We start from the raw sequence: 56159 nt of genomic DNA, 5'->3' as shown, positions 1-56159 counted from the left end.
TCGTCGGGCAGCAGCCGGTAGTACTCGGGCGGGGCCCAGGGGGTGTGCGAGAAGTGGCCGATCCGCAGGTCGGGGCGGGCTCGGCGGAGCAGGGCCGGGGTGAGGGACAGGTGGTAGTCCTGCACGAGGACGGCGGCGCCCGGGGCGGCTTCGGCGGCCAGGGCTTCGGCGAAGGCGGCGTTGTAGGCCTGGTACGCGGCCCACTCGGTGCGGAACTCGGCGTCGAAGGCGGGTGCGGTGGGGGTCGCGTAGAGCAGGTGGTGGACGAACCAGAGGGTGGAGTTGGCGACGCCGTTGTAGGCGCGGGCGAAGGTCTCCGGGTCGATGTCCAGCATTCGGACGGCCTGTCCGCCGACGTCGTGGCCGGCCAGGTCCAGGCGCCCCTCGGGGGCCCCCCTGGCGGCTCTGCGGTCGGCGTCGCCGAGGGCCGCGCAGACCCAGACGGCGTTCGGGTCGTCGATCGCGGAGAGGCCGGAGACCAGGCCGCCGCCGCCGCGTCGGAGGGTCAGCGTGCCGTCGTCGGCGGTGCTGAACGACACCGGTCCCCGGTTGGATGCCACCAGGACGGGGGCGGTGCCGGTCGCACTCGAACGTTCGGTCGTGAGATCGCCCATGGTTGGGATGTTGCCGGAGGCCAGGGGTGGCAAACCCCTCAGTGCCGGGTCGCGTATTCGGGGACGGTGTGCATCGGGGGGCGTTCCAGGGCGGTGATCGGGGAGGTGCGCGGGGTGAAGATGGGGGCCCCGCCGGCCGGAGCCGGGGGGAGGGCTTCCGGGTTGCGGGCGAACTGGGTGAGGTACGGGTGCACCAGGTCGGCGGAGGCCTTGAGCCGGTGGGTGCGGTCGAGGCGTTCGAGGGCGGTGCGGTAGATGGTGGCGGCCATCCGGCCGAGGGCCTGGCCGTCCTGGTGGCGGTGGTGCCGGACGCCGACGTCCACCTGCGCCAGGGCGTCCAGGCCGACCAGCTCCAACGCGTCGACCAGCAGGCCGAGTTCGACCCCGTAGCCGGTGGGGAAGGGCAGCCGTTCGAGCAGCGAGCGGCGGGCCGCGTACTCGCCGCCGAGGGGCTGGACAAAGCCGGCGAGCTCCGGCCAGTGGAGGTTGAGCAGGGGGCGGGCGACGAGTTCGGTGACCCGGCCGCCGCCGGCCGGGACGACGGCGCCGGACTCGGTTTCGAGCGGGCGGTCGTACATGGCCTTCACCAGCTGGATGGACTCGTCGGTCAGCAGCGGGCCGACGATGCCGGAGACGAAGGCCGGGTCGAACTCGCGCAGGTCCGCGTCCACGAAGCAGACGATGTCGCCGTGGGTGACCAGCAGCGAGCGCCACAGCACCTCGCCCTTGCCGGGGGCGGCGGGCAGCCGGGGCAGGATGGCGTCGCGGTGCTCGACCCGGGCGCCCGCCTCGGCGGCGACGGCGGCGGTGGCGTCGCGGGAGCCGGAGTCGACCACGACGAGTTCGTCGACGAGCGGGAGGCGCTCCATCAGCTCCCGGCGGACGGTGCGGACGATGCCGCCGACGGTGGCCTCCTCGTCCAGGGCGGGCAGGACGACGCTGACGGTGCGGCCGGTCCGTTCCTTGGCCGCCAGGAGGTCCTCGACCGGCCGGTCGGCCGCGCTCCAGGAGCGGCGGCGCAGCCAGGACGCCGCCTGCGGCAGGAGCTCGGGGGTCGGTTCGGCGGGCACGGAAGTCTCCTCGGCGGGGTCGGGTGGGACGGCTCATCTCGCGTGGCGGACGGTCCCGTTCGGGTTTGACGCCTTCGGATACAGTCTTCGTACAGCGGCCGGACCTTTGCACGCCGGGGTCACCGCTGAGCGCCACCACAATTTCACAAGCTCATCCAGAGGGACTGAGGGAACGGCCCGTTGACGTCCCGGCAACCTTCTCGCCTGACTGTCCTCGACAGGACCCGGCGGGACAGGTGCCAATTCCGGCCTGTGGCGCGACCGCGCCGCGGGGAAGATGAGGAGAGAGGCCTCCGCCACCATGGCTATCACCGTGACGACCCCTTCCGGTGCCGCACCTGCCGCCGTCGATCTCGGCCCCGCCACCGCGCTGTCCTGTCGGGAGTGCGGAACCCGCTTCCCGCTCGGCCCCAGCTTCGCCTGCGTGGAGTGTTTCGGCCCGCTGGAGATCGCCTACGAGTTCGGCAGCGAGAGCGCCGAGGAACTGCGCAAGCGGATCGAGGCCGGCCCGGCGTCCGTCTGGCGCTACGCGCCGCTGCTGCCCGTCCCGGCCGACGTGGCGTCCAAGCCCAACCTGAACCCGGGGTGGACCCCGCTGGTGAAGGCGGACAACCTGGGCCGGGAGCTCGGCTTCACCGCCCAGCTGCACATCAAGGACGACTCCGGGAACCCGACGCACTCCTTCAAGGACCGTGTGGTGGCCTGCGCCATCGAGGCGGCCCGGGCGTTCGGGTACACGACGCTGTCCTGCTCGTCGACCGGCAACCTGGCCGGCGCGGTGGGTGCGGCGGCCGCCCGGGCCGGGCTGCGCTCCTGCGTGTTCATCCCGCACGACCTGGAGCAGGGCAAGGTCGTCATGGCCGGGGTGTACGGCGGCGAGCTGGTCGGCATCGAGGGCACCTACGACGACGTGAACCGCTTCTGCTCGGAGCTGATCGGCGACCCGGCCGGCGAGGGCTGGGGCTTCGTCAACGTCAACCTGCGGCCGTACTACGGCGAGGGCTCCAAGACGCTGGCGTACGAGATCTGCGAGCAGCTCGGCTGGCGGCTGCCGGAACAGATCGTGATCCCGATCGCCTCGGGCTCGCAGCTGACGAAGATCGACAAGGGGCTGCAGGAGCTGATCAAGCTCGGCCTGGTCGAGGACCGGCCGTACCGGATCTTCGGGGCCCAGGCGGAGGGCTGCTCGCCGGTGTCGGCCGCCTACAAGGCCGGCCGGGACGTGATCAGGCCGGTCAAGCCGAACACCATCGCCAAGTCGCTGGCGATCGGCAACCCGGCCGACGGCCCGTACGTGCTGGACATCGCCCGCCGCACCGGCGGCGCCGTGGAGGACGTCACGGACGCTGAGGTCGTGGCGGCGATCCGGCTGCTGGCGCGGACCGAGGGCATCTTCGCCGAGACCGCGGGCGGCGTGACCGTCGGCGTGCTGAAGAAGCTGGTCGAGACCGGGCAGCTGGATCCGGCCAAGGAGACCGTCGCGATCAACACCGGCGACGGCCTGAAGACCCTGGACGCCGTCTCCGACGCCGGGATGTCCGCCGTCATCCGCCCGACGCTGGACTCGTTCCGCGCCGCCGGCCTCGCGTCCGCCTGAACCTCCCCACCCCGCAAGGCCGCACCCCCGCTAGGCCGCACACCGCTAGGCCGCACCCCGCTAGGAGAGCCATGAGCGCCAACGTCCGCATCCCCACCATCCTGCGCACCTACACCGGCGGAGCCGCCGAGGTGACCGCCGAGGGCGCCACCCTGGCCGAGGTCATCGCCGACCTGGAGAAGAACCACCCGGGCATCTCGGCCCGCGTGCTGGACGACACCGGCAAGCTGCGCCGCTTCGTGAACGTCTACGTGAACGACGACGACGTGCGCTTCGCCGAGGGCCTGGCCACCGAGATCAAGGACGGCGCCGGCGTCTCGATCATTCCGGCGGTGGCCGGCGGCTGCTGAGCCGTTCCCGCCCGCTCGCCCAAGCTCCCCCGCTCGCCGGTCGGCCGCCCGTCCGTACGGAATTCCGCTTTCCGTCGGTACGGGCGGCCGCTTGCATTCCGGCGGGAATATTTTCCGGTCGAGTCGGAGTAGAGTGTGGCTCGGCTGGGAACAGGACTTCCCTTTCGGCCTTTCGCGGTGTTCCGCGATGTTCTGCGGTGTTCCGCTGTGTTCCGCCCCCGCAGGACGTCCGGCCGGTGAGACCCGACCGTGAAACATGTCAGGCAGATGTCAGAATTCCTGCAGGCATTTGGGTAATTCGTCCGCTATGCCCGGCGTGGAATGCCGAGAACTTCCCGATTCGGTACGCCCTGTCCCTTGGCGTGGCAACGGAAAGACCGGCGGCTGACCCTGTTGCAGAGGGCGTCGATCCGGATACATTCAGCGGCGGTCGACGCAACCACCCGCTCACCGGAGGCCGTTGGGCGTTCCGTGCGGACGGTTGCGGCGTGCACGGCTGCGCCCAGGGGGGGTTCCCCGGGCCGGCCTTCAAACCAACCCGGGCCCGCGACCTGCGGGCACGTGAAGGGCCAGCACAGCACTAGGGGAGTTCGGAATGGCTCAGGGCACCGTCAAGTGGTTCAACGCGGAGAAGGGCTACGGCTTCATCGCGGTCGACGGTGGTGCGGACGTCTTCGTCCACTACAGCGCGATCCAGATGGACGGCTACCGCACCCTCGAGGAGGGCCAGCGGGTCGAGTTCGAGATCTCCCAGGGACAGAAGGGCCCGCAGGCGGACATGGTCCGCGCCGCGGCGGGCTGACCCCTTCCGACCCCAGGAGCTCGGCGCGGCCCCACGGCTGGTGACCACTCGCTTCTCGACGGGCCCGTGCGACACGCGTCGTACGGGCCCGTCGGCGTTCCCTGGCCGCTTCCGACCATTCCCGACTGTTTCCGGGCGCTTCCGGGTGCGCCCGGGCGGCCGTGTGGCGGCTCGCGGGTCGCCCGTGGGGCTTGCACTCGACCACCGTGAGTGCTAATCATTGGCGTTAGCACTCACAGCGTGAGAGTGACAGCGGACCGGGTCGGTGAGGCCCCCGGGAGCGGTAGGGGAAAAGACCCCCGCACACCAGGGCCGTCCGTCGCGGGCACCCCTTGGTCCGAGCAGTCGACCGTGTCCCGGAGGACCACTTCTGATGGCCAAGATCATCGCCTTTGATGAGGAAGCTCGCCGCGGCCTTGAGCGTGGCATGAACCAGCTCGCCGACGCGGTGAAGGTCACGCTCGGCCCCAAGGGCCGCAACGTCGTGCTGGAGAAGAAGTGGGGCGCCCCCACGATCACCAACGACGGTGTCTCCATCGCCAAGGAGATCGAGCTCGAGGACCCGTACGAGAAGATCGGTGCGGAGCTCGTCAAGGAGGTCGCCAAGAAGACGGACGACGTCGCGGGCGACGGCACCACCACCGCCACCGTGCTGGCCCAGGCCCTGGTGCGCGAGGGTCTGCGCAACGTCGCCGCCGGTGCCAACCCGATGGCCCTGAAGCGCGGCATCGAGAAGGCCGTCGCCGCCGTCTCGGACCAGCTGCTGGCCCAGGCCAAGGACGTGGAGACCAAGGAGCAGATCGCCTCCACCGCCTCCATCTCCGCCGCCGACACCCAGATCGGCGAGCTGATCGCCGAGGCCATGGACAAGGTCGGCAAGGAAGGCGTCATCACCGTCGAGGAGAGCAACACCTTCGGTCTGGAGCTCGAGCTCACCGAGGGCATGCGCTTCGACAAGGGCTACATCTCCGCCTACTTCGCCACCGACCTGGAGCGGATGGAGGCGACGTTCGAGGACCCGTACATCCTCATCGCCAACTCCAAGATCGGCTCGGTCAAGGACCTGCTCCCGCTGCTGGAGAAGGTCATGCAGAGCGGCAAGCCGCTCGTCATCATCGCCGAGGACGTCGAGGGCGAGGCCCTGTCGACCCTGGTCGTGAACAAGATCCGCGGCACCTTCAAGTCCGTCGCCGTCAAGGCCCCGGGCTTCGGCGACCGCCGCAAGGCCATGCTCGGCGACATCGCCATCCTCACCGGTGGCACCGTGATCTCCGAGGAGGTCGGCCTCAAGCTCGAGAACGCCGGCATCGACCTGCTGGGCACCGCCCGCAAGGTGGTCATCACCAAGGACGAGACCACCATCGTCGACGGTGGCGGCGACAGCGAGCAGGTCGCGGGCCGCGTGAACCAGATCCGCGCCGAGATCGAGAACAGCGACTCGGACTACGACCGCGAGAAGCTCCAGGAGCGCCTCGCCAAGCTGGCCGGCGGCGTGGCCGTCATCAAGGCCGGCGCGGCCACCGAGGTGGAGCTCAAGGAGCGCAAGCACCGCATCGAGGACGCCGTCCGCAACGCCAAGGCAGCTGTCGAGGAGGGCATCGTCGCCGGTGGCGGCGTCGCCCTGCTGCAGGCCAGCGTCGCGTTCGACAAGCTGGAGCTCGAGGGCGACGAGGCCACCGGTGCCAACATCGTCCGCGTGGCCCTGGAGGCCCCGATCAAGCAGATCGCGACCAACGCCGGCCTCGAGGGCGGCGTCGTGGTGGAGAAGGTGCGCAACCTCCCCGCCGGTCACGGCCTGAACGCGGCCACCAACACCTACGTCGACCTGATCGCCGAGGGCATCATCGACCCGGCCAAGGTCACCCGCTCCGCGCTGCAGAACGCCGCCTCCATCGCGGCGCTGTTCCTCACCACCGAGGCCGTCATCGCCGACAAGCCGGAGAAGGCCGCCGCGGCCGCCGGCGGCGGCATGCCGGGCGGTGACATGGACTTCTGATCCTGATCGCTTCGATCGGATCGGTCGGTTCCTCGTCCGTGTGGGCGGTTCCCTTCGGGGAGCCGCCCACACGGCGTTTCCGGGCCGTCGGTGTTTCGCGAGAAGATGGGCGGATGGCTTCCGACGACATCGAGACCGCCCTGCACAACGCGCGGGCCCTGATCCTGGCCGACCTCACCGCGCGGGACGTGGCGGACGCCGCCGTCGTCTCGCTGGTCGAGCAGGCGGTGACGCACCGCCGCTGGTGGCTGGAGCAGTGGCCGGACGGCACCGACTACGTGCTCGGGCTCGTCGCGCAGGACGTCCAGGACGCGCTGCTGGAGGCGTACGGCCGCTGGCCGCTGTGCACCGGCTGCGCGGCCGACGGGGATCCGCACGCGCTGAGCGTGGAGCCGGAGCTGGGGCCGGAGCCGCACTGGGTGTGCGGCAAGCAGGGCACGGCGGTGGCGCCGGTGGGGAAGCTGGCCTAGCTTCCGAGCCCGTCGCGTCCGTCGAGTCGTTCGAGTTCCGCCGTGAGATTGGCGCGGGCGGCTCCGGTGAAGCGCTCGCGGGCGGCCGGGGTGCGGTAGAGGGCCGGGAGCGCGAGCAGCTGGCGCAGGACGGCGGCCCGGCCCGCCGTGAAGTCCGGCTCGGGGACGAAGCCGTACTCCTCCCGGACGGCGGCCGCGTACGCCGCGTACGCCTCGGGGGCGCCGCCGAGGACGGCGAGGTCGGCGTCGCAGAGCACTTCGCCGTCGCGGTCGCCCGGTGCCGGGTCGTGGGTGACGGTGAGCAGCACCAGCCGTTCGACCTCGGCGACGCGGGCGGCGGGCAGCCCGGCGTCGGTGAGCGCGCGGACGGCCAGGGCGGCGCTGCGCTCCTCGTTCTCGGTGCGGTCGGGGCGGTAGACGGCGTCGTGGAACCAGGCCGCGAGGCGGACGGTGTCCGGGTCGGCGGCGTGCCCGGCGAGGTCGTCGACGTGGCGCAGGACCGCGCGCAGGTGCTCGGGGGTGTGGTAGCGGCGCTGCGGCTCGGACCAGCGGCGCAGCAGCTCACGGCCGTACGGTGCGGGGTCGGTGGTGGCGCCGCAGCGGGGCAGCAGGGCGGTCCAGGCGGCGAGCAGGTCGTCCTCGGTGGTCGGCATGACCGTCATTGTGTCGGGTCGTTCCGGTGGACGTGATGTGCCGTTCGACGATATATGTAGACGCATGACAGAACGCTCCATGCAGGAGCCGACGCTGCTTCTGCTCACCGCACTGGCCGACGCCCCCAGGCACGGCTACGCACTCATCCAGGAGATCGCCACGATCTCCGACGGCCGGGTCAAGATGCGCACCGGCACGCTGTACGGCGCGCTCGACCGGCTGCTCGGCCAGGGCCTGATCGAGGTCGCCGCCGAGGAAGTGGTGGACGGGCGGGCCCGGCGCACCTACGCACTGACCGACGCCGGACGGGGCGCGCTGGCCGCCGAGGCCGAGCGCCTGCGAGCGGTCGCCACCGAGGCCGAGCGCCGGCTCACGAAGATCCGGTCGATGCTGCCGGGGAAGGCCGGGTCGCAGGGGCGGCCCGCCGCGGGAGGAGGACTCTCATGACCATGCCGGTGATCGGTCCCGCGCCCTCGGCGGTGCTGCGGGCCGCGTTGCAGCTCTACCCGGCGCAGTACCGCCGTGAGCGCGGTGAGGAACTGGCCGAGGTGTTCGCCGACACGACGGCCGCCGGCGGTCGCGCGGCGGTCGGCCGGGAGGTGCTCGGCCTGGCGGTGTACGGGCTGCGGGTGCGGCTCGGGCTGACCGGCGGGTCGGCGGCCGGACGGCTGCTCGCGCTGGTGGCGCCGATGATCGCCGGTGCGGTGGTCGGGGCCACCATGGTGCCCTGGGTGGCCACCCTGGAACGGACCACCAGATGGCTGGCCTGGGACGACTCGTTCGGGAACCACGTCCGTGCCTTCGGCCCGCCGGTGGCCGCGCTGCTGCTCGGGGTGGCGGCCCTGCTGGGGCGGTGGACGGCCGTTCGGGTCACCGCGCTGCTCCTGGGCGCCGTCGGCCTGTACGACCTGGGCGACGCCGCCTGGCAGACGTCCGGGCTCGACGTCTGGTGGGTCGGCTACGTCGGGATGGCCTCGCTGCCGTTCGTGGTGGCCGGGCTCCTGCTGATCGCGGCGCCGACCGACCTGCTGCCGCGGCCCGGCCTGCGGACGGGTGGACTGGTGCTGGCCTCGATGGCCGCCGGCGGACTGCTGGAGGCGGTCCAGAACTGGGACGACACGACCTTCCCGCTGGACCGTCAGTGGTTCGTGGTGATGCTGATCGCCCCGATGCTGCTCGCCTTCGCCGGCTTGCGCGGGCGGATGGGGCCGGCGGCGGTGGGGCTGGCGGTGCTGGTGCTGACCGGGCCCGGCAGCCTGTTCAACATCTGGCGGGAGTCCGGCGGGATCTCGCACCTGCTGCCGGTGGCGGCGCCGGTGGTGGCTCTGCTGGTGCTGGTGGCGGTGGCGGAGCGCCGGTACGGCCGGCGGGAGAACTTCGGGATGGTGTCGGGGCGGGTGTGACGGGCGCCCCCGGGTCGGCGTGACCGGAACGGGGGCGCGGTCTCGCCGGGCTCGACCGGGTGTGGCAACCTACTGATATGTCTAGACCAATTTTCGAAGTCATCGCGTTGACGCCGCAGGACGCCCGGGCTGCCGAGTCGGGCGGCGCCGACCGGCTCGAACTGGTCACCGACATGGCCGCCGACGGGCTCACCCCGTCCGTCGAGGACTTCGGCCGGATCCGGGCCGCCGTCGGCGTCCCGCTGCGCGTCATGCTCCGGATCCGGGACGGCTTCGCCCCCGGCGACCTGGACGACCTCGCCGCCCGGGCCGCCGCGCTGCGGGCCGAAGGCGCCGAGGAGTTCGTCTTCGGCTTCCTCGACGCCGACGGCGCCGTCGACCTGGCCGCCACCGCGGCCGTCACCGAGGCGGTGGCCGGCTGCCGCTGGACCTTCCACCGGGCGATCGACCACAGCGCCGACCGGGCCGCCCTGCGGGCCGCCGTCGGCGCCCTGCCCGGCCTGGACACCTTCCTCACCTCGGGCGCGGCCGCCGGGGTGGACGCCGGGCGCGAGGTGCTCTCCGCCGAGCTGGCCCGCAGCGGCGAGCCCGGGTACCGGCAGCGGATCCTGATCGGCGGCGGCCTGCGGGCCGAGCACCTGAAGGGGCTGCGCGCGGAGGGCTTCGACGCCTTCCACGTCGGCGGCGCGGTGCGGGCCGACGGCTGGCGGACGCCGGTGGACGCGGCCAAGGTCGCCGAGTGGCGGGCGCTGATCGACGCCTGAGTGCCGTCCGAACGGGCGCTTCCGGGCCGGGTGTTCGGGCCGGCGTCGGCCGGGAGGGCCGGTCCTGCCCAGCAGGGCCGACCCTCCCGCGCCCGGCTACCGCAGTTGCTCGGGCAGCGGCTCGCCGTGCAGCACGGTCAGCCCCGAGACGGCGCGGGTCAGCGCGACGTACAGCCGGCGCAGGCCGGTCCGCTCGTCCGGTTCGCCGGCGATCACCGCGGCCGGCTCGTCCAGCACCACGTAGTCGTACTCCAGGCCCTTGGCCAGCGAGGCCGGGACGAGGGTGAGCCGGGCCTCGGCACTGGTCTCGGCACCGGGGCTCAGGTGCGGCAGGCCGGCCTCGGTCAGGGCCTCGGCGAGCAGCGGGATCCGGGCGTCGGCGGCGATCAGGCCGGTCGAGCCCTCGCGTTCCAGCGCCTCCCGGCAGGCGGCGATCACCGCCCGGGTCACGTCCCCGTCGTCGATGCGGCGGACCGTCAGCGAGCCCGGCATGGCGCGGACGGAGCCGGCCGGGGCCAGGCCGGGGGCGATCGCGGGGAGCAGCCGGGAGGCGTACCCGATGACCTCCTCCGGCACCCGGAAGCCCTTGGTCAGCTCCTCGATGTGCGCGTCCGGCTTGCCCAGGTGGTGCAGCGCCTCCGGCCAACTGGCCGTCGCCCACGGGGTGGTGCCCTGGGCGAGGTCGCCGAGGACGGTCGCCGAGCCGGTGGTGCAGCGGCGGCCGACCGCGCGGTACTGCATCGGGGAGAGGTCCTGCGCCTCGTCCAGCACCACGTGCCCGAGCGAGGGCGTGCGCTGCACCAGGTCCGTCGCCTCGTCCACCAGGACGGCGTCGGCCGGCGTCCAGCGGGCGGTCTTCACCGAGCGGCCGGGCTTGGGCCACAGCACCACCGCCTGCTCCTCGGGCGTCAGCACGCCCTCGGCGCACGCGGCCAGGAACTCCGGCTCGGAGAGCAGCCGCAGGACCAGCTTCGCCGGGTCAACGGCGGGCCAGCACTCCTTGACCACCGCCTTGACCGCGCGGTCGCGGGCCACCGCGTCCTGCACCCGGTCGTCCGGGGCCTCGCCGCCCTGCTCCATCTTCAGCAGCACGGTGTGCGCGATGCGCTGCGGCAGGGCGTCCCTGGCGGCGCCGTAGCGGACCTCGCGTCCCTTCAACTCCTCGATGATCTCGGCGAGTTCGTACGCCGGGACGCGCCAGCGGCGGGAGCCGCGGACCACCACGCAGGGCTCGTCGGGCAGCCTGATGCCCGCCCGCACCGCGCGGCGCAGCACCTCGGCCATCCGGGCGTCGCCCTTCAGCCGGGCCGCCTCCGGGCTGTCCTCGCCCCGGACCTCGACGTGCCCGACCAGCTGCTGCACGGTGGCCTGGGCGACCTCCAGCTCGCCGAGGGCCGGGAGCACCTGCTCGATGTAGGAGAGGAAGGCGTTGTTCGGCCCGATGACCAGGGTGCCGGTCCGGGCCAGGCGCTCGCGGTGCGCGTACAGCAGGTACGCGACGCGGTGCAGGCCGACGGCCGTCTTGCCGGTGCCCGGCGCCCCCTGGACGCAGATGGTGCCCGTCACGTCGGCGCGGACGATCTCGTCCTGCTCGGGCTGGATGGTGGCCACGATGTCGCGCATCGGGCCGACACGGGGCTTCTCGATCTCGGCGGCGAGCAGGGCGGAGGCGGTCTCGGTCTCCGCGGGGTCGGTGAGGTGCTCGTCCTCGTAGGCGGTGAGCTCGCCGCCGGTGTAGCCGAAGCGGCGGCGGCGCTCGACGTCCATCGGCTCGGTGCGGCTGGCCCGGTAGAACGGCTGGGAGACCGGCGCGCGCCAGTCGATGACCATCGGGTCGCCGTCGGCGTCGTGGACGTGCCGGCGGCCGATGTAGAAGCTCTCTCCGCCGCCGCCTTCGCTCAGTTCCTCGCTGACCGCGTGCAGGTAGTCCAGGCGGCCGAAGAAGAGCGGGGTGTGGGAGAGGTCGGCCAGGGCGGCGATCCTGGACTCGATCTGGTTCCGGAGGATGGTGGCGGACACCCAGGTGCCGGTCACGTCGCGCAGGTCGAGCGACTCGACGTCCTCGCGCATCGCTCGCAGCGCGGCCCTGGACGAGGCCAGGTGGTCGCGTTCGCGCTGGAGGGGGTCGGTGGTGGGGGTGGCGGGCACAGCGAACCTTCCCGGCTGCCCCGGTGGCGGGCGCAGCGGATCGATGGAGCTCACAGTGGGGTCAGCCGGCCGGTTGCCGTGCGGTCGGCGCCTCCCCCGGCTGCCTGCGGGACTTCAGCAGGTACCACGGTTCGGGAGGGGGCAGACGGACGATCTTAGACCCGTCCGCCTCGGGGTTCCAGCCGTGCAGGTCTCGGGGTCGGCCCCACCGGGGTCTCGGGGTCGGCCCCACCGGGGCCCCGGCGGCGTCCGTACACCCGGAGGACGAGCTCCGGCCCGGCGGGTACGGCCTTTGGAGTGATGCCGTCGGCCGGTCGGGTGCCTACCGTGGAAGACATGAGCACCCAGAACCGCGAGCCCCGAACCGGCCCGGCCGGCGCCACCGCCGCCCCCGGGCGCCACCGCAATCCGCTGAGCACCGCCGTCCGCAACCTCGGCATCGCCCTGGACACCGCCGCGCGCGTGATCTTCCTCGGGCGCGACGGTGTCCGCTACTGAGCCGTCGGGCCGTGCCCGCCACTGAGCCGTCTGCTGACCGGACGCCGTCGGGTTACCGGACGCCGTCGGGTTACAGGACGTCGTCCGCGTCGATGATGCGGTACGCGTAGCCCTGCTCGGCCAGGAAGCGCTGCCGGTGGGCGGCGAAGTCCTGGTCCACGGTGTCCCGGGCGACCACCGAGTAGAAGTGGGCCGCATGGCCGTCCGCCTTGGGGCGCAGCACGCGGCCGAGGCGCTGGGCCTCCTCCTGGCGGGAGCCGAAGGTCCCGGAGACCTGGATGGCGACCGTGGCCTCGGGCAGGTCGATCGAGAAGTTCGCGACCTTGGAGACCACCAGGACGCCGATCTCCTTGTTGCGGAACGCCTCGAAGAGCTTCTCGCGCTGGGGGTTGCTGGTCTCACCCTTGATCACCGGGGCGTCCAGGGCCTCCCCGAGCTCGTCCAGCTGGTCGATGTACTGGCCGATGATCAGCGTCTGGTCGTTCTCGTGCTTCTTGACCAGCGCCTCCACCACCCGCCGCTTGGTCGCCGTGGTGGCGCAGAAGCGGTAGCGCTCCTCCGGCTCGGCGGTCGCGTAGGCGAGCCGCTCGGTGTCGGTCAGGGTGACCCGCACCTCGCAGCAGTCGGCGGGCGCGATGTAGCCCTGCGCCTCGATCTCCTTCCACGGCGCGTCGAAGCGCTTGGGACCGATCAGGCTGAACACGTCGCCCTCGCGGCCGTCCTCGCGGACCAGCGTGGCGGTCAGGCCGAGCCGGCGGCGGGCCTGCAGGTCGGCGGTGAACTTGAACACCGGGGCCGGCAGCAGGTGCACCTCGTCGTAGACCACCAGGCCCCAGTTGCGGGCGTCGAACAACTCCAGGTGCGCGTAGACGCCCTTCCGCTTGGTGGTCATCACCTGGTAGGTGGCGATGGTGACCGGGCGGATCTCCTTCCGCGTCCCGCTGTACTCGCCGATCTCGTCCTCGGTGAGCGAGGTGCGCTTGACCAGCTCGTGCTTCCACTGGCGGGCCGAGACGGTGTTGGTGACCAGGATCAGCGTCGTCGACTTGGCGTGCGCCATCGCCGCCGCGCCGACCAGCGTCTTGCCGGCGCCGCAGGGCAGCACGACGACGCCCGAGCCGCCGTGCCAGAAGCCCTCGACGGCCTGCGCCTGGTACGGGCGCAGCTGCCAGCCGTCCTCCGCCAGGTCGATCGGGTGGGCCTCGCCGTCCACGTACCCGGCGAAGTCCTCGGCGGGCCAGCCGAGCTTGAGCAGCGCCTGCTTGATCTGCCCGCGCTCGGAGGGGTGCACCACCACGGTGTCGGGGTCGACCCGGGTGCCGACCAGCGGGGCGATCTTCTTGGAGCGCAGCACCTCCTCCAGCACCGGGCGGTCGGTGGTGGCGAGCACCAGCCCGTGCGTCGGGTGCTTGAGCAGCTGGAGCCGGCCGTACCGGCCCATGGTGTCGGCGACGTCCACCAGCAGGGCGTGCGGCACCGGGTAGCGCGAGTACGTCACCAGGGCGTCGACCACCTGCTCGGCGTCGTGCCCGGCGGCCCGCGCGTTCCACAGCCCGAGCGGCGTCACCCGGTACGTGTGCACGTGCTCGGGCGCCCGCTCCAGCTCGGCGAACGGGGCGATGGCGCGCCGGCAGTCGGCGGCCTTGGGGTGGTCGATCTCCAGGAGGAGAGTTTTGTCGCTCTGGACGATCAGGGGTCCGTCGTTCACGCGGGAAAGCCCTCCACTGGCTGACAGGGTGGTTTGACGCAGACCCTCCAGTGTCGCGCATTCCGCGGTGAACGTGGGAGGACGGTTTTCCGGGGCACTTCCCCGGGCTGCTTCCCCGGGCTGCTTGCCGGGGCTGCTTGCCGGGGCTACTTGTCGGGGGCTACTTCCATTCGTACGCGGCGACCGTGCCGTTGCCCTGGGGATCGTTGTCGAACTCGAACAGGCCGACCAGGTCGTTGAGGCGCAGGAAGACGTCCGAGGTGCTCTCGAAGTAGATGCTGCCGCGCCAGCTGACCGCGCCGCCGCCGATGAAGTGGCCGATGCCGCTGCCGTGCCAGCTGTAGGTGTCGCCCTTGTCCGTCATGCCGACGCCCTGGCCCTCGCCGAACAGCGAGCCGTCGGGCCGCAGCTCGGTCTCGTAGGTGACGAACTCCCGGACCTGATGGCCGAGCAACTGGCCGGTGCAGGTCATCGAGAGCTCCAGGGCCGGGTGTCCGCCGACCGTGGCGAGGACCCGTCGGCCGGTTTCCGTGGCGGTCAACTCCGCTATCCGATCGCCGAGCATGATGCCTCCTCGTGGGAACCCCCTGTTCCCGGACTACGCCGGTGCGCGCGGCCCGTCAATCGGGGCGAGTGACCACGGTGCGTACTCGCTCGTTGAGCTGGTCATGAAGAAGTCGAAGCGCGTTCTCACCGCACTCGCCCTGATGGGCACGGCCTTCGCCGCCACCGCCTCCTCGGCCGGCTCCGCCCACGCCCTCGCGGGCATCGGCGAGGGGCCCGGGGGTCTGCTGGCGGCGCCCGGATTCCTGCTCGCCGACCAGGTCGGCGCCGGCTCGCTGCCGATCGGGCAGGGGGAGATCGGCAGCCTGGCGGACAAGGCGGTCAAGGAGAAGATGAAGGAGTCGCAGGGGCACTGACCCCGGGCACCGACAGGGCACCGAGACAGGGCGCCGGCGTAGGGCGCTGGCGTAGGGAACCGGGGTCCTTACTCGTCCAACTCCGCGACGCCGGTGATGCGGTGGAGGGCGAAGGTACGGAGTTCGTCCGCGTGGTGGTCGAAGGCGGTGACGAAGCCGCCTTCGACCTTCACCGGGTCGATGATGCGCTGGCTGGCGATGCCCTCGGCGTTGAGGTAGCCGATCCACATCCGCTCGCCGAGCAGGACGGCCGTCTGGAGGGCCGCCAGGGTCTCGGCGGCCGCGGTGCGGGGCAGGTGGCGCCGGTCGGGCGCGGGCTCGCGGCGGGCGGCGGTGGCGGCACGGTCGCCGGCCCGGATCGCCTTGACGGCGGCGGCGAGGAGCGTGTCGTCGGGGGTGGGCGGGCCGTCGGGGACGGGCACGGGCGCCGTCCGGGGCGGGGTGCGGTGGCTGTCCGGGCGGGTGATCAGCACGTCGCCCTCGGCGGATTCGGCGGCCGGCGCGTAGCCCATCGTGCGCAGCGTGGCGAGCAGGACGTCAGGGGCGGCCTGGGAGGCGAGCACGGTGGGGGCGAGCAGCCGCAGCCGCAGGTCGGCGGAGCGGCGGTCGGCGAGCACCTCGTTCAGCAGGGACGGGTCGTCGCAGCGCAGGTAGGACGAGGCGGCGCCGACCCGCAGGATGCCGTGCCGGCGGGCGACGTCGTCGATCAGGTAGGCGAGCGGCTGCGGGACGGGCGTACGGCTGTGCTGCTCCAGGAAGGTCCGCAGGTCGGCGGCGGTGCGTCCGGCGTCGAGGGCGCGGCGGACGGACGCCGGGGTGAAGCGGTAGACGGTGGCGCCGCCCTTGGACTCGATGTCGGCGCACAGGGCGAGGGCGTGGGCGAGCGGGGTGAGCAGCGGGCCGGGGGCGATCGCGGTGAGGTCCGGCTGGAGGATCACGTGGTCGAGCGGCCGGGGGAGCAGCGGGGCGAGTACCTCGGCCGGGTCGGCTTCGGCGGTGAGCAGGGCGCGGGCGGGGGCGGCGAGGGCGCCGCGGCCGGTGACGCCGAGGAGTTCGGCCTCGGCGAGGGTCCAGGCGGTGAGGTCGTCGCGCAGTTCGTGGCCGTCCGGGCCGGTGGGGCCGCCGCGCAGCGGGCGCTGCCAGCGCAGGGCGGGGAGCAGTTCGTCGGCGGTGGCCGGGGTGCCGGGCGGGAGTTCGGCGAGCAGGGCGAGGGCGGCGCGGCGGACGGACGGGGCGAGGGTGCGGTCGAGTTCGGGGCCGAGGGCGGCGCGCGGCCTGCCCTTGCCGTCCGGCGTGCCGGTGAGGGCGGGGACGCGGGTGGCGGCGAGCCAGGCGGCGGCGAGGACGGACCAGCGCCGGGCGGTGTCCAGGTGCAGCCAGGCGTCGTACACCGGGGTGGGGGCCCACCGCTCGTCGACCTCGCCGTCGGGGGCCAGCAGCCCGGCGGTGTAGGCGAGTTCGAGCCAGAAGGCGGCCTGCTGCTCGGTGGTCTCCAAGGCCTGGGCGGCGCGCTTGAGGTCGCGGACGCCGAGGCCGCCGGCGCGCAGGGTGAGCGGCGGGGTGAGGCCCCAGCCGTCCAACAGGTCCTCGACGGTCCTGACGGCGGTGTGCGCCTGCCCGGCGGCGGCGCTGTCCACGACCTGGGGGTCGCGCGGGGCGGCGGCGGGCGCGGGCTCGGGCTGCAGCGGCTCGACGGTGCGGTGGCTGCGGCCGCCGCGCAGGTGCAGGGCGAGTTCGCGGGGCAGGACCACGCTGCCGGGGCTGGTGGGCAGCAGCAGGCCGCGGGCGAGCAGCCACTCGACGGGGCTCTGCGCGTCCTCGGCGGTGACCGGGCGGGTGGCGTCCGGGACGGTGCCGGTGGGCGGGCCCCAGACCAGCCGGTCCAGCAGCCGCAGTGCGGCCTCGGGGGCGGTGTCGAGCAGTGCGGCGCAGGCGGCGCGGTCGGTGAGCTGTGCGGTGAGCGCGGCGACGGCGGTGACCGGGTCGGGAGTGGCTGGCTGCCCGGTGGAGGCGAGCAGCTGCTGCAGCCGGGCCGGGGACATGCCGACGGTGGCGTCGGCGAGGGTCGGGCCGAGGCCGGTGCGGCCGGGGTTGGCGGCGGTCGGGGCGAGCGCCTCGCGGACGGCGAGGACCAGCCGCAGGCCGTTGTCCGGGCCCCACAGCAGCGCCCGGTCGCGCAGGGTGGCGATCGCGCGGGGCAGTTCGGCGGCGACGGCGGCCCGGTCGGCCGGGGCCAGCGGGGTGGCGCCGGGGTGCGGCCTGACCTTGGCGGGACCGGTCAGCAGGGTGCGGACGGTGGCCGTGGAGGTGCCGTCGGGGGCGGTGGCCAACGCCTCGGCGACCTGGAGGGTGAACCGGTCGAGCCGCTCCAGGGCGCGCAGCGCCGAGGCGCGCGACGAGAGCCGGGCGGACAGCTGCGTGAGGTCGCCGGGGACCGGGTTCAGCAGGTCGGGGCGGGAACGGAGCAGGGCCGCGAGCCCGTCGTCGGGACGGGCGCGCAGCTCCTCGGCGAGGGTGCGCGGGCCGGTGGCGGACCTGCCCCGGCGTTGGTGGCCCTGCTGTGTGGTCATTCGACCTAGGTTAGTCGGGTGGGCGGACGGGAGGGTGTCCCTCCGGCGGCCCGGGCGGCTCGGGCGGCTCTGGTGGCTCGGGTGGCTTTGTACGGCTCGTATGGCTCCGGCGGCTCTGGGCGGCTCGTACGCTCCCGCCGGGCCGGTGGACTCGCGTGGGCGGGGGCCTGGTGGGTAGCGTCACGCCGAGGGCGGTTCGGTGGGCGGCGCCCGGGTACGGGCGAGGCGGGGTGTCGGTGATGACGGACGGCGAGTGGTGGCGCAAGAGCGGGCCGTGGAGCGAGCGTTCGGGCGGCGCCGCGCAGGAGCCCGCCGGGCGGGGTGGCGCCGGGCAGGTTGACGCCGGGCGGGACGGGGCCGGAACGGGGGCGTCTGTGCCCGCAGACACCGGGGATGCCCCGGCCGGGCCGGGCGCGGACCCTGACAGCGTGTACGACCCGCCGGCGCCGAGTGCCGCCGGGATCCCGTCCGTCCCGCTGTACCCGCCGGACGCCGTCGACGAGGAGGCCCGGGCCTCCGCGATCCCGCCGCCCACGGTGAGCAGCACCGGCCCGTGGACCATGACGGTGTTCGACTTCTCGGACGGGCCGGAGCCCGCGCCGAAGCCGATCCCCGAGCAGCGAACGGCGGAGGAGGCCGGGGCGGAGCCGGGGGCTGCCGGGGTGCCCACGCAGCCGGAGTTGTCGAAGCCGGCGAAGCCGTCGAAGAAGCCGATGCGGCCGAGGCTGAGGAAGGCCAAGGCCAGGGCGGCCGCCGAGGCGGCTGCCGCTGCCGCCGCCGCTGCCGCGGGTGGGCCTGCCGGGGGCAAGGCGTCGGCCGCGAGGAAGGGCAAAGGCGGAGGCCAGGGCGGGGGTGCCCGCAGACCGTCCCCGCTGATCCTGCTCTCCAGCACACTGCTGGTCGGCGGCGCCGTCAGCGGCTTCTTCCCGGCCATGCTGGCCGGTTGGGGCCTCGGCTACCTCTCCCGCCAACTCTCCGACCTGATGCGCAAGTTCGTGATCCTCGGGATCCCGCTGATCACCATGAGCGGGAGCACCCTGTACGCCATGCGGCAGGCCAAGCCGGGTGGCGGCCAGGGCGGCGGCGGCCTGCAGTCCGGCTCCCCGCTGGGGCAGATCAGCTGGTCGTCGGCCCCCAACGTGCTGCGGCTGTCGGCGGTGGCCTCCGCGGTGGTCCTGCTGCTGATCGCCATGCGCCGCCGCCCGCCGCAGCAGGGCTGAGGCGGGCGGCGGGCGCGGGACCTGGGCGGCCCCGGCGTAATGCTTCTTCGTTGTCCGTTATCCGTTGTCCGGTTCCGTTTTCCGTTGTCCGCCGTCTACTTGTGGACGAAGTAGCCGGAGCTGTCCACGACGGCGTGCGTGCTGCCGTTGTGGTTGTAGAGGTTGACGGTGCCGTCGCTGCCGACCGGGACGATGGCGTGGGTGGCGACGGTCTGGTCGGCGGCGAAGTTCACGTTGGAGACGTCGGGCCGCGCGGTGCCGCCCGGGTAGACGGCGAGGAAGCCGTCTGCGGTGGGCTCCGTGGCGGTGACGTTGAGGACGGCGCCGGTCGCACCGGCGGGCAGCCCGCCGATCGGGAGGCTGCTGTACGGGCCGAGCTTGCCCGGGCTGACGCGGGTGTCGAGCAGGCGGGTCGGGTCGGTGGCGACGAACAGGTGCTGACCGCTGGGGCCGTAGTAGCCGAAGATGTCGGCGAGGACGTGCAGGCTGCCCGCGTTGTTGCAGATCCGGACGGTGCCGTCGTCCGCGATCTTGGCGATGACCTGGTTGGACGTGGTCTGACCGGCCTTGAAGTTGAGGTTCGAGCTGTACAGCGCCGAACCGTTGCCCACGGTCAGGTTGCCGTCCTGGTCGGGCTCGGTGGCGGTGACGTTGAGGACGACGCTGGTCGCGTCGGCCGGGACGCCGTTGACGCCGCGGACCTGGAGCGCGGTCACCGGCACCGGCCAGGGGGTGGCGCACAGCGAGCTGATCCGGCCGGCCGGGACGCCGGTGCCGTCCCGGGAGTCCAGGATGCGCTTCGGCTGGAGCGGCGCGTACAGGTCCTTGCCGCGCGGCGTGTACTCGCCCTGGATGTCGATCACGAGGTCGACCGCCGCGCCGGAGTCGGCGTTCCAGACGGCGATCTTGAAGTCGTTGCCCACCGGGACGGTGACCAGGTTGGGGACGGCCGCCCCCGGGACGTAGTTGAGGCTGGAGCTCTCCGGTCGGGCCCGGTCGTTCGGGCCGAGGCTCAGGAAGCCCTGCCCGTCGGCGTTGACCGCGGTGACGTTGACGACGATCGCGGTCGCGTCCTGGCTGACCGGCCAGTGCTGGTCCTTGAGGTCGATGGTGAGCTTCTGCCCGGGGCCGAGCTTGGGCGTGCCGTAGCTCGCCTGCCGGGTGTCCAGGGCCCGCTGGGCACCGTAGCCGTCGAAACCGGCGGGCCGGGTGCTCACGGTCACCCGCTGGGAGACGACGGCCTGCTCACCGCCGCGGTTGGTGAACGTGAGGGTGACCGTGTACTCGCCCGGGTGGGGGAAGTCGTGCCGGACGGAGTTCGACAGGTAGGTGAGGTCGGTGCCGCTGCCGTCGCCGAAGTCGAGCCGCGCCTTGTCGACGTTCCAGGAACTGGTGGAGCCGGAGGTGTCGAACTCGTAGGAGAGCGGACCGCAGACCGCCGAGGCCGGGCACGGCTTCACCGTGAACGACGCCTTGGGCGGTGCGGGCTCGGCCACCACGATCCCGCCGTCCTCGACGGCGCGGTAGGTGAGCCCTTCGGGGGTGGTCACCGTCAGCCTGGTGGTGAACGTCCCGGCCCGGGCGTAGGTGTGGTCGGCGGTCGGCTGGGTGGTGACGGTGGGAGCCGTGCCGTCGCCGAAGTCGAAGCTGTAGGAGAGGGCGGCCGGCCAGTTCCGGGTGAGGGTGGCCTTGGCGGTCACCGGCCTCGGGTAGGGGCCGGTTTCGCCGGTGACGAGGACCGCCTGGCGCGTGACGGCCTGGCGTTCGACCGCCCCCCGGTCGCGGATGCCGCTGACCGTACCGGTGTTGGCGGCGCCCGGGTCATCGGACGGGCTGTTGCCGTAGTAGTCGGTGGGGAGGACGCCCGGCGCGGCGGCATCGGCGGAGTCGATGGCGGGGGATCCCTGGTCGGGCCCGTCGCTGATGCGCGGGTCGCCCGCGAGGTCGTGCGCGCCCTGGCCGGTGGCGGTGTGCAGCTCGGCGGGGCCGGGGTAGGACCGGCCGTTCCAGAGGTACGGGACGCGGCCGTCCACCGCGCCGGGGTTGACGAGGTTGTAGTCCAGGCTGGTGCCCGGTACCGCCCCCGGGGCCACCTGGACGGCCGGGGCGGCCGCCACGCCGGTGCACGCGGACGCGCTGCCGGTGACGACGTTGTTGCGGATGCTGGAGCCGGTGGCGGCGCCGTTCAGCCGGATGCCCGAACCGCAGCCGTTGAGCACGGAGTTGGACGTCACCACCGAGCCGGGGGCGTCGCCCAGGACGATTCCGTCGGCCGCGGATTCGGTGATGTAGTTGGTCGACACCACCGTGCCGCGGACGCCGGCCTCGACCTGGACGGCGGCCGTATGCGCGCCGAAGACGGAGTTGCGGCTCACGGTCACGTGGTCGCTCGCGCCGGTGACGTGGATCTCCGGATCGTCCCCGAAGGCCCGAGCCACGCGCAGGTGGTCGATCGTGACGCGGGACGAATCGGCGACCACGACCGGGGAGACCTGGGAGTGGGCGGCGAAGCCGTGGATGACGACGTCGGTGGCTCCCTTGACGGTGAACGCGGGGCCGCTGGTCGACTGGACGGAGGCCCCGAAGCCTTCGGCAGCCGGGTCGTCCGTGGTGCCGGTGGTGAAGGTGATCGGCTTGTCGGGCGTGCCCGAGCGGTTGATCAGCACCGACTCCGAATAGGACCGGTCGTTCCGGACAACCACCGTCTGGCCCGGCCGGACGATCCTCGCGGCTGCGGAGATGGTGCAGAGCGGCACGGCCGCGGAGGCGGGGCCGGTGTCCGAGCAGGCAACCGAATTGTCGACGTAGAGCCGGTCGCCGGGGGCGTCCGCCGCGGCCGCGAACGGCACGGGCAGGACGACTGCGGTGAGCAGGGCCGAAGTGCCCGCCAGCGAGGCGAGCCTTCCGACGTTCATGAGTGGATTCCTCCGAGGGGGGTGGCCCGTGACGGGTCGTCGCGCGCACCTGGCAGAGTGGCGCGGGAGGCATCTTGTCCGACCGCCGTCGAACTTGTCACGCGAGCACCGGGCTGAGCGCCCGGATGATCGGCGTTGTCGGCGTTGTCTGGATTGTCGGCAAAGTCGCGCCAGGCGTGCGGCGCCTGGCCGCAGGAATGAGCTGTGAGGTCCAACCCGGGACGAACCCCCGTTGGACGAGCGCTGCCACGCGGAGCCCGCCCCCGCCCGCGGCCGGGGGTTAACACCCGTACGGCAATGGTGCTTTCCCGGTTCCTCGGGCCGCCCGGGTGCATCAGAATCGAGGCATGCCCACACAGCCCGTGACGATGACCGCAGTCCCCGCCCCCAAGGCGGCGAGCGGCGGCAGCGACTTCGCCCAGTTGAGCCGCCGGATCGCCGACGAAGGCCTGCTCGACCGGCGGCCCGGCTACTACACCGCCCGGATGGCCCTGGTGCTCGCCGCGTTCCTCGGCGGCTGGTACGCCCTGTTCGCGCTCGGCGACACCTGGTGGCAGCTCGGCGTGGCGGCGGCGATGTCCGTCGTCTTCACCCAGGTCGCCCTGCTCTCCCACGACCTCGCGCACCGTCAGGTGTTCAGCCGGCGCGTGCCGAGCGAGATCGGCGGCCGGATCGCCGCCAACCTGCTGATGGGCATGAGCTACGGCTGGTGGATGAACAAGCACACCCGCCACCACGCCAACCCGAACCACGAGGAGCGGGATCCCGACGTCGCCCCCGACCTCGTCGTGTGGTCCAAGCGGCAGGCCCGGCAGGCGAGCGGCCTCGCCCGGTTCATCGGCCGCCGGCAGGCGTACCTGTTCGTCCCGCTGCTCCTCCTGGAAGGCCTCAACCTCAGCTTCAACAGCTTCCGCGCGCTGCGCAGCCCCATGATGAAGCGCCCGGTGCTGGAAGGCACCCTGCTGGTCGTCCACTTCGCGGCCTACTTCGGCCTGATCTTCGCCGCGCTCCCGGCGGGCAAGGCGATCGCCTTCTTCGCCGTGCACCAGGCGCTGCTCGGCGTGTACCTGGGCTCCGTCTTCGCCCCGAACCACAAGGGCATGCTGATGGTGACGCCGGAGATGAAGCTCGACTTCCTGCGCCGCCAGGTGCTCACCTCGCGCAACGTGCGCGGCGGCGCGGTCATCGACTCGATGATGGGCGGCCTCAACTACCAGGTGGAGCACCACCTCTTCCCCAGCATGCCGACCCCGGCCCTGGGGCGGGCCGCCCGGATCACCCGGGAGTTCTGCGCGGAGCAGGGCATCCCGTACTACGAGACGGGCCTGCTCCGTTCGTACCGCGAGATCTTCGCCCACCTGCACCGGACGGGCGAGCCGATCCGCTCCGGCGAGTGAGACGCGGGCGTTGCCGGAGTGGGAAGTCGGCGCGGCCGACTTCCCACTCCGATTGATGCCCTCACCCCCGGCCGGGCACCGGATTGTCCCGCCACCCCATGAAGCCGACCGACCCCCGGATCCGGCACTACACCGACCAGCACATCCGCACCCTCCTGGCCGAAGTCCAGGAGCGGGGCAGGATGTTCGGCCTGATCTGGCCCTCCGCGCGACCCCGCCGCCCCGTCCGCCGGACGAGGACGGCTGACCGACCGGTAGGCGCGGCGGGTGGCGTGCACAGGCTCGCCGTGCCGGTCAGTCCTTCCCCCGGATCCTCTGCTCCACATTGCTGCGGACCGCCCGGGACGCCGTTCCGGCCGCCGCCGCCAGGAACACGAAGTTGTACCCGATCTGCAGCACCACCACGAACCGCGCCGTCTGACCCGCCGGCGTGATGTCCCCGTACCCGACGGTCGCCATCGTCACGACCGTGAAGTACAGCGCGTCCAGCCGGGTCTCCAGCCCGGCGAACTCCGGCTTGTGCGAGCCCAGCACGTAGTACGTGGCCGCGAAGATGGTCAGCGCCAGCGCGATCAGGAACACCAGCCAGGCCACCGGCCGCTTGGCCGTCCCCCGCATCAGCCCGACGATCTTGGCCAGCATCAGCCAGGTCAGCGCAGCCAGCGCCCCGGCGAAGCCGAACCAGCTCAGCACCGGCCGGCGCTCGCCGAACCACTCCAGCGGCAGCGTGAAGTACCCGACCATCAGCAGTGTGAACGCGCCCAGCAGCCAGGACCAGGCCCTCAGGTCGGCGGGTGGGGGCGGGTTCTCGGACATCTCGCCCAGCCTCATCCACCGCCCAGCCCCGCGCCCGCCTGCCTGCTCCGACCGGGTGCCTCAGGCGAGCCCCCGCTGGATCGCCGGCACCGCGAGCCGCACCCGGTGCGGGCTCCTCGGCCCGTCACCTGGTTCGAGACGGGCGTCTCCACCGTCGGCGCCGGACACCGGGCGGTGGCCCCTCAGCGGCCCCTGAGCGGCCCCGGAACAGCGGAAAGCCCCTGGTGGCTCACCAGGGGCTTTCCGGACGAACGGGAGACTCAGGTGGTCGACTCGGGCCGCTTCGTCTCGGTGGCCTTGGTCACGTTGGTCGGCGTGACGGCCGGGCGGTCGGCGTCCTGCTGGGGGGCGGCGGTGCTCTGCGCGGTGCCGGTGTCCGCCGGGGTGTCGTCCTCGCGCATGGCCTTCGTCTCGGCCTTCAGGATGCGCATCGACTTGCCGAGGCCGCGTGCCATCTCCGGCAGCTTCTTCGAACCGAACAGCAGCACTACGATCGCCAGCACGACGAGAATGTGCCAGGGCTCAAGACCGTTCCGCAGCATCCCTGGCCACCGGTCCCTTCTTGTCTAGTGTCGTGGCGGGCGCTACCGCCCGTGCTGGCCAGTATGCCTGGCCCTCACCGTGAACGGATACACCAGTCGGGAAACGCTGGCCAAAAACCGGGTGCCGTTCGAGCGGAGCGCGAGCGAGGAGCCGGTCGGCGAACCCGGGTAGCGGGGGGCGGGATCCCGTATCCGCCGCCCGCTGGCTCCCGGCGGTCGGAGGGGACGCCTCCACGGTCCTCCCGGCGGCCCGCCCGCACACGGACCCGGAGGTGGAAGCGCCACCGTCCACCCCGGGTGGACGTCACTCCGTGCGCCGCGCCAGCAGGTACCCGCGCCGGGTGGGGGCCTCCTCGGGCAGGCCCTCGCGCTCCATCCGCGCCTCGACGGTGAAGCCGGCCCCGGTGAGGCGGGCGGCGACGGTGTCGGCCGCCAGGAAGTGGAAGTCCAGGTCCACCGGGTGGCCCCACCACTCCTCCAGTCGCCGCACCTCGGCACCCAGGTGGAAGGAGACCAGCAGCACCCCGCCGGGCCGCAGTACCCGCCGCATCTCGGCGAACGCGGGCGCCAGCTCGTCCGGCTCCAGGTGGATCACCGAGTACAGCGCCACGGCGGCCGCGAACTCCCCGTCGGCGGCGGGCAGCGCCAGCAGGTCCCCGGTGCGGAACGCGGCCTTCGGCTGCTCGCGCCCGGCGAGTTCGACCATCCGCGGCGAGAGGTCGATCCCGACCACCTCGGCGCCGCGCCCGGCCAGCCACCCCGCCACGTGCCCGGGCCCGCACCCCAGGTCGGCCACCACCCCGCCGGCCGCCTCCTCCAGGACCACTCCCAGCAGTGCCCGGTCCACCGCCTTGTGCGCCAGCTCACCCCCGATCCGCCCCAGGTACTCCGCCGCCACCGTGTCGTAACTCCCGCGTACCCGCGTCCGATCAGCACCCATGCCGCCACCCTGGCACGCCGGGCCGTCCGGGCACCTCGGTTTCTCCGACGTCCCCGGTCTCTCCGGGCTCCCCGGTGCCCCGGTTAGCCGCATACGGCGGAGAACCCCCGGCCGGCGGACGGGGGCTCTCGATGACTCGCGTGGATCGGGCAGGGGAGCGGGGACGGGGCCGGCCGGATCAGGCCGGATCAGGCGATGACGGCCGCGGGCTCGGTGACGGCCGCGGGCTCGGCGGCAGGCTCGTCAGCGGGGGTCGGGGTGCCGGCCGGGAGGTGCCGCATCAGGCGGTAGGCCAGGAGCGCGGCGCCGAGGGCGAGGACCACGCCGACCCCGGCGGCGACGTGCAGGCCGTCGGTGAAGGCGGTGCGGGTGGTCTCCAGCAGGTCGGCGCCGAGCCGGCCGGGGAGGTGGGCGGCGACGGTGACCGCACCGCCGAGGGTGTCCTGGGCGGTCCGGGCGGCCTCGCCCTGGACGCCCGCCGGGAGCGCGCCGTCCAACTGGTGGCGGTAGACCGCGGCGCCGGCCGCGCCGAGCAGGGCGATGCCCAGGGAACTGCCGAGCTCGACCGCGGTCTCCGAGGTGGCGGCCGCGGCGCCGGCCTGCTCGACCGGGGCGGCGGAGACGACCATCTCGGCGGTCATCGTCATGGTGCCGACCGTCCCGGCGGCCAGCACGCCCGCCGCGGTGAGGATGAGCGCCAGCGGGGAGTGCGCGCCGACCTGCGTCATCATCGCGAAGCCCGCCGCGCCGACCAGGAACCCGCAGCCCATCAGCATCGCCGGGCGGACCTTGCCGGCCAGCGCCGAGCTGGTCCCGACCGCCGCGCCGACGCCCAGGCTCGGCACCAGCGACCAGAGCGAGGCGGTCAGCGGGCTCATCCCCTTGACCAGCTGCAGGTACTGGGAGGTGAAGAGGGAGAACCCCATCATCGCGAACATCGCGATCGTGTTGACGCTGATCGCACCGGTGAAGGTACGGATCCGGAACAGTCCCAGGTCGAGCAGCGGGTCGGCGGCGGTGCGCTGGCGGTGGACGAAGGCGGCGGCGAGCAGCAGACCGACGGGGAGGGCGAGCGCGGGCAGCAGGCTCCAGCCCTCGACGGCGAGGGTCTTGACGCCGTAGACGAGCGGCAGGATCGCGCCCAGCGAGAGCCCGGCGCCGAGCAGGTCGAAACGGCCGGTGCGGCCGGTGCCCGCGGTGCGGGGGGCGGAGCGGTACTCGGGGAGCAGGACGGGCGCGGTCAGCAGCACCAGGGCCATCACCGGAACGGCGAGCAGGAAGACCGATCCCCACCAGAAGTGGCCGAGCAGCAGGCCGCCGGCGACCGGGCCGAGGGTGGCCCCGGTGGTCAGGACGCCGCCCCAGGCGCCGAGGGCGATCTGCCTCTGCTTGGGGTCGTGGAACATGTTGCGGATCAGCGCGAGGGTCGAGGGCATCACGGTGGCTCCGGCGATGCCGAGCAGGGCCCTGGCCGCGATCAGCTGGTTGGCGTCGTGCGACCAGGCGGCCAGCAGCGAGGCGCCGGTGAAGCCGGTGGCGCCGATCATCAGCAGCCGGCGGCGGCCGATCCGGTCGCCCAGCGAGCCCATCGTGATGAGCAGCCCGGCCAGCAGGAACGAGTACATGTCCATGATCCACAGCTGCTGGGTGCCGCTGGGCGCCAGCGTGGTGGAGATGTACGGGACGGCGAAGAACAGCACGCCCATGTCCATGGCGAGGACGAGGGTCGGCAGCAGGAGGACGGCCAGGCCGATCCATTCGCGACGGCCTGCGCGGCCGGGGGTTGCGGTCATGAGGAGGACGGTACGGGCGTGTCAGACGCTTGTCTAGTACGTACGTATAAATCGGTCGTCCCAGACGTCCGTGTCATACATCCGTGCAAGACGCTTGTGCAGTTCTTCCGTAGGATCGGGGCATGGGAAACCGCGAAGACCTGATGGACGGCGCCAAGCGCTGCCTGTACGAGAAGGGCTACGGGCGCACCACCGCCCGCGACATCGCGACCGCGTCCGGTGTCAGCCTCGCCGCGATCGGCTACCACTTCGGCTCGAAGGACGCGCTGCTCAACGCGGCGATGATCGAGGCGATCGGCGAGATGGGGGAGGCCCTGGCTGTGGTGGTGCTCGCCGCCGGCCGGGTGTCGGACGATCCGGAGGTGCGCTTCGCGGCCGTCTGGAACGGCCTGCGGGACGTCTTCGTCGAGCACCGCGGCCTCTGGGCGGCGCAGTTCGAGGCACTCGCCCAGGCCGCGCACGCCCCCGAACTGGCACAGGCCTTCGCGGAAGCGCAGCGGGAGGGGCGGCTCGGCCTCGCCGCGGTGTTCCAAGGGCTGCCCGAGGTGCCGGACACCGAGGAGGAGGCCGCCCGCGGCGCCTTCTACCAGACCCTGCTGGCCGGCTACTGCGCCCAGTGGCTGGCCGCGCCGGAACTCGCGCCCAGCGGGCAGGACTTCCTGCGCGGGCTGCGGCTGGTGAGCGACAGCGTGCTCAACCGCGGCTGAGCCGGGCCCGGTCGGGCGGTTCCTGAGGGAGCGGCCCAGGCCGCGAGGTCAGGCCAGGAGGTGGGGCCGGGCGGTAGGGCCGGGACACCAGGCCGCGAGGTCGGGCCGGATCGTCAGGCGGCCGGGGTGTCAGGCCGTGACGGCGGTCAACAGCACCACGGAGTCGACGTGTGCCAGCAGCCCGTGCCGCTCCTGCGGGACGGGCTCCAGCCGTCCGGTCGGCAGCTCCAGCCGCCGTCCGGCGATGGTCAGCGACACCCGGCCGCGCAGCACTTGGACGCTCCCGGCGGTGGGCGGGTTGTGCTCGTCCAGCGCCGTCCCGGCGGTCAGTGCGATCACGGTCTGCCGCAGGGCGCCGTCGTGCAGCACCAGGTGAGCGCTGCGTCCGTGCGTGCTCTCGGTCGCCAGGGCGGCGTGCTCCACCGCGAGCTGTTCGAGATCGGGCATCGCGCCGCCTCCTCGGTCCGTGTGCCCAGGGTCGCGGACGTCCGGGCGTCCCGCACCCCGGAGCCGGTCGGCCCTCGCCGGCCCTCGCCGGACCTGGCCGGCCCCCGCCGGACCTGGCCGGCCCTCGCCGAACCTGGCCGGCCCCCGCCGAACCTCGCCGGCCCCCGCCGGACCTGGCCGGCCCGAGGTGCAGGCCCCGCCGACTGCCCGCATCGTGGAGGCATGGCGACCAACCAGATCTTCAACGGGTTCCGGGTCAACCGCTCGCTGCTGACCGGAGGCGCGGTGCTCACCGCGATCGGCACCGTGCTCAGCGCGACCGGGGCGACGATGGTGTGCGCGGCACTGATCACGGCTGGCCGCGGCTGGGTGCGCAACCTGGAGACTCCGCCGACCGCGCTCGCCCAGCGGGCCCTGCGCGAGGCGCGGGTGGCCTCCACGGCCGGCTGGGAGGCCTGGCGCAGCGAGCACGGCTCGCCCAACTGAGCGGCCCCGTCGGCCGCTCGACGGAGCGGCGGGCCGCCATGGGGGTGCGGCCCGCCGCGCTGTCGGACCTGAACGGGGCTACAGCCCGAGCGACTTGGCGATGATGCTGCGCATGACCTCGCTGGTGCCGCCGTAGATCCGGAACACCCGGTTGTCGGTGTAGAGCCGGGCGATCGGGTACTCCAGGATGTAGCCGTAACCGCCGTGCAGCTGCAGGCACTTGTCGATCACGGTGGAGGCCGACTCGGTGCAGAACAGCTTCGCCGCGGCCGCGTCGGCGACGGTCAGTTCGCCGCTCTGGTACAGCTCCAGCGCGCGGTCCACCATCGACTGCTGCGCCACCACCTGGGCCTCGCAGTCGGCCAGGGTGAACTTGGTGTTCTGGAACTCGGCCACCGCCTTGCCGAACACCTTGCGGTCCTTGACGTACTGCACCGCGAACCGCACCGCCGCCGCGGCCGCCGCGTACGCGCCGACGGCGATCGCCAGGCGCTCCTGCACCAGGTTGTGGGTCAGGTAGGCGAAGGCCCGGCCCTCCTCGCCGAGCAGGTTCTCCACCGGCACCCGGACGTCGTTGAACGCCAGTTCGGCGGTGTCCGAGGTGCGCAGGCCGATCTTCTGCAGCTTGCGGCCGACGGTGTAGCCCGCGGACGTGGTGTCCACGCAGAGGATGGACAGGCCGGCCCGGCGGTTCTCCGCGTCGTACGGGGCGGTGCGGCAGACCACCAGGACGAGGTCGGCCAGGACGCCGCCGGTGATGAAGGTCTTGGCGCCGTTCAGGACGTAGTGGGTGCCGTCCTCGGAGAGCCGCGCGGTGGTGGTGATGCCCGCGAGGTCGGAGCCGGCACCCGGCTCGGTCATCGCGATCGCGGTCATGATGTCGCCGGAGACGAAGCCGGGCAGCCAGCGCCGCTTCTGCTCCTCGTTCGCGTACTCCAGCAGGTACGGCAGCACCAGCCCGGTGTGCACGCCGGAGGAGCCGAAGCTGACGCCCGCCCGGGCGGTCTCCTCGGCGATCACCGCCTGGTACTTGAAACCGCTCTCGCCCGCGCCGCCGTACTCCTCCGGCACCTCGATGCCGTAGACGCCGAGGGCGCCGAGCTGCCGGTAGAAGTCGCGCGGCGGGTGGCCGTCGGCCTCCCAGCTCTCGTAGACCGGCACGACCTCGTTGGCGATGAAGTCCCGGATGGTCTCCCGGAAGGCCTCGTGGTCCTCGTTGAACACGGTGCGGCGCACGGCGGCGCTCCCTTCGACGGTGCCGGCCGGAGCTGCCGGCGGGGCGGAACGGGCCAGGTGGTGGCTCCACAAGTTAATCCCCGGTAGCTTCGGCTGTCCAGGGTCGGGCGGCCCGGCGAGGCAGGCCGGCGCGGGTGCCAAGTGAATCCTTGCTAGCCTTCGGTCGACGTTCCTTCGGGCGTCCCTTTCGACGTCCCTTTCGACGTTCGCGAAGTCTGTGAGGGAGGCCCGCCATGGTGGTCCGACGGCCGCCCGGACGACGTGCCCAGATCCTCGCGGTGGCGGCCGACCGCTTCCACCGCAGCGGCTACCACCAGGTCTCGATGACCGAGGTCGCCGCCGGGGTCGGCATCACCGCACCCGCGCTCTACCGGCACTTCCGCGGCAAGCCCGAACTGCTCGACCGCGCCCTCCGCTTGGGCCTGGACGCGCTCGCCGACGGCCTGCGCGCCGCCCGTACCGTCGAGGAGACCGGTGCGGCGCTGGCCGCCGTCGCGGTCGGCCACCGTCCGCTCGGCACCCTGGTGCAGCGCGACGCCCGGCTGCTTCCGCCGGCCCGGCGGGCCGCGTTGCGCCGCGAACTGCGCGCGGACGTCGCCCGGATGGTCGCCCTGCTGCGTGCCGAGCGCCCCGAACTGCCTTCTGAGGACGCCGAGTTGCTCTGCTGGTCGGCGCTGTCGGCCTGCGCCGGGCTGTCCTACCAGTCGGCCGTGCCGCAGCCGCGCCGGGCCGAGGCGCTGCTGCGGGAGTTGGTCGCGGCCGTCCTCGCCGTCCCGCTGGCCGCTCCGGCCGCCGGCCCCACGGCCGGGTCGGTGCCCACGCCCGCACCGGTGCCGGAGCCGAGGCCGCAGGTGCGCAGGGAGGAACTGCTCGCGGCGGCCGTCCGGTTGTTCCACCAGCGCGGTTTCGACAACGTCAGCACCGACCAACTCGGCGCCGCCGTCGGGATCTCCGGGCCGAGCGTGTACCGGCACTTCGACAGCAAGGCCCAGTTGCTCGCCGCCTCGCTGGTGCGCAGCCGGGAGCGTCTGTGGCACGAGGTGGACGGCGCGACCGCGGCCGCGGACGGCCCGGAGGACGCGCTGGCGGCCGGGCTGGGCGCCTACGTCGGCTTCGCCCTGCGCAACGGTGACTACCTGGGCGCGATGCTCAGCGAGACGGAGCGGCTGGCCCCGCCCGACCGCCGGGCCGCGGTGGACTTCCGCCGGGACTTCCTGCGCACCTGGGTGGGCCTGCTGCGGCAGGTGCGTCCGGAGTGCGACGCGGCGGCCGCCCGGATCCGGGTGCACGCGATGTTCGCCCTGGTCAACGACGGGGTGCGGAACCGCCCGCACAGTGCCCGGCCGGACCTCGGCGCCTGCCTGCTGCGCCTCGGCGGGGCCGTCCTGGGGCTGTCCCGGGGCTGTCCCGGGATTGGGCTGGACAAGGCCCCGACGTGACGTCCTGAGGTGCGCGCCTCCGGGCGCGGCACGGGCCGGGCGCCCGCCCCCGGTGCCGACGGGGTGGACACCCGGCCCGGTGGAGCCGGTGCGTGCAGGCCTGGCAGGCCAAGCAGGCCTAGTAGAGGACGTGCGGGTAGTACACCTGGGCGTCGACGTTGCCGTTGCCCTGCAGGGCGCCGATGTTCCCGCCGTTGCCGGTCACGGCGAGGCCGTTGTTCTGGTTGCTCGCACCCGAACCGGTGGCCGTCTGCTGGGTGTTGACCACGTTGCCGTGGACGTTGCCGACGATGTTGCCGGAGCCGGTGTTGCTCACGACGGCGCCGTTGGAGTGGTCGATCGCGGCGGCGCCGTTGTCGGCGTGCGCGGTGGCGGCACCGACGCCGACGAGGAGGAACGCTCCGAGGGCGGTGACGGCGGCGGCTGCGCGAATACGGGACACGCTGGTCTCCCTGACTGGAAGTGCGAATGGTGGCGCGGTCCGGAGTGGCCGCTCCGAAGCGCCGTTGCCTGACGTCGCCCGATCAGCATTCACCAGGGGGATGGACGAACTCCACCGAACGGGTGGCAATTCCTCCGATGGTGGGGTCCAGCCAATTCACAGTTGACCGGATTCCGTCATTTCGTCAGGTAAGTGCCGAGGAGAAAGAAATGGTCGACGGATTGTCGCACTGGCACACTGAGGACCCATGTCTGAAGGTGCCCCGCCCGAGCCCATGCCTGCCGAAGAACTGCGGACGACCGAGGTCGACCTCGGCGGTCTGGTGAACGTCCTCGCCACCCATCTCTACTCCACCCCGCTGGTCGCCCTGCGCGAACTGGTCCAGAACGCCCACGACTCGCACACCCGCCGGCTCCTGGAGGACCCGGACGGCGACCACCGCCCGGCGATCCGGGTCCGCGCCGACGCCGCCCGGCGGACCCTCGCCATCGAGGACGCCGGGGCCGGCCTCACCGAGCCCGAGATCCACTCCTACCTCGCCACCGTCGGCACCGGCTACACCCGCATGCTGCGCGAACTGACCGGCAACCAGGAGCTGATCGGCGCCTTCGGGCTGGGCTTCCTCTCCGCCTTCTCGATCGCCGACGAGGTCACCGTCACCACCACCTCGCACCGCGAGCCGCAGCTCGGCCACCGCTACCGCAGCCGCGGCGGCGAGCAGTACCGGGTCGAGCAGGTGCCCGCCCGGCCCCGCCCGGGCAGTGTGGTCGAGCTCACGCTCAAGGCCGAGCACTCCCACCTCGCCGACGAGGACGTCCTGCGCGAAGTCCTCGGCCGCTACTGCGTGCTGCTGCCGATCCCGGTCCACGTCGGCGAGGACGAGCAGCCGGTCAACTCCGTCGAGGTGCCCTGGCGGCAGCGGGTGGCGGGCGACCAGCACGCGGCCCGGATGCGCTTCGCCACCGCGTTCGGCCGCCGCTTCGAGCCGCTGACCGCCTTCCCGGTGCACCCCGTCGACGGCGGCACCGACGCGGTCGGCCTGCTCTGGGTCCAGGACGGCGGCACCTACGGCAGCAGCGACAACCGCGACCTCGCCGTCTACCTGCGCGGCATGCTCCTCGCCGAGGACGCCCGCGACCTGCTGCCCGGCTGGGCCGGGTTCATCGGCGGCGTGGTCGAGTCCAGCCGGCTCACCCCCACCGCCAGCCGCGAGGACCTCCAGCGCGACGAGCACTACCGCGCGCTCCAGAAGACCCTCGCCGACGCCATCGTGGACGGCCTGTACGAGACCGCCCGGCTGCACCCCGCCGCCTGGCGCCGCATCCTCACCCGGCACGGCCAGGACCTGCTCGGCGCCGCGCTCTGCGACGACCGGCTGTTCACCCTGCTCGCCGACGACGTCCCGGTGCCCACCTCGCAGGGCGACCTCACGGCCGGGGCACTGCGCGCCGCCGGAGGGGGAGCGGTGCACGTCGCGCTCGGCAGCGGCGGCGGTTTCGAGGAGATGCTGTACCGGGCGATGAGGGTGCCGATCGCGCGCGGCGACCGCTACGCCGTCCTGCCCTTCCTGCGCCGCTACGCCCAGCTGCGCGGCTGCCGGCTGGTCGAGCTGGGCTCCGAGCAGGGCAACCGCGAGCTGTTCCGCGATCCGGAGCGCCCGCTGCCGGCGGACGAGTCGGCCTGGCTGGCCGGCGCCCTGGCCGACCCGGGCGAACAGCTCGTCCCGGCCCGCTTCGACCCGCCGGGCCTGCCGCTGGTGCTGGTCCCCGACCGCGAGGCCGAGCTGAAGGCCCGGATCGAGGACGACCAGGCGGACGCCCGGATCCCGTCCGCCGCACTGCGGCTGGCCCGGGCCTTCACCGCCCGCACCGACGGCGAGGTCAAGGCCCGGCTCTACCTCAACCTGGCCTGCCCGGCGGTCCAGGACCTGCTCGCGGCCTACCGCACCGGGCACACCGGAAGCGCCACGGCGGCCGGGCTGCTCCGCTCGCTCAAGGTGATCATGGCGGCGGCGTCGTCCGGCCCCGCCCAGGGCGACCTCACGGCCGCGCTGACCGGCGTCGCCACCGCGGTCTCGGCGCTGACCGCCGCAGTCCCGGTCGGCCTGCCGGCCGTACCGGACAGCCCTGGCGCGCTCTCGGACGTGCCGGACAGTCCCGGCGCCCGCTCGGACGACGTGTGACGGACGGATTGTCAGTGGTCCGCGGTAGACAACTCATCAGCACGACGCAGGGGGAAGACGAAGCATGACCACCGACATCTGGGCGTGGGTGCGCGACGCGCACCGGCAACTCGCCGAGGCCGGCCACCACCGGCTGGCCGACGCCATCATCGAGCTGCCCGAGCACGCCACCGAGGGGCGCAACGACCAGCTCGACGCGCTCTACCCGGAGGCGGTCGCCGCCGCGCGGGCGCTCGACCTGCCCTGGGTCGAGGTCTACCTGCGGCACTGGCGGATGCAGAACCTGCTGAACAAGCGCCAGCAGGGCGAGTCGGTGATGCCCGAGGCGGTCGAGCTGCTGGAGTTCGCCCACCGGGAGGAGACCGCCGGCTGCCCGCAGTCCGTCTGCGTGGTGCAGGACTTCGCGATCTGCCACGCCCGGGTCGACGGCCCCGGGTACGTGACCGAGCGGCTGGAGGTGGTCGGCGAGACGCTGGGCCGCATCGATCCCGGCCGCGCCTGCTACGACTGCCTCTCCCGCGAGTACTCCGACGCCCTGGAGGACGACGGCCGGGCGCCCGAGGCACTCGACTACCTGGACACCGCCGCCAACCGGATGCGGGCGGCCGGCCAGCCGGTCTCGCTCCGCTTCCACCAGGCCCGGGCCGGCACCCTGCACCTGCTGGGCCGGCACGAGGAGGTGCTGGAGCTGCTGGCGACGGCCGAGCAGGCCGAGCAGGCGCAGGGCCGCCAGCTGGACGAGCGCGACCAGCGCTGGGGCGCCCTGCTGCGGGCCCGCGCGCTCGCCGCGCTCGGCCGGACGGAGGAGGCGCTCGCCCTGCTCCCCGACCGCGCCGAGGCCGAGCAGCACGCCGACCTGCGGCCCGCGTGGACGCAGACGGTCGAGCTGCTGGTCGCCGCCGACGCCTGGGAGAACGACGCCGAGCTGGGCGCCGTGCTGGCCGGCTGGGTCGGCTACCTGGACGGCGTCGGCGCGCACCGCCCCTGCGTGGACCTGCTGCTGGCCGCGGGCCGGTTCGCGCTCGCCCGGGGTGCCCGTACGGTGGCGCTCACGCTCGCCGCCACCGGCGAGCGCAAGCTCACGAAGCTGCGGCGCACCGACGGCGTGTCGGAGGAGGTCGCCGCCCTGCGCGCGGCCGCCGAGGCGCTGCCGGAGCCGCGGCTGCCCGTCCCGCCGGGCGAGCTGACGGCGCACCTGGCCGAGGCGGGGGTGCCCTACGAGACCGGCGCCGACCTGCTCTCCGTCGCCCTGGACGGCTACCGGGGCGAGCCGGCCGGCGCCACCGGGCTGGCGGTGCTGCTGGCCACCGTGCTGGGCGGCCTCGGCCACGCCCGGGCCGCCGCCGACCTGCTGTGGCAGCGGCTGGAGGCCGCCCCGGGCGACCGGGAGCTGGCCGGCGCGCTCGCCGAGACGCTGATCCAGGCCCGGGACGGCGAGGGGGTGCGCCGCCTCGCCGACCGGACGGCCGCCACCGCCCCGGCCGACGCGCACTGGACCCGCGCCCGCTGGGCCGCCGCCGAGGGCCGCTGGGCGGAGGCGCTGGAGCAGTGCGAGGCGATCCTGGCGCTGGACGACGAGGTGCTCAACACCCGCCGCCTCGCCGCCCGCGCCGCCACCGAGCTGGGCGACCACCCCACCGCGCAGCGGTACTACCAGGAGCTGCTGGAGCGCGCCGTGCCCGCCGAGGACGCCCCGGAGGAGGACCACCGGACGGTCCAGGAGCCCGACCTCTGGCACCTGATCACCGCCGCCAGCGCCAACCGGGACTGGGCCGCGGTCCGCTCCACCGGCGCGCTGCTCGGCATCGAGTTCGACGAGCCCGAGGGCCCGGTGGACGAGGAGTGGCAGCTGGTCACCGTCCGCGCCGTCCGCACCAACGGCGCGACGGCCGACCTGCCCGCCGTCCGGACGGGCCCGGCCACCGCCCGGATCCTGCCCGTGCTCGGCGACGACCTGACGCTCAACCACGGCGACGTGGTCGTCTTCGCCCCGGCACTCCTGGAGCGTCCGCCGGCCGAGGACGCCCCCGAGGAGGAGCAGCGGCGCTGGCGCCCGGTGTTCGAGATGGTCACCCTGCTCGACCCGGCGGGGTACACCACCTACTGGATCGACGGCGGCTGGCCCGGCGAGGAGCGGTGGGACGCCCTGCGCGAGGAGCTGCGGGAGGCCGGGTACGCGGTCTGGGCGTACAGCGGGGACCAGTACCGGATCACCGACCCGGCCGGGGACGGTGACACGCTGCCCGGGATATACGCGGCCCTCGGGGTGCCGCCGACCGCCGCGGCCGCCGAAGCCGACGCCCTGCTGCACCGGCTGACCGGCGACTGGCCGCACCCGCTCGCCTGGCCGGCCCTGGCCGAGGCGGCCGGCGCGGACCTCGCCCGGCACGAGGAGATCACCGAGCGCTACGGCCTCTGACCGGAGGGTTCCCCGGCCCCGCGCGGGGCCCGGGCCCAAGGCGATCATGCCGGCCCGCTTCGTACCGGCTACGTCCTGGGGCGGATCCCGTTCGTCCGGATCCGGTGCAGCCCCGGCCGCCCGCCACCACGCCGGGGAGGTGCCCGCCGCCCCGGCCACGGGACGTCGCGTACATGTGCGTCCGGCTGTTCGATCAGGCAAGGTGTAACCCGAGATCGAGCGGTGGCCGGCGGCCACCAGGGGTGGCGAGGAGCGGAAGTGCCTAAGCGGGGCCGACCGGGTGCGGGCAAGCGGGCGAGGGGAGGCCGGGCGGCCCGTCAGGCACGGCAGGCACCCCCGAAGCCGGTGCACCCCGCCGACGCACCGCCCACCGAGGGCCTGCTCGGCCACCCCGCCCCGCCTGTCGATCACACCACCGTCGTCCCGTTCGTTCCGCCCGTCCTGGAGACCAAGGGCCTGCTGACGCCCGAGCCGGCGCCCGCGCCGGTGCCTGCTCCGGAGCCCGCGCCCGAGCCCCACCCCGAGCCGGTGACCGGCTCGCCGACCGGCTCGCCGTCCGATTCGCCGACCGGCTCGGCGTTCGGGCCGCACCCCGAGCTGACGGTCGGGCGGCGTCCGGAGCAGGACCGCCGCCCCGAGGGCGAGCGCCCCGCCCGCCGCCGCTCGGTCGCCGAGGACACCCTCACCCCCGAGGAGTGGCGGGCGGCCGGCTACACCCCGCCCACCGGCATCCCGATCTCGGACCTGACCCCCGGCGCCCCCGGCGAGGCGCCCTGGCCGGACCGGATGCGCACCCTGCTGCGCACCCCGATGTCCGAGCGGCCCGCCTTCGAGCGGACCGCCCGCGAACTGCACCCCTCCGCGGGCGCCGCCCGTAACGTCCCCCGCATCCTCGACCTGACCCTGCGCATCGGTGAGCTGCTGCTGGCCAGCGGCGAGGCCGCCGAGGACGTCGAGGCGGCCATGCTCGGCATCGCGCACGCCTACCGGCTGGACCACTGCGAACCGCAGGTCACCTTCACCCTGATCGGCATCTCGCACCAGCCCTCGCTGGTCGAGCCGCCGGTCACCGCCGACCGCGTGGTGCGCCGCCGCACCTCCGACTACACCCGGCTGAACGCGGTGTACGAGCTGGTCGCCGACATCACCGCGGAGAAGGTGTCGGTCAACGACGCCTACCGCCGGCTCGCCCGGATCCGCCGCAACCGGCACCCGTACCCGGCCTGGATGCTCGCCCTGACCACCGGCCTGCTGGCCGGCGCGGCGACCTTCCTGGTCGGCGGGCGGATCGACGACAAAGCGTGGCTGGTCTTCGCCAGCGCCTTCGTCGCGGCCGTCCTCGGCGACCGGCTCGCCTCCGCGCTGGCCAAGCGGCGGCTGCCGGAGTTCTACCAGTTCGTCGCGGCCGCGATGCCGGCCGCGGCCTCCGGGATCATCCTGTCCTTCAACGACTGGGGCCTGCGCGGCTCGGTCGTGATCACCGGCGGCCTGTTCGCGCTGCTGCCCGGGCGCGCCCTGGTCGCCGCCGTCCAGGACGGCCTGACCGGCTTCTACATCACCGCCGCGGCCCGCCTGCTGGAAGTGGTCTACCTGGTCGCCGGCATCGTGATCGGCGTGATGGTGATCCTCTACCTGGGCGTCGGCTTCGAGGCGAAGCTGCGGCCGGACGAGAGCCTGGCGGGGGTCAGCTCCCCGCCGGTCCAGATGGTCGCCGCGATGGTGCTGACGCTGGCCTTCGCGACGCTGCTGCAGACGGACCGCCGTACGCTCGCCCTGGTCACGGTCAACAGCGGGATCGGCTGGGCCAGTTACGGCGCGCTGGTCTACAACGCGGGCGTCAACCCGATCGCGGCGACCGGGGTGGCGGCCGGCCTGGTCGGCCTCTTCGGCCAGCTGATGGCGCGCTCCCGCAACGACTCGGCGCTGCCGTACGTGACCGCCGCGATCGGCCCGCTGATGCCGGGTTCGGCGCTCTACCTCGGGATGCTCGCCTTCGCCCAGGGGCACTCCAGCACCGGTCTGGTGTCGGTCTTCCGGGCGGCGGCGATCGCGATGGCGCTGGCGATCGGGGTGAACCTCGGTGGGGAGATCGCCCGGCTGTTCCTGAAACTGCCGGTCGGCGCCGAGCTCCCGTCGCTCTACCCGGCGGTGCCGCGTCGGGCGGCGAAGCGCACCCGAGGGTTCTGACCGCGCGTTTGACCGGTGTCGGCGCCTCCTCGGGCCCCGGGCCATGTCGCGGCAGGCAGGACGCAGGACCAGGAACGAAGGTAAGACGCATGACCACACTGCTGGACAGCTACCGCGAGCACATCGTCAACGCGCACAAGCAACCGCTGTTCCTGCTGCTGGTCGGCTTCATCACCTCCTTCGTCTTCATCCGGTTCAGCGTCCGGATGATCCGCGCCAAGGTGCGCTGGTGGCCCGGCAACGTGACCCCCGGCGGCCTGCACATCCACCACATGGTGTTCGGCCTGGGCTTCCTGCTGCTCGGCGGCATCGGCGTGTTCGCCACCTACGGCGGGCAGCCGTGGATGGACTGGTTCGGGCTGGCCTTCGGCATCGGCTGCGGCCTGGTGCTGGACGAGTTCGCGCTGATCCTGCACCTGGACGACGTCTACTGGAGCGAGCAGGGCCGCAAGTCGGTGGACGCCGTGATCTTCGGGATCCTGTTCACCGCCCTGCTGCTGACCGGGTACGTCCCGCTCGGCGCGTCTCCCGGCGAGGACACCCGGTGGGGCCTGATCACGGTGATCTCCGTGAACACGCTGGCCTCGGTGATCACCCTGCTCAAGGGCAAGGTGTGGACCGGCCTGCTCGGGATCATGGTCCCCGGCCTGTCCTGGATCGGCGCGGTCCGGCTGGCCCGACCGAGCAGCCCGTGGGCTCGCTGGCGGTACACCACGCGCCCCCGGCGCCGGGCGCGTGCGCTGCGGCGCGAGCGCTTGCTGCACCGGCGCGCGGACCGGGCCCGCACCTGGCTCTTCGACCTGATCGCCGGCGCGCCCGACAAGGTGCCCGCCAACCACCCCGCCGCCCACCGGGTGGCCGAGCAGATGGCCGCCCGGGCCAGCGCCCACCTCGACGCGCACGCCGCCCGGGCGCTGGCCCGCCGCCGGGCCCGGCTGGCCGACCGCCGCTCGGCGGCCGCCGCCGGGGCGACGCCGCAGGCCCCGGCCGGGGAGGGGCAGCCGTACGGAGCCTCGACGGCCGGTCCGGTCCGCTCGCACCGGGCGCAGCAGCGCCGCCGTGCGGTCCGGGCCGGGCGCAGCCGCACCTATGCCGTCGGCCCGACCGGCCTGGAGCGCCGGCCCGCGCGACACCCCCGGCTACGGACGCACACCCGCCGGATCCACCGGTAGTCCGTCGACCTCGTGTGTCGTCCCCGGTCGTCTACCTCGTATGTCCAGCTCGGGCGTCCGGCTGAAGGTGAGCCTCGGTCGGATCATCTGATGGTCACTCGACAGGCGGAGCGCTTTTCCCGGCGTGAGGGCCGTCGGAGTTGAGAACATGAGCGTCATGTGACCGTTCTGTCACGCGATGGGATGATTCGTCGGATCCCCTGCCGCCCGGCCCCGCCCACCCGTGCGCCGCGCGTCCTCCGCCGCCGTCCCCTCCGGACCCGTCAGAAGGGATGTCTCGTGGCGCGCAGGCTCCTGCCGACCCTCCTGTTGTCCCTCACCGCCCTGTTCGGGCTGCTCCCCGCCGCCCAGGCAGCCCCGGTGGACCCCGAGCCGGCGACCGGCCCGGCCCGGGGTGAGGTGCCCTACCCGACCGCCGAGGAGATCGACCACGCCCGCGCGGAGGCCGAGGACAAGGCCTCATCGGTCGCCGCCCTGGAGGCCGCGCTCACCGCCGCCCGGGCCGAACTGGACCGGGCCGGGCGCGGCGCCGAACACGCCGTCGAGGCCTACAACGGCGCCCAGCTCGCCCTCACCCGGGCCCGTACCGAGGAGGGCGCCGCCGCGCAGCGCGCCGCCGCCGCCGAGACCGAGCGCGCGGCCGCCGCCGAGGACGCCGCCCGGCTCGCCGCCGAAACGTACCGCCAGGGCGCGGGCGCCGAACTGTCCGCGCTCAACGCCCTGCTCGGCGCCCGCGGCCCGCGCGAGGCGGGCGACCGCGCCGCCGCGGTCGGCCAGGTCAGCGAGCGCACCCGGCAGATCCTGGACGCCGCCACCACCACGGCCGCCGCCGCCCGGAACGCCTCCGCCGCCGCCCGCTCCGCCACCGAGGCCGCCGAGAAGGCCGCCGCCGAGGTCGCCGCAGCCAGGGCGACGGCGGAACAGCGGCTGGCCGCCCAGCAGGGCGAGGTGGCCGCCGCCGGCCGGCGCCGCGAGCGACTGCTCACCGAACTGGCCGCCGCCCGGAACACCACCGTCGAGCTGGAACGCCGGCGCCGCGAGGCCCTGGAGGCGATCGCCGCCCGCGAAGCCGAGGCCGCCGCCCGCGCCGCCGCCGAGAAGGCCGCCCGCGAGGCCGAGGCCGCCGAAGCAGCGGCCGCCGCCAAGGCCCCGGCCCCACCGCCGACCGCCGACCCGCCCGCTGGGCGCCCGTGGTCCGCCGAAGGCGCGGCCGCCGCCGTCGCCTTCGCCAAGTCCAAGGTCGGACTGCCGTACGTCTGGGGCGGCGAGGGCCCGGACGGCTACGACTGCTCGGGGCTGACCATGATGGCCTGGCGCCAGGGCGGCCGACAGCTCAACCACTTCGCCGCCGACCAGTACGCCCAGAGCACCCCGATCGGCTACCGCCAACTCCGCCCCGGCGACCTCGTCTTCTGGACGGACACCAGCCGCGCCGCGGACATCCACCACGTCGGGCTGTACATCGGCGACGACCAGATGATCGAGGCCCCGCGCGCGGGCATGCCGATCAAACAGGCCAGTCTCTGGATCATGGGCACCCCGGACTTCTACGCCCGCCCCTGACACCGGCCGGGTCCGCCCCGCCCGGCCCTGCCCGGGCCCGCCCGACCGGCGGCCCCCAGGGAAGTCCGACGAAGGCCCTATCGTTGCCGCTCGAACCGTTCCTGAGGAGGCGTGATGAGGCTGAGGGACGTCCGGGCCGGGGATGTCGAGGCGTACGTCCGGATGCGCTGCGACCCGGTGATGATGGCCGGGCTGGGCGGGCCGCTGCCCCGTGAGCGGGTCGAGGCGCGGCTGCGCAAGGACCTCGTCGAGGTGGCGGCTGACAGCTCCTGGATCAGGATGATCGTCCCGGACGACGCCGAGGACGGCGAGGCGGCGGGCACGGTCACGCTCTGGTCGGACGAGGAGGACGGCGAGACCGTCTCCGAGATCGGCTGGATGGTGCTGCCCGGGTACCAGGGGCGCGGCCTCGCCAAGGCGGCGGTCCGCCTGGTGCTGGACGCCGCCGCCGAGGACGGCCGCTGGGGGCCGGTGCACGCGAACCCGGGGGTCACCAACGGCCCGTCCAACGGGATCTGCCGGGCCCTCGGTTTCCGGTTGCTCGGCGAGCGCGACCGGGCCTTCGCGGACCGTGTCCTGCGCTCCAACCACTGGGTGGTGGTGCCGGGTGAGCACGGCGGGTCGGGCATGCGTTAAACCAGGTGCCGCCGTCGGGGCGCCGCCGTACGGTGGCCCCATGGGCAACAGCATCGACCACACGGCCGTCGACACCGCGGACGGGCTCCGGGTGCGGGCGGTATCCGAGGACGAGGTGCCGGCCTGGGACCGCGCCCTGACCCTCGGCTTCCTGCGCCCGCACGTGGGCAGCGCGGCGGACGTGCGCCGCCGGCAGTGGGAGCCGGGCCGGATGCTGGCCGGCTTCGACGGCGACCGCCCGATCGCCACCTTCCGCAGCTATGACGCCGAGTTGACCGTCCCCGGCGGCGCCGTCATCACGGCCGATGCCATCAGCCACGTCACGGTCAGCACCACCCACCGCCGCCGGGGCCTGCTCAGCACGATGATGCGCCGGGACCTCGCGGCCGCGGCCGAGCGCGGTACGGCGGTCGCCATCCTGATCGCCGCCGAGTACAACATCTACGGCCGGTTCGGCTTCGGGCCGGCCACCCGCAGCGCCGGCTGGCGCGTGGACCTGCGCCGCACCCGGGGCCTGCGCGAGGGCCTGCCGGGCGTTCCCGGCGGCCGGATCGACTTCGTGACGATGGCGGAGGTGCGCGAACTCGGGCCCGGCCTGCACGAGCGCTGGCGGCGCACCCAGCCGGGCGCGATCGACCGCGACGAGCTGTGGTGGCAGCGCGCCACCGGCGAGGTCCAGGTGCCGGGCTTCGACTTCAAGGAGCCGTTCGCGGCCGTCCACCGGGACGCCGACGGCGCGGTCACCGGCCTGGTGAGCTACCGGATCGACGACAAGTGGGACGGCGACTACCCCGACTGCACGCTCATCGTCGAGGAGTTCACCGCCCTCGACCTGCCCACCACGGTCGAGCTCTGGCGCTTCCTGCTCTCCGTCGACTGGGTGGCCAGGATCGCGGTGGGCAACGCCTCCCCGGACGACCCCCTGCCGCTGCTGCTCCAGGACCGGCGCGCGGCCACCCCGCACGAGGACAGCTCCGACTTCACCTGGCTGCGGGTGCTGGACGTCGAGGCCGCGTTCGGCGCGCGGACGTACGGTGCTCCCGGCCGGGTGGTGCTGGAGGTCGACGACAAGCTCGGTTTCGCGTCCGGCCGTTGGGCGCTCGACGTCGCCGCGGACGGCACCGGCCGCTGCGCCCGGACCACGGACGACGCCGATCTCGCCGTCGGCGCCTCCGCGTTGGGCTCGCTCTACCTGGGCGCGGAGACCGCCCCGAGGCTGGCCGCGGCCGCACTGCTCACCGAACTGCGCCCGGGGGCGGCGGCCGCCGCCGACCTGTTGCTGCGTACTCCGCTGCAGGCCTGGAACCCGGACATGTTCTGAGCCGACCGGATTCCGCGGGTTCCCACGGATTCCCACAGACTCGGGCGGATTCGCACGGACGCGACGGAGGCCGGCCCCGCAGTGGGGCCGGCCTCCGTCGTCTCCCGGTCTTCCGGGGCGGGCGGAAAGGCTATTTGACCGCCGTCTTGCCGATGGTGGGCAGGATGAAGTCCTGAATCAGGCCCTTGGCGTCGCGGACGATCGGCCGGAACACCCGGTAGCGCGAGAGGTTGATGACCCGGGCTGCCATGGGCGTGGACCGGCGGACGAATTCCCGGGTCCGCTCGGTGCCCTCGGTCCGGTCGAAGACCCAGTAGAGCACCACGACCATGAGGTGCAGCCAGAGCACGTCGGGCAGCAGCTCGACCAGCTCGGCGTCCAGCTTCGGCGCCAGCTCCGAGCCCTGCAGCACCTCGCGGAACAGTTCCACTGCGGTCGCGCGGGCCGGGTGCGACTCATTGGAGAACGGGCTCAGCGAGCTGGTCGGGTCGGCTGCCGTCCGGAAGAACTGCGCGGCGAACTCGTGGTACGGCGCGGCCGTGTCGAGCCAGGAGGTCAGCGCGATTTCCAGCCGCTCGGCGAAGTCCCGCGTGTTGGCCATGCGATTCCTGGCGTCCGCCGCGTGGTCGTACGTCATCCGGTCGTAGAACCCCTGGATCAGGAATTCCTTCGCCGAGAAATAGTAGTAAGCGTTTCCGACCGAGACGCCCGCTTCGGTGGCGATGGCGCGCATGGTGGTCTTCTCGTAGCCCCGTTCCTGGAACAGCCGCATCGCGGTCTCCAGGATCAGGGCCCGGGTCGCCTCACTCTTGTCGGTCTTCGGCTGCGCCCGGGCGCCGGGCATGGGCCCGCCCTCCGCGCCGGGCGCGGCCGAAGCCTCGGCCGTACCGCTCTCGCCGTCCGTTCGGTTCGTCGCTGCCAGCTCGTCCACGGGGACGAGCCTAGCCGGAGACGAGGTTCCAGCCGGTGTCGGTGTTGGTGGCACCGGATGCCCCCTCCGCACCCGGTGCCACGAACACCACCCCCGGTGATTCGAACGCGTTCAAAAGCTTGACGGAACTGTAGACGTTTCGGTTGAACATGTTCAACTCCATCTCTGTGGGAGGCTGGTCACATGATCAGTTCAGGGAAGGCCGCCATCCGGCGCGGCGACGTACGGGATGCCGAGTCCATCGCCGAGCTGCATGCCCTCAGCTGGCGCACCACCTACCGCGGGATCGTCCCGGAGGCAGGCCTCGGCGACGGGATGGCCGCCCAGCGGCGCGAGCTGTGGGCGCTGCGCCTGGACGCCGACTACGGCGGGCCGGAGAACACGCCCGAGCTGCTGATTGCCGAACGGGCGGGGGAGACGGTCGGGTTCATCTACCTCGTCCCGCAGCCGGACGGCCGGGTACTGATCGACAACCTGCACGTGCGCCCCGGCCTGACCAGCGGTGGCATCGGCCGGGAGCTGCTGACCGCGGCCCGGGCCCACGTCGCCGAGCGGCACCCCGGGGCGGAGCTCGTCCTGGAGGTGCTGCGCGACAACACCCGGGCGATCGCGTTCTACGAGCGCGAGGGCGCGGTACGGATCCGGGCGCAGGAAGGTGTCTTCCCGGGTGGGTTCGTGCTGCCCGAGTACGTGTACGCCTGGCCGGGTCGGCCAAGGTCCTGAAAGTCGGTCGGGATCGGTCGAGGTCGATTGAGGTTGGTCGAGGTCGAGGTCGGGCGCGAGGTGGTGGGCCGGTCGAGGGCCGGTCAGTCGAAGTCGTAGACTGTCACCGGGACACCCCGTGCCGTCAGCCTGGCGGTGACCAGCGGCTCGACCTTCTCCCAGCGCCCGCCCGCCAGTCCGCAGCCTATCCGCGGCATGTGGACGGAGGCGCCGAGTTCGAGCGCGCGCTCGCCCAGCGCGGCCAGCCCGGTGTCGATCGCCTCGTACCGCACCGGCACCCCGGTGGAGCGGCCGGTCCGGATGCCGCGCTGGCCGACCAGGTTGGCCACCCAGATGTACGGCTCGACCTGTACGACCTGGAGGGCGCCGAGGCCGAAGTCGTTCTTCGCCCGTGCCCGGTGCCAGCGTCGGAACGCGGCCTCGGGCTCGGGCCAGCGTCTGGAGAGCGCGAGCACGAAGCCCTTCCCCCAGCCGCCGAGATCGTTGCAGACGTGCGCGATCACCTTCACGCCCTTGCCCTGGGGCGTGGTGGCATCGCCTCGGACGTAGGTGATTCCTGCCATGACTCGAAGTTAGACGGAGGCACTGACAACCCGCTCGGAATTTTCCGCCGCACCGTCCGGCGAGGACGGTCGCGCCAGCAGGTGCCGGCGCCCGGCCAGCGCGATCAGCAGCGCGAGCGCCGCGGCAGAGGCCGGCAGGGCGTACCCGGTGCCGGGGGCGGCGTGCTCGGCGATCGTCCCGGCGAGTGCCGCGCCGGCCGAGATGCCGACCACGATGCCGGACACGGCCATCGCCATGCCCTCGTTGAACTGCCGCTGTGGTAGCAGGCCCTGGATGAGCGTCATGCCGGTCACCATGGTCGGCGCGGTGGCGGTGCCGGCCGCGAACAGCACCACCCCGAGCACCCCGAGTCCGGCGCCGCCGAGTCCGGCGGCCAGCGGCAGCAACAGCACGCCGGCCATCGCGGACGCCCCGATCAGGAAGCGCGCCCCCGGGGCGCGGCGTGGCGTCAGCAGGCCGAACAGCAGCCCCGCCAGGCAGGATCCGGCCGCGACGAGGGCGAGCAGTGCTCCGGCCACCGCCTTGTGCCCCAGGGCGTCGGCGTACGCCACGGTGGTGATCTCGGTGGCACCGAAGACCATGCCGGTCGCGAGGAATGTCAGCACCAGCACGCGCAGCCCGGGTGCCCGCAGCGGGGAGCCGTGCCGCTGCCCGGTCGCGGCCCGCCCCGGCGCCGGGGCGGGCGGCAGCGGTGGTTCGGTGCGCCGCTGGGCGGCGAAGAGCAGGGTGCCGGCGGTGCCGAGCGTGCCGGCGGTGATCAGTCCGGCTTCCGGGACGAGCGTGGTGCAGAGCAGCATCGCGAGCACCGGTCCGGCCATGAAGCAGAGTTCGTCCAGGGCCTGCTCGAAGGAGTTGGCCAGGTGCCGGGCGGCCGGGTCGTCGCGGTACAGGTGGGCCCAGCGGGAGCGGGCCATGCCGCCGAGGTTGGGGGCGGCGGCGCAGGCCGCGGAGCAGAGGTAGAGCGTCCAGTCCGGCGCGCCCAGCCGGACGCAGAGCAGCAGGCCGGCGAGTGGGAGGACGTTGTACAGCGCGGCCGGCACCGACACCCGGGCCTGCCCGTACCGGTCCACCAGCCGTCCGATCAGCGGCATGCCGATCGCGCCGGTGACGAGTCCGGCCGCCGAGACCGACCCCGCCAGCCCGTACGAGCCGCGCCGCTCGGAGAGCAGCACCACCAGGGAGACGCCGGTCATCGACAGCGCTAGCCGGCCGAGCAGTCCGGCCAGGGTGAAGGCGGCGGCGCCGGGGGCTGCGAACAGCCGCCGGTAGGAGGCGAGGGAGGCGCGCGGGGGCATGGGGCTCCTGGGCAGGAACGAAGGGGGGCGGGATGTCCCACAGCCTCGCCGCAGCGGGTGCCGGCCGTCCAACACCCGTTCCGCCGCACTCACAACACACTGTTGTTAATCTGCCGTCCATGCCCCGTGACCTGCACCCCCGCCTGCTCCGCGGCTTCGTAGCGACCGCCGAGACCCTGCACTTCGGCCGGGCCGCCGAGCAACTGCACATCGCCCAGCAGGCCCTCAGCCGGGACGTCCGGACCCTGGAGGGGCTACTCGGCGACGCGCTGTTCACCCGCACCACCCGCAGCGTCGACCTCACCCCGGCCGGGCAGCGGCTGCTGCCCCGGGCGCGCCGACTCCTCGCCCTGCACGACGAGATCCTCGCCGGGGCCGCCGCCCGGCCGCTGCTGCTCGACCTCAACAGCGACGTCACCGGCCCGGACCTCACCGCCGACCGGGTGCTCGAACGGGCCCGCGCCGCCTGGCCCGAGGGGGAGCTGCTGGCCCGCTTCCACGGCGGGCTGGCCGCGGCCGCCGCCGAACTGCTGACCCACCGGCTGGACGCCTCCTTCGGCCGCTTTGCCGGACTGCCCGCCCCGGTGCGCGGCCAACTCGTCCAGCTGCCCGTCCGGTTGGAGCGGATCTCGGTGATGATGGCGGACACCCATCCGCTGGCAGGGCGTTCCGGGCTGCGTCCGGCCGAGCTGGTGGGGCACCCCGTCGACATCTGCGCGGGCAACCCGGCCACCACCGAGTGGGCCGACCTCGGCATCCGGCTGTTGCGCGAGCACGGCCTGACGGCGGCGGACCCGTACGTCCCGCCGGTGGGCGTGGACGAGACCGCCCGCTACCTGGCCCGGCACGGCGACCCGATGCTGACCACGGTCGGCGGCCCGAGGATCCCGGGCACGGTCAACGTGCCGCTGGTGGACCCGGTGCCGCTGAGCCTGGTCAGCCTGGTGCACCGGCCCGGCGAACGGCACCCGGGGCTGCGCGCGCTGGCAGCCGCGGCGGGCGAGCTGGGCGCGGCCGAGGGCTGGCTGCGCCGGCCGCCGGGCAGCTGGCTGCCGGCGGTGGACGCGGCGCTGCTGCCGGCCGGTTGACGGGAAACACGCGAGGGGACGGGTGCGGGAGCGGCGCGCGCGGGGCAGGCGCATGACGCGCATGAGGGGCGCGCCCGGGAACGGGACCGCCCCTGCCTCGGGGGGATAGGCAGGGGCGGTGCTCATGGGGGGCGGGGCGGTCCCGCCCGGTCGGGCGCCCGGTCAGGCGGCCTTGACGGCGGAGATGTCGAAGCTGAGCTTGACCTTCTCGCCGATCAGGACGCCGCCGGTCTCCAGGGCGGCGTTGTAGGTCAGGCCGAAGTCGGTGCGGTCGACGACGGCCTTGCCCTCGAAGCCGACCCGCTGGGCGCCGTACGCGTCGATGGCGCTGCCGGTGTACTCCAGGTCCAGCACGACCGGGCGGGTGGTGCCCTTGATGGTGAGCTCGCCGGCCATCCGGTACGCGTCGTCGCCGACCCGCTCGGTGGAGGTGCTGCGGAAGCGGATCTCCGGGTGGGTCTCGGCGGCGAAGAAGTCGCCGGTGCGCAGGTGCTCGTCGCGCTGGGCCTGGTTGGTGTCGACGCTCGCGACCTTGATGACCAGTTCGGCCGAGGAGTTGCCGGGGGTGCTGCCGTCGAGGTGCAGCTTGCCGTCGTACTCGGTGAAGCGGCCCTTGACGTTGGTGACCATGGCGTGGCGCACCGAGAACGCGACCTCGCTGTGCGTGGTGTCGATCGCCCAGTCGCCGGTCAGGTGGGCGAGGTCCGGGCCTGCCTGGGTCTGGACGGCGGTGGTGGCGGGGGTGGTCGTCTTGGTGCGGTTGAACAGGCCCATGGCTCCTCCTCGGGTCCGAAGCCATTTGTTTAGGCTTCAACTTGTTGGCTCCAGCGTAGGGCAGTTTCGTTCAACTTTCAACCATGCTCGTCGGAGATCCCCCGAACGGCTCAGCCGACCGGTCCTGTCGGCCCTCCCGGCTAGGCTGCGAACAACCGCTTCCACCAGCCCGGAAGGCTCCCGATGTTCGTCCTGCACGCACTCTGGCGGGCGGACGGACGGCTGGCGCTCTGGGCCGAGGACGCCCACGCCCACCCCGGCGCCGCCAGGCCGCAGCCCGACCGCCCCGCCCCGCGCGCCCACCCCTACGCCTGCCCGGCCGGCGAACTCGCCGCCGTGCTCGGCGGCATCGGCCCCGGCCTCGGCTGGCTCGCCGGCCAGGCCCCCGAGCGCTGGGCCACCCTCCTGCTGCCCACCGTCGGCGCCGCCCCCGCACCCTCGCCCGACCTGCCGGTCACACCGCCGCGCGGCGGCGCGGTGCTCGCCCCCTGGCGGGTGCCGGCGCTGCTCTTCGAGGCCGGGGACGCCGCCCAACTGCTCGGCGAGGTCTTCGACCCGCACTGGGCCGTCACCAGCACCGACCTGCCCGGCGCCGGGCGCGTCGAGGTCGTCCACGGTCCCTCACTGCGCTGGCTCACCGGGGCGCACGACCTCGCCTGGCGGACGGTCGGCCGGGGCCGGGTGCTGCCGCTCCCGGTCCTGGCCGACGGCCGCCCGCAGGCCCGCTGGCGGCCCGACCCGACCTCGGCCGGCCGCCGCGAGGCCGCCGCGCTGGCGGCGGGCTGCCCGCCGGTCCTGCTCGGGGAATGGCCGCACGGCGCCGGCACCGGGGAGGCACTGCTGGACTCCGTGCTGGAGGCATTGGTGGACGCCGAAGCCCGCGCCGCCCTGGCCGACACGCACTTCCCCTTCCCGGGAGCGGCCGAACCCGGCGCGGGGGCAGCCGAGCGGTGGCTGCACGCCCTCGCCGCCCCCCTTGCCGCCCCCGGCGGCGACCTCGACGGCGGCTCCGGCAGCGGTCCCGGCGGCGGCCTCGACGGCGTTCCGCCCGAGGACTTCGCCGAACTGCGTCGCCGCGTCGCCGCCTGGTACGCGGCCGCCGCGCCCGCCCACCCCGCGCTGCGGCTCTGCTTCCGCCTGGTCGAGCCGCTCGGCTCCGGCGACGACGACCCCGAGGGCCGCCTGTCCGACGACGCCTGGCAGCTGGAGTTCCTGCTCCAGGCGGTGGACGAGCCGTCCCTGTTGATCCGTGCCGCCGACCTGCACGAGGGCGGCGCCGGGTACGCCGCCCTCGCCCGCAAGACCGCCGACCCTGTCGCACGCCCAGTTGCCAACCCAGCCGCAGCCCCAGCCGCCGCCCCGGCGGCCGACCCGACCGACGTCCTGGTCGCCGAACTCGCCCGGGCCGCCCACCGCTGGGCCGCCCTGGACGGGCTGCGCCACCGCTCCCGCCCGTCGGCCCTGCCGCTCGACCGGGCGGGCGCGCTGGACTTCCTGCGCACCGCCGCGCCCGCCCTCGCCGAGGACGGCTTCGGCGTGCTGCTCCCCGCCTGGTGGCGCCGCCGCCCCCGGCTCGGGCTCGCCCTGCGCGCCACCACCCCACCCGCGCCCGGCGCGCTCGCGACCACCGGCCAGGTGGACCGGGACGCCGTGGTCGCCTTCCGCTGGCAGGCCGCGCTCGGCCCGGACGGGGCGCCCCTGACTGAGCAGGAACTGGCCGAACTGGCCGCCGCCAAGCAGGGCTTGGTCCGGGTGCGGGGCACCTGGCTGGAGGCCGACCCGGCGCAGATCGCCGCCGCGCTCGACTTCCTCGCCACCCGGCGCGACGACGTGCCCGCCACCGCCGACCTGCTGCGGCTCGCCCTCGACCCGCAGGCCACGGTCGCCGGGCTGCCCGTCACGTCCGTCCGGGCGGACGGCCCCCTGGGCGACCTGCTCGCCGGGCGGGCCGACGCCGGGCCCGCCCCGGTGCTGCCCCCGGACTTCCGCGCGGTCCTGCGCCCGTACCAGGAGCGCGGGCTGGCCTGGCTGCGGACGATGTCCGGCCTCGGCCTCGGCGCCGTCCTCGCCGATGACATGGGCCTCGGCAAGACCGTGCAGACCCTCGCCCTGCTGGCCGCCGAGCAGGCCGAGCAGGCCGTACCGACCGAGCCAGCCACCGGCCCCACCCTGCTGGTCTGCCCGATGTCCCTGGTCGGCAACTGGCAGCGCGAGGCCGAGCGCTTCGCCCCCGCCCTGCGGCGGTACGTCCACCACGGCTCCGGCCGCCTCGGCGCGGAGCAACTCGCCCAAGCCGTAAGCGGCATGGATCTGGTCATCACCACCTACGGGCTGGTCCAGCGCGACCTCCCCGCCCTGCGGAGGATCCGCTGGCGCCGGGTGGTCGCCGACGAGGCCCAGCACATCAAGAACACCGGCACCGCGCAGTCCCGGGCGATCCGCGCCCTGCCCGTCACCCGCCACCGGATCGCGCTGACCGGCACCCCGGTGGAGAACCGGCTCTCCGAACTGCACGCCGTCCTGGACTTCGCCAACCCGGGCCTGCTCGGTCCGGCCGAGCGCTTCAAGGAGCGGTACGCGATCCCGGTCGAGCTGCACCGCAGTCCCGAGCGCACCGCCGAACTCCGGCGCCGCACCGCCCCGTTCGTGCTGCGTCGGCTCAAGTCCGACCCGGCGGTGGCGGCCGACCTGCCCGCCAAGCAGGAGATGACCGTCTGGTGCAACCTCACCGCCGAACAGGCCGGCCTCTACCAGGCGGTGGTCGCCGACCTGCTGCGGCGGGTCGAGGGGATCAAGGGCGTGGAGCGGCGCGGCACGGTCCTGGCGGCGATCGGCAAGCTCAAGCAGGTCTGCAACCATCCGGCCCAACTCCTGCACGACGGATCGGCGTTGGGCGAGCGTTCGGGCAAGGTCGCCCGGCTGGCCGAGCTGCTGGAGGAGGCGCTGGCCGAGGGTGACCGGACGCTGGTCTTCACCCAGTACGCCGAGTTCGGCACGATGCTCCGCCCGTACCTGGAGCACCGGCTCGGCGAGGAGGTGCTCTACCTGCACGGCGGCGTGGCTCGGGCGCGCCGCGAGGAGTTGGTCGATCGTTTCCAATCACCGGACGGGCCAAGGGTGTTCCTGCTCTCGCTGCGGGCCGGCGGCACCGGCCTCAACCTGACCGCTGCCAACCAGGTGATCCATCTGGACCGTTGGTGGAACCCGGCGGTCGAGGAGCAGGCCACCGACCGCGCCTTCCGGATCGGCCAGCGCCGGGACGTCCAGGTCCGCCGGCTGGTCTGCGTCGGCACCGTCGAGGAGCGGATCGACGAACTCCTCGCCGCCAAGCGCTCGTTGGCCGAGACGGTGGTGGGGGAGGGGGAGCGCTGGCTCACCGACCTGCCACTCGGGGACCTGCGCGAACTGGTCGCCCTCACCCGGGAGGACGCCGTCGCCGAGGAGGACGCATGACCGAGGAGGACGTATGAGCCCGGGAGAGCGCATGACCGAGCAGCCGGCCCCGATGGTCCACGTCGCCGCCTACTGGCGCGGCGACTTCACCCTGCGCCCCGCCCCACCCGAGCGAGAACCGAACGAACCGGACGACCTGGATGAACCGGACGAGTCCTCGCTGCGCCGCCTCGGCCGCTCCGGCATCACCGTCCACGGCCGTGATCTCGCCGTCCTGCTCGCCCCCGCGTACGACGCCTTCCGCGGCTGAGGGGCCGCGGCTACCGTGCGATAGCGTCCCGAGGGTGACCGACACCCACGAGTCCGGAGCGGCCGCCACCCGGCTGGCCGACTTCGAGCAGCACCGGCGGATGGTCTTCGGCATCGCCTACCGGATGCTCGGCAGCGTCGCCGACGCCGAGGACCTGGTCCAGGACGCCTGGCTGCGCTGGAGCGGCGTCACCGGCCCGGTCGCCAGCCCCAGCGGCTTCCTGGCCCGTACGGTCACCAACCTCGCCCTCAACCGGCTGGACTCGGCCGCCGTCCGCCGCGAGTCCTACGTCGGCCCGTGGCTGCCCGAGCCGCTGGTCGCCGAGCCGGACGCGACCGACGGCGTCGAGCGCGCCGAGACCGTGTCGCTCGCCCTGCTCGTGGTGCTGGAGAGCCTGTCCCCCCTGGAGCGGGCGGTGTTCGTCCTCAAGGAGGCTTTCGGCTTCAGCTACCAGGAGATCGCCGAGGCGCTGGACCGTACCGAGACCGCCTGCCGCCAGGTCGGCAGCCGCGCCCGGGCGCACGTCCGCGCCCGCCGCCCCCGCTACGACGCGCCGCCCCAGCTGCGCCGCCGGGCCACCGACGAGTTCCTGGCGGCCTGCGCCGGCGGCGCCCTCCACCGGATGCTCGAACTCCTCGCCCCGGACGTCACGACCTGGAGCGACGGCGGCGGGGTGATCCGCGCGGCGCTGCGGCCGGTCACCGGCGCCGAGAACGTCGCCCGCTTCGCCCTCGGCGTGCTCGGCCGGCTGGGCGAGGGCGCTGCCGTCCGGCCCGTCCTGGTCAACGGCGAGCCCGGGCTGCTGATCACCGTGGACGGCGCGGTCGACTCCGTCTCGGTGTTCGACTTCGTCGAGGGGGCGGACGGCACGCTCCTGATCTCCGCGATCCGCGCCGTCCGCAACCCGCACAAGCTCGCCCACCTCACCCACCCCACCGACCCCGGCCCTTCAGCCCCCGCCCCCGCCCCCGCTCCCGCCGCTCCCGCCGCCCCCGCCGGCTCCGGCGGCTCCGGCGGCGCCGCCGAGCGGGCTTGACCCTCGACCAGGTCGAGCCCGCAGAGTCACCCGCATGGAGAGCGAGCTGCACAGCATCGGCGAGCTGGCCCGCGCCAGCGGCCTCGGCGTCGGCACCCTGCGCTACTACGACGGCGCCGAGGTGCTCACCCCGGCCTGGGTCGACCCGCAGACCGGCTACCGCTGGTACCGCCCCGGCCAGCTCGCCGACGCCCGGCTGCTGGCCCGGCTCCGCCGGGTCGGCCTGCCGCTGGCCGGCATCCGCGCGGTGCTCGGCGCCGCGCCCGCCGGCGGCGAGGCCCGGCGGGTGCTGGACGCGCACCTGCGGCGGCTGGAGGACGGCCTGGCCGACGCCCGCCGCGAGCTCTCCCTGATCCACGCGATGATCGACCAGAGGGAGCAACCGATGCCCACCACCCCCGCCGACCTGCGCCTCACCGTCCCGGCCGAGGCCCTGGCCGCCGCCCTGGACGCGGTCCGCTTCGCGGTCTGCGGCGACCCGGAGCTGCCCTCCCTCGCCGGCGTGCTGTTCGAGCCGGACGGTCCGGTGCTGCGCCTGGTCGCCACCGACCGCTACCGGATGGCCTTCGCCGAGGTGCCCGCCACCGGCGACACGCCCGAGCGGCCTGCGACCGGCACGATCGTGCCGACCCCACTGGTGGACGCCCTACGCGCGCTGCTCGGCGCGGGCGCGGGCGCGGGTGCTGCGGAGGTGAGGCTCACCCTCGGCAGCGGTCTGGTCCGCGCCGAAGCCGGGGCCCACCGCATCGAGGGCGCCGCCCCGGACTTCGACTACCCCGACCACCGCGCCCTCACCAGGCTCGAACCCGAGCACCGGATCACCCTCGCCGCCGCCGAACTGCGCGCCGCCGTCGAGACCGGCGCCACCCGCACCCTGCCCTCCGGCCCGGACGGCGCCGACTGCGCGGTCACCGTCCTCACCCTGACCGGCGACGGCCGCCTGACCGTCGCCGCCGAACCCACCCCCGACGGCTTCCGACTGGCCGTCAACCGGGACTTCCTCCTCGACGCCCTCGACGCCGGTCGGCCCGAACAACTCCTGCTCGAACTCGGCGGCCCCATCGCACCGTTGGCCATCCGCACCCCGGGCCGCGCGGGCACCTTCTCCGTCCTGATGCCCATCCGCCTGCCCGAGTCCGCCTGACCGGCCGGCCCGCCTCAGTGGCCGGCCCACCTCAGCGACGGCGAACCCCAGACCGGCTGCGGGCTGCCGCCACACTCAACCGACGCCCGGAGCCGGCCGATGGACGCCCTCCGGGAGGCCAACGACGAGCACCGCGTCCTCGGCTTCTCGCCAGAACAACAGCGAGTCACCTGACTTCTTCCGGATCGGAGCCGATTCCCCGATCCCTTCGATTCTGACTGTCATCGCCTTTTCGGAGCATCCGACGGTCGCGAATTCGAAGGGCTCCAGTCGGGATGTCGCCAGGGTGTATTTCCCTTCGAGAACCGTCCCGGGGAATTCCTGATGGGCGTCCGAGAAGCCGGTGCGGCCGGCCGGCCGGGACGATCCGAACGACGTCGGAGCGGCCGCGGTCGGCTCGGTCAGCGAGTCCGGCAGGAACGCCACCTGGCAGGCTCCGCCCCGCACGAAGAGGACCACGTCGGTGCCCGAAATCACGGCGACCCCAAGAACTTTCGCCGTCCCCTTGGAGGGCGGCGCGTCGATGCTGCGCTGGATCGACTCACCGGCAGACGTGGCGGCGATCCCGTTCAAGACCCACGGCCCGTCTTCCCCTTGAGCCGCGGTGCCACCCCCAGTGCACGCGGTCGCGAGGCCGGCCGTGAGGAGAACTACCGCGCCCACGAGTCGGTTGGATCGCCACATGTGTCGAAGTCCCTTGGCTGGCCCATTGGTTGTGGCAGAAGCCTAGCGACCGGTAGGCGTCGCCGCCGCCGACATGGCGCTCTCCGGCCGAGGCCGAGGTGGCGCAGCCGTCGACCGCGGAGTGGCCGACCAGCGGACACGCCCCCGCCCCGCCGTCGCGGTTGCTCCCGCTAGCACCCTGCTTGCAAATGCAAGCAGGGTGCTGCACGCTGTCTGCATGGCCTCACTCAACGTCGCCTCGCTGGGCGAGTACATCCGGGAGCAGCGCCGCAACGCGCAGTACTCGCTGCGGCAGCTGGCGGAGGCCGCAGGCGTGTCCAACCCGTACCTCAGCCAGATCGAGCGCGGGCTGCGCAAGCCGAGCGCGGAGATCCTGCAGCAGATCGCCAAGGCGCTGCGGATCTCGGCGGAGACGCTGTACGTCCAGGCCGGGATCCTGGAGGAGCGGCGGGGCGAGGGCCTGGAACTGCGGGCCTCGATCCTGGCCGATCCGCTGATCAACGAGCGGCAGAAGCAGGCGCTGCTCGCGGTCTACGACGCCTTCCTCAAGGAGAACGCCGCTCCGGCCTCCGGTGCGACGACCGACGACTCAGCCACCCAGAACACCCACCGGGAGGACCGGTAGCCATGCCTATCACCGACGACATCAAGAAGACCCTCAGCGACCCCACCCCGCTGTACGCCCTGGCCGGTGCCGGGGACCTCGCGTACGAGAAGCTGCGGGAGGTGCCGGGCAAGGTCGAGGCGCTGGCGGCGGACCGCAGGGGCGCGCAGGAGAAGGCCACCGCCAGGC

Annotated in this window: 51 protein-coding genes and 1 riboswitch (2 of these 52 only partly in view); of the genes, 30 read left to right on the top strand and 21 right to left on the bottom strand. The window is 73.8% G+C overall.

What is annotated here, in order from left to right; genetic code table 11:
* Positions 1-614 carry the 5' portion of an alpha,alpha-trehalose-phosphate synthase (UDP-forming) gene (locus AC0B61_RS08185; protein WP_471739775.1) on the bottom strand. It extends 871 nt beyond the left edge of the window, so the window shows 614 of its 1485 coding nt (coding positions 1-614); the start codon lies at positions 612-614; its stop codon lies beyond the left edge, outside the window.
* 38 nt (positions 615-652) lie between these two features.
* Positions 653-1684, bottom strand: a complete 1032-nt coding sequence (locus AC0B61_RS08180; RefSeq protein ID WP_471739774.1) for a glucosyl-3-phosphoglycerate synthase — start codon at positions 1682-1684, stop codon at positions 653-655.
* Between the two features lie 148 nt (positions 1685-1832).
* Positions 1833-1968: riboswitch (SAM riboswitch) on the top strand.
* A 17-nt stretch (positions 1969-1985) separates the two neighbouring features.
* Between AC0B61_RS08180 and thrC the strand changes: the two genes are divergently transcribed.
* The 5 genes from thrC to AC0B61_RS08155 all read left to right on the top strand — a co-directional run bounded on the left by thrC (position 1986) and on the right by AC0B61_RS08155 (position 6899).
* A complete protein-coding gene (gene thrC, locus AC0B61_RS08175) occupies positions 1986-3281 on the top strand; it encodes a threonine synthase (RefSeq protein ID WP_471739773.1) in 1296 nt (431 codons plus the stop codon).
* Positions 3282-3352: 71 nt separating this feature from the next.
* Positions 3353-3631 carry a ubiquitin-like small modifier protein 1 gene (locus tag AC0B61_RS08170; protein WP_471739772.1) on the top strand — a complete coding sequence of 93 codons (279 nt, stop codon included), beginning with the start codon at positions 3353-3355 and terminating at the stop codon, positions 3629-3631.
* A 595-nt stretch (positions 3632-4226) separates the two neighbouring features.
* Positions 4227-4433: a cold-shock protein gene (locus AC0B61_RS08165; protein ID WP_030235075.1), complete on the top strand. Its 207-nt coding sequence runs from the start codon at positions 4227-4229 to the stop codon at positions 4431-4433.
* 373 nt (positions 4434-4806) lie between these two features.
* The gene (gene groL / locus AC0B61_RS08160) at positions 4807-6429 is read left to right on the top strand and encodes a chaperonin GroEL (protein WP_471739771.1); all 1623 of its coding nucleotides are present in this window, start codon (positions 4807-4809) and stop codon (positions 6427-6429) included.
* A 113-nt stretch (positions 6430-6542) separates the two neighbouring features.
* A complete protein-coding gene (locus AC0B61_RS08155; RefSeq protein WP_471739770.1) occupies positions 6543-6899 on the top strand; it encodes a hypothetical protein in 357 nt (118 codons plus the stop codon).
* Here the strand turns inward: AC0B61_RS08155 and AC0B61_RS08150 are convergent.
* Positions 6896-7552 carry an HD domain-containing protein gene (locus AC0B61_RS08150; protein WP_471739769.1) on the bottom strand — a complete coding sequence of 219 codons (657 nt, stop codon included), beginning with the start codon at positions 7550-7552 and terminating at the stop codon, positions 6896-6898. The two genes, AC0B61_RS08155 and AC0B61_RS08150, sit on opposite strands and share 4 nt — an antisense overlap.
* Positions 7553-7616: 64 nt before the next feature.
* Between AC0B61_RS08150 and AC0B61_RS08145 the strand changes: the two genes are divergently transcribed.
* The 3 genes from AC0B61_RS08145 to AC0B61_RS08135 all read left to right on the top strand — a co-directional run bounded on the left by AC0B61_RS08145 (position 7617) and on the right by AC0B61_RS08135 (position 9720).
* Complete coding sequence (locus AC0B61_RS08145; RefSeq protein WP_471739768.1) at positions 7617-8000, top strand: PadR family transcriptional regulator; 384 nt, start codon at positions 7617-7619, stop codon at positions 7998-8000.
* Positions 7997-8956 carry a hypothetical protein gene (locus AC0B61_RS08140; RefSeq protein ID WP_471739767.1) on the top strand — a complete coding sequence of 320 codons (960 nt, stop codon included), beginning with the start codon at positions 7997-7999 and terminating at the stop codon, positions 8954-8956. Before AC0B61_RS08145 ends, AC0B61_RS08140 begins: the two co-directional genes overlap by 4 nt.
* A 77-nt stretch (positions 8957-9033) precedes the next feature.
* Positions 9034-9720 carry a copper homeostasis protein CutC gene (locus AC0B61_RS08135; protein ID WP_471739766.1) on the top strand — a complete coding sequence of 229 codons (687 nt, stop codon included), beginning with the start codon at positions 9034-9036 and terminating at the stop codon, positions 9718-9720.
* A gap of 96 nt (positions 9721-9816) precedes the next feature.
* Here AC0B61_RS08135 and AC0B61_RS08130 read toward each other — a convergent pair whose 3' ends face one another.
* Positions 9817-11904 carry a HelD family protein gene (locus AC0B61_RS08130; protein WP_471739804.1) on the bottom strand — a complete coding sequence of 696 codons (2088 nt, stop codon included), beginning with the start codon at positions 11902-11904 and terminating at the stop codon, positions 9817-9819.
* Positions 11905-12204: 300 nt separating this feature from the next.
* On the opposite strand from AC0B61_RS08130, the gene AC0B61_RS08125 reads away from it, so the two are divergent.
* Positions 12205-12366: a hypothetical protein gene (locus AC0B61_RS08125; protein ID WP_471739765.1), complete on the top strand. Its 162-nt coding sequence runs from the start codon at positions 12205-12207 to the stop codon at positions 12364-12366.
* Between the two features lie 70 nt (positions 12367-12436).
* On the opposite strand, the gene AC0B61_RS08120 is transcribed toward AC0B61_RS08125, so the two are convergent.
* Both AC0B61_RS08120 and AC0B61_RS08115 read right to left on the bottom strand, forming a co-directional pair.
* On the bottom strand, positions 12437-14074 hold the full coding sequence (locus tag AC0B61_RS08120; RefSeq protein ID WP_471739764.1) for a DNA repair helicase XPB: 1638 nt from the start codon (positions 14072-14074) through the stop codon (positions 12437-12439).
* A 160-nt stretch (positions 14075-14234) separates the two neighbouring features.
* On the bottom strand, positions 14235-14639 hold the full coding sequence (locus AC0B61_RS08115; protein WP_471739763.1) for a hypothetical protein: 405 nt from the start codon (positions 14637-14639) through the stop codon (positions 14235-14237).
* A gap of 103 nt (positions 14640-14742) precedes the next feature.
* Here AC0B61_RS08115 and AC0B61_RS08110 point away from each other — a divergent pair, with 103 nt between their 5' ends.
* Positions 14743-14994, top strand: a complete 252-nt coding sequence (locus AC0B61_RS08110) for a hypothetical protein (RefSeq protein WP_471739762.1) — start codon at positions 14743-14745, stop codon at positions 14992-14994.
* A 68-nt stretch (positions 14995-15062) separates the two neighbouring features.
* Here AC0B61_RS08110 and AC0B61_RS08105 read toward each other — a convergent pair whose 3' ends face one another.
* The gene (locus AC0B61_RS08105) at positions 15063-17564 is read right to left on the bottom strand and encodes a helicase-associated domain-containing protein (RefSeq protein WP_471739761.1); all 2502 of its coding nucleotides are present in this window, start codon (positions 17562-17564) and stop codon (positions 15063-15065) included.
* 428 nt (positions 17565-17992) lie between these two features.
* Here AC0B61_RS08105 and AC0B61_RS08100 point away from each other — a divergent pair, with 428 nt between their 5' ends.
* Positions 17993-18784 (top strand): hypothetical protein, encoded by a 792-nt coding sequence (locus AC0B61_RS08100; protein WP_471739760.1) that lies wholly within the window; start codon positions 17993-17995, stop codon positions 18782-18784.
* Between the two features lie 95 nt (positions 18785-18879).
* Here the strand turns inward: AC0B61_RS08100 and AC0B61_RS08095 are convergent, their stop codons facing one another.
* Positions 18880-21699, bottom strand: coding sequence for a PKD domain-containing protein (locus tag AC0B61_RS08095; RefSeq protein WP_471739759.1), 2820 nt, complete (start codon positions 21697-21699; stop codon positions 18880-18882).
* A 347-nt stretch (positions 21700-22046) separates the two neighbouring features.
* Between AC0B61_RS08095 and AC0B61_RS08090 the strand changes: the two genes are divergently transcribed.
* Complete coding sequence (locus AC0B61_RS08090; RefSeq protein WP_471739758.1) at positions 22047-23096, top strand: fatty acid desaturase family protein; 1050 nt, start codon at positions 22047-22049, stop codon at positions 23094-23096.
* A gap of 294 nt (positions 23097-23390) precedes the next feature.
* Here AC0B61_RS08090 and AC0B61_RS08085 read toward each other — a convergent pair whose 3' ends face one another.
* The 4 genes from AC0B61_RS08085 to AC0B61_RS08070 form a co-directional block, all read right to left on the bottom strand.
* A complete protein-coding gene (locus tag AC0B61_RS08085) occupies positions 23391-23912 on the bottom strand; it encodes a potassium channel family protein (protein WP_471739757.1) in 522 nt (173 codons plus the stop codon).
* A gap of 260 nt (positions 23913-24172) precedes the next feature.
* Positions 24173-24454, bottom strand: coding sequence for a Sec-independent protein translocase subunit TatA (gene tatA / locus AC0B61_RS08080; RefSeq protein WP_471739756.1), 282 nt, complete (start codon positions 24452-24454; stop codon positions 24173-24175).
* A 304-nt stretch (positions 24455-24758) separates the two neighbouring features.
* A complete protein-coding gene (locus AC0B61_RS08075; RefSeq protein ID WP_471739755.1) occupies positions 24759-25394 on the bottom strand; it encodes a class I SAM-dependent methyltransferase in 636 nt (211 codons plus the stop codon).
* Positions 25395-25582: 188 nt separating this feature from the next.
* Entirely contained in the window at positions 25583-27187 is a 1605-nt protein-coding gene (locus AC0B61_RS08070; protein WP_471739754.1) for an MFS transporter, read from the bottom strand.
* Positions 27188-27309: 122 nt separating this feature from the next.
* Between AC0B61_RS08070 and AC0B61_RS08065 the strand changes: the two genes are divergently transcribed.
* Complete coding sequence (locus AC0B61_RS08065) at positions 27310-27894, top strand: TetR/AcrR family transcriptional regulator (RefSeq protein WP_471739753.1); 585 nt, start codon at positions 27310-27312, stop codon at positions 27892-27894.
* Between the two features lie 129 nt (positions 27895-28023).
* On the opposite strand, the gene AC0B61_RS08060 is transcribed toward AC0B61_RS08065, so the two are convergent.
* The gene (locus tag AC0B61_RS08060; RefSeq protein WP_471739752.1) at positions 28024-28341 is read right to left on the bottom strand and encodes a cupin domain-containing protein; all 318 of its coding nucleotides are present in this window, start codon (positions 28339-28341) and stop codon (positions 28024-28026) included.
* A gap of 222 nt (positions 28342-28563) precedes the next feature.
* On the opposite strand from AC0B61_RS08060, the gene AC0B61_RS08055 reads away from it, so the two are divergent.
* The gene (locus AC0B61_RS08055; protein WP_471739751.1) at positions 28564-28827 is read left to right on the top strand and encodes a hypothetical protein; all 264 of its coding nucleotides are present in this window, start codon (positions 28564-28566) and stop codon (positions 28825-28827) included.
* A gap of 78 nt (positions 28828-28905) precedes the next feature.
* Here the strand turns inward: AC0B61_RS08055 and AC0B61_RS08050 are convergent, their stop codons facing one another.
* Complete coding sequence (locus tag AC0B61_RS08050) at positions 28906-30063, bottom strand: acyl-CoA dehydrogenase family protein (RefSeq protein ID WP_471739750.1); 1158 nt, start codon at positions 30061-30063, stop codon at positions 28906-28908.
* A 233-nt stretch (positions 30064-30296) separates the two neighbouring features.
* Here AC0B61_RS08050 and AC0B61_RS08045 point away from each other — a divergent pair, with 233 nt between their 5' ends.
* Positions 30297-31502 carry a TetR/AcrR family transcriptional regulator gene (locus AC0B61_RS08045; protein WP_471739749.1) on the top strand — a complete coding sequence of 402 codons (1206 nt, stop codon included), beginning with the start codon at positions 30297-30299 and terminating at the stop codon, positions 31500-31502.
* A gap of 118 nt (positions 31503-31620) precedes the next feature.
* Here the strand turns inward: AC0B61_RS08045 and AC0B61_RS08040 are convergent, their stop codons facing one another.
* On the bottom strand, positions 31621-31944 hold the full coding sequence (locus AC0B61_RS08040; RefSeq protein WP_471739748.1) for a hypothetical protein: 324 nt from the start codon (positions 31942-31944) through the stop codon (positions 31621-31623).
* 274 nt (positions 31945-32218) lie between these two features.
* Here AC0B61_RS08040 and AC0B61_RS08035 point away from each other — a divergent pair, with 274 nt between their 5' ends.
* The 7 genes from AC0B61_RS08035 (at position 32219) to AC0B61_RS08005 (ending at position 43424) form a co-directional block, all read left to right on the top strand.
* Positions 32219-34126: an ATP-binding protein gene (locus AC0B61_RS08035; protein ID WP_471739747.1), complete on the top strand. Its 1908-nt coding sequence runs from the start codon at positions 32219-32221 to the stop codon at positions 34124-34126.
* Positions 34127-34190: 64 nt separating this feature from the next.
* Positions 34191-36545: a tetratricopeptide repeat protein gene (locus AC0B61_RS08030; RefSeq protein WP_471739746.1), complete on the top strand. Its 2355-nt coding sequence runs from the start codon at positions 34191-34193 to the stop codon at positions 36543-36545.
* A gap of 345 nt (positions 36546-36890) precedes the next feature.
* Positions 36891-38732: a threonine/serine exporter family protein gene (locus AC0B61_RS08025; protein ID WP_471739745.1), complete on the top strand. Its 1842-nt coding sequence runs from the start codon at positions 36891-36893 to the stop codon at positions 38730-38732.
* Positions 38733-38821: 89 nt separating this feature from the next.
* Entirely contained in the window at positions 38822-39904 is a 1083-nt protein-coding gene (locus AC0B61_RS08020; protein ID WP_471739744.1) for a hypothetical protein, read from the top strand.
* A gap of 279 nt (positions 39905-40183) precedes the next feature.
* The gene (locus AC0B61_RS08015; protein ID WP_471739743.1) at positions 40184-41467 is read left to right on the top strand and encodes a C40 family peptidase; all 1284 of its coding nucleotides are present in this window, start codon (positions 40184-40186) and stop codon (positions 41465-41467) included.
* A 114-nt stretch (positions 41468-41581) separates the two neighbouring features.
* Entirely contained in the window at positions 41582-42103 is a 522-nt protein-coding gene (locus AC0B61_RS08010) for a GNAT family N-acetyltransferase (protein WP_471739742.1), read from the top strand.
* A gap of 40 nt (positions 42104-42143) precedes the next feature.
* Positions 42144-43424 carry a GNAT family N-acetyltransferase gene (locus AC0B61_RS08005; protein WP_471739741.1) on the top strand — a complete coding sequence of 427 codons (1281 nt, stop codon included), beginning with the start codon at positions 42144-42146 and terminating at the stop codon, positions 43422-43424.
* A gap of 130 nt (positions 43425-43554) precedes the next feature.
* Here the strand turns inward: AC0B61_RS08005 and AC0B61_RS08000 are convergent, their stop codons facing one another.
* Positions 43555-44355, bottom strand: a complete 801-nt coding sequence (locus AC0B61_RS08000) for a TetR/AcrR family transcriptional regulator (protein ID WP_471739740.1) — start codon at positions 44353-44355, stop codon at positions 43555-43557.
* Positions 44356-44365: 10 nt separating this feature from the next.
* Positions 44366-44506 carry a hypothetical protein gene (locus AC0B61_RS07995; protein WP_471739739.1) on the bottom strand — a complete coding sequence of 47 codons (141 nt, stop codon included), beginning with the start codon at positions 44504-44506 and terminating at the stop codon, positions 44366-44368.
* Positions 44507-44538: 32 nt separating this feature from the next.
* Here AC0B61_RS07995 and AC0B61_RS07990 point away from each other — a divergent pair, with 32 nt between their 5' ends.
* Positions 44539-45078, top strand: coding sequence for a GNAT family N-acetyltransferase (locus AC0B61_RS07990; protein WP_471739738.1), 540 nt, complete (start codon positions 44539-44541; stop codon positions 45076-45078).
* 83 nt (positions 45079-45161) lie between these two features.
* Here AC0B61_RS07990 and AC0B61_RS07985 read toward each other — a convergent pair whose 3' ends face one another.
* Both AC0B61_RS07985 and AC0B61_RS07980 read right to left on the bottom strand, forming a co-directional pair.
* Positions 45162-45641 carry a macro domain-containing protein gene (locus AC0B61_RS07985; protein ID WP_471739737.1) on the bottom strand — a complete coding sequence of 160 codons (480 nt, stop codon included), beginning with the start codon at positions 45639-45641 and terminating at the stop codon, positions 45162-45164.
* Between the two features lie 9 nt (positions 45642-45650).
* Positions 45651-46937 carry an MFS transporter gene (locus AC0B61_RS07980; protein ID WP_471739736.1) on the bottom strand — a complete coding sequence of 429 codons (1287 nt, stop codon included), beginning with the start codon at positions 46935-46937 and terminating at the stop codon, positions 45651-45653.
* Between the two features lie 119 nt (positions 46938-47056).
* On the opposite strand from AC0B61_RS07980, the gene AC0B61_RS07975 reads away from it, so the two are divergent.
* Positions 47057-48025 (top strand): LysR family transcriptional regulator, encoded by a 969-nt coding sequence (locus AC0B61_RS07975; protein WP_471739735.1) that lies wholly within the window; start codon positions 47057-47059, stop codon positions 48023-48025.
* A 162-nt stretch (positions 48026-48187) separates the two neighbouring features.
* Here AC0B61_RS07975 and AC0B61_RS07970 read toward each other — a convergent pair whose 3' ends face one another.
* Positions 48188-48799: a YceI family protein gene (locus AC0B61_RS07970; RefSeq protein WP_471739734.1), complete on the bottom strand. Its 612-nt coding sequence runs from the start codon at positions 48797-48799 to the stop codon at positions 48188-48190.
* A gap of 183 nt (positions 48800-48982) precedes the next feature.
* Here AC0B61_RS07970 and AC0B61_RS07965 point away from each other — a divergent pair, with 183 nt between their 5' ends.
* Genes AC0B61_RS07965 through AC0B61_RS07950 form a run of 4 tightly spaced genes read left to right on the top strand, consistent with a single transcriptional unit; the run spans position 48983 to position 54682 of the window.
* Entirely contained in the window at positions 48983-52252 is a 3270-nt protein-coding gene (locus AC0B61_RS07965) for a DEAD/DEAH box helicase (protein ID WP_471739733.1), read from the top strand.
* Between the two features lie 31 nt (positions 52253-52283).
* The gene (locus tag AC0B61_RS07960) at positions 52284-52502 is read left to right on the top strand and encodes a hypothetical protein (RefSeq protein WP_471739732.1); all 219 of its coding nucleotides are present in this window, start codon (positions 52284-52286) and stop codon (positions 52500-52502) included.
* A 34-nt stretch (positions 52503-52536) separates the two neighbouring features.
* Positions 52537-53538 (top strand): RNA polymerase sigma-70 factor, encoded by a 1002-nt coding sequence (locus AC0B61_RS07955; protein WP_471739731.1) that lies wholly within the window; start codon positions 52537-52539, stop codon positions 53536-53538.
* A 34-nt stretch (positions 53539-53572) separates the two neighbouring features.
* Positions 53573-54682 carry a DNA polymerase III subunit beta family protein gene (locus AC0B61_RS07950; RefSeq protein WP_471739730.1) on the top strand — a complete coding sequence of 370 codons (1110 nt, stop codon included), beginning with the start codon at positions 53573-53575 and terminating at the stop codon, positions 54680-54682.
* Positions 54683-54757: 75 nt separating this feature from the next.
* Here AC0B61_RS07950 and AC0B61_RS07945 read toward each other — a convergent pair whose 3' ends face one another.
* Positions 54758-55255, bottom strand: a complete 498-nt coding sequence (locus AC0B61_RS07945; protein ID WP_471739729.1) for a hypothetical protein — start codon at positions 55253-55255, stop codon at positions 54758-54760.
* A 328-nt stretch (positions 55256-55583) separates the two neighbouring features.
* Between AC0B61_RS07945 and AC0B61_RS07940 the strand changes: the two genes are divergently transcribed.
* Positions 55584-55991 (top strand): helix-turn-helix domain-containing protein, encoded by a 408-nt coding sequence (locus tag AC0B61_RS07940; RefSeq protein ID WP_471739728.1) that lies wholly within the window; start codon positions 55584-55586, stop codon positions 55989-55991.
* Between the two features lie 2 nt (positions 55992-55993).
* Positions 55994-56159 carry the 5' end (the start) of a hypothetical protein gene (locus tag AC0B61_RS07935; protein WP_471739727.1) on the top strand. Its footprint extends 377 nt past the window's final position, so only the first 166 of its 543 coding nucleotides appear in the window; its start codon is at positions 55994-55996; its stop codon lies beyond the right edge, outside the window.

This window comes from Kitasatospora sp. NPDC023385, from assembly GCF_055664045.1.
This window is presented reverse-complemented; position numbering and strand designations above follow the sequence as displayed.

Coding starts and splice junctions, on each gene's coding strand:
- thrC (WP_471739773.1), top strand. CDS start 1,986: ATGGCTATCACCGTGACGACCCCTTCCGGTGCCGCACCTGCCGCCGTC.
- AC0B61_RS08170 (WP_471739772.1), top strand. CDS start 3,353: ATGAGCGCCAACGTCCGCATCCCCACCATCCTGCGCACCTACACCGGC.
- AC0B61_RS08165 (WP_030235075.1), top strand. CDS start 4,227: ATGGCTCAGGGCACCGTCAAGTGGTTCAACGCGGAGAAGGGCTACGGC.
- groL (WP_471739771.1), top strand. CDS start 4,807: ATGGCCAAGATCATCGCCTTTGATGAGGAAGCTCGCCGCGGCCTTGAG.
- AC0B61_RS08155 (WP_471739770.1), top strand. CDS start 6,543: ATGGCTTCCGACGACATCGAGACCGCCCTGCACAACGCGCGGGCCCTG.
- AC0B61_RS08150 (WP_471739769.1), bottom strand. CDS start 7,552: ATGCCGACCACCGAGGACGACCTGCTCGCCGCCTGGACCGCCCTGCTG.
- AC0B61_RS08145 (WP_471739768.1), top strand. CDS start 7,617: ATGACAGAACGCTCCATGCAGGAGCCGACGCTGCTTCTGCTCACCGCA.
- AC0B61_RS08140 (WP_471739767.1), top strand. CDS start 7,997: ATGACCATGCCGGTGATCGGTCCCGCGCCCTCGGCGGTGCTGCGGGCC.
- AC0B61_RS08135 (WP_471739766.1), top strand. CDS start 9,034: ATGTCTAGACCAATTTTCGAAGTCATCGCGTTGACGCCGCAGGACGCC.
- AC0B61_RS08125 (WP_471739765.1), top strand. CDS start 12,205: ATGAGCACCCAGAACCGCGAGCCCCGAACCGGCCCGGCCGGCGCCACC.
- AC0B61_RS08115 (WP_471739763.1), bottom strand. CDS start 14,639: ATGCTCGGCGATCGGATAGCGGAGTTGACCGCCACGGAAACCGGCCGA.
- AC0B61_RS08110 (WP_471739762.1), top strand. CDS start 14,743: ATGAAGAAGTCGAAGCGCGTTCTCACCGCACTCGCCCTGATGGGCACG.
- AC0B61_RS08105 (WP_471739761.1), bottom strand. CDS start 17,564: ATGACCACACAGCAGGGCCACCAACGCCGGGGCAGGTCCGCCACCGGC.
- AC0B61_RS08095 (WP_471739759.1), bottom strand. CDS start 21,699: ATGAACGTCGGAAGGCTCGCCTCGCTGGCGGGCACTTCGGCCCTGCTC.
- AC0B61_RS08090 (WP_471739758.1), top strand. CDS start 22,047: ATGCCCACACAGCCCGTGACGATGACCGCAGTCCCCGCCCCCAAGGCG.
- AC0B61_RS08085 (WP_471739757.1), bottom strand. CDS start 23,912: ATGTCCGAGAACCCGCCCCCACCCGCCGACCTGAGGGCCTGGTCCTGG.
- tatA (WP_471739756.1), bottom strand. CDS start 24,454: ATGCTGCGGAACGGTCTTGAGCCCTGGCACATTCTCGTCGTGCTGGCG.
- AC0B61_RS08075 (WP_471739755.1), bottom strand. CDS start 25,394: ATGGGTGCTGATCGGACGCGGGTACGCGGGAGTTACGACACGGTGGCG.
- AC0B61_RS08070 (WP_471739754.1), bottom strand. CDS start 27,187: ATGACCGCAACCCCCGGCCGCGCAGGCCGTCGCGAATGGATCGGCCTG.
- AC0B61_RS08065 (WP_471739753.1), top strand. CDS start 27,310: ATGGGAAACCGCGAAGACCTGATGGACGGCGCCAAGCGCTGCCTGTAC.
- AC0B61_RS08060 (WP_471739752.1), bottom strand. CDS start 28,341: ATGCCCGATCTCGAACAGCTCGCGGTGGAGCACGCCGCCCTGGCGACC.
- AC0B61_RS08055 (WP_471739751.1), top strand. CDS start 28,564: ATGGCGACCAACCAGATCTTCAACGGGTTCCGGGTCAACCGCTCGCTG.
- AC0B61_RS08045 (WP_471739749.1), top strand. CDS start 30,297: ATGGTGGTCCGACGGCCGCCCGGACGACGTGCCCAGATCCTCGCGGTG.
- AC0B61_RS08035 (WP_471739747.1), top strand. CDS start 32,219: ATGCCTGCCGAAGAACTGCGGACGACCGAGGTCGACCTCGGCGGTCTG.
- AC0B61_RS08030 (WP_471739746.1), top strand. CDS start 34,191: ATGACCACCGACATCTGGGCGTGGGTGCGCGACGCGCACCGGCAACTC.
- AC0B61_RS08020 (WP_471739744.1), top strand. CDS start 38,822: ATGACCACACTGCTGGACAGCTACCGCGAGCACATCGTCAACGCGCAC.
- AC0B61_RS08010 (WP_471739742.1), top strand. CDS start 41,582: ATGAGGCTGAGGGACGTCCGGGCCGGGGATGTCGAGGCGTACGTCCGG.
- AC0B61_RS08005 (WP_471739741.1), top strand. CDS start 42,144: ATGGGCAACAGCATCGACCACACGGCCGTCGACACCGCGGACGGGCTC.
- AC0B61_RS07995 (WP_471739739.1), bottom strand. CDS start 44,506: ATGTTCAACCGAAACGTCTACAGTTCCGTCAAGCTTTTGAACGCGTTC.
- AC0B61_RS07990 (WP_471739738.1), top strand. CDS start 44,539: ATGATCAGTTCAGGGAAGGCCGCCATCCGGCGCGGCGACGTACGGGAT.
- AC0B61_RS07985 (WP_471739737.1), bottom strand. CDS start 45,641: ATGGCAGGAATCACCTACGTCCGAGGCGATGCCACCACGCCCCAGGGC.
- AC0B61_RS07980 (WP_471739736.1), bottom strand. CDS start 46,937: ATGCCCCCGCGCGCCTCCCTCGCCTCCTACCGGCGGCTGTTCGCAGCC.
- AC0B61_RS07975 (WP_471739735.1), top strand. CDS start 47,057: ATGCCCCGTGACCTGCACCCCCGCCTGCTCCGCGGCTTCGTAGCGACC.
- AC0B61_RS07970 (WP_471739734.1), bottom strand. CDS start 48,799: ATGGGCCTGTTCAACCGCACCAAGACGACCACCCCCGCCACCACCGCC.
- AC0B61_RS07965 (WP_471739733.1), top strand. CDS start 48,983: ATGTTCGTCCTGCACGCACTCTGGCGGGCGGACGGACGGCTGGCGCTC.
- AC0B61_RS07960 (WP_471739732.1), top strand. CDS start 52,284: ATGACCGAGCAGCCGGCCCCGATGGTCCACGTCGCCGCCTACTGGCGC.
- AC0B61_RS07950 (WP_471739730.1), top strand. CDS start 53,573: ATGGAGAGCGAGCTGCACAGCATCGGCGAGCTGGCCCGCGCCAGCGGC.
- AC0B61_RS07940 (WP_471739728.1), top strand. CDS start 55,584: ATGGCCTCACTCAACGTCGCCTCGCTGGGCGAGTACATCCGGGAGCAG.